The 57671-nt window shown below is 62.4% G+C and carries 47 protein-coding genes (2 of these 47 running past the window's edge); 19 read left to right on the plus strand and 28 right to left on the minus strand.

Annotated elements, in window-relative coordinates; genetic code table 11:
• The 4 genes from AC1DCM_RS02245 to AC1DCM_RS02260 form a co-directional block, all read left to right on the plus strand.
• Positions 1 to 399, plus strand: partial view of a DUF3000 domain-containing protein gene (locus AC1DCM_RS02245; protein WP_442006519.1) — the 3' portion only. 261 nt of this gene lie to the left of the window's left edge; the window shows 399 of its 660 coding nt (coding positions 262-660); its start codon lies beyond the left edge, outside the window; its stop codon occupies positions 397 to 399.
• Positions 400 to 458: 59 nt separating this feature from the next.
• The gene (locus AC1DCM_RS02250) at positions 459 to 1802 is read left to right on the plus strand and encodes an HRDC domain-containing protein (protein WP_477517127.1); all 1344 of its coding nucleotides are present in this window, start codon (positions 459 to 461) and stop codon (positions 1800 to 1802) included.
• Between the two features lie 219 nt (positions 1803 to 2021).
• Positions 2022 to 3290 (plus strand): thiolase family protein, encoded by a 1269-nt coding sequence (locus AC1DCM_RS02255; protein WP_477517128.1) that lies wholly within the window; start codon positions 2022 to 2024, stop codon positions 3288 to 3290.
• A complete protein-coding gene (locus tag AC1DCM_RS02260; protein WP_477517129.1) occupies positions 3287 to 5431 on the plus strand; it encodes a 3-hydroxyacyl-CoA dehydrogenase NAD-binding domain-containing protein in 2145 nt (714 codons plus the stop codon). The genes AC1DCM_RS02255 and AC1DCM_RS02260 overlap by 4 nt, the downstream gene beginning before the upstream one ends.
• A 75-nt stretch (positions 5432 to 5506) precedes the next feature.
• Here AC1DCM_RS02260 and AC1DCM_RS02265 read toward each other — a convergent pair whose 3' ends face one another.
• The 8 genes from AC1DCM_RS02265 to AC1DCM_RS02300 all read right to left on the minus strand — a co-directional run bounded on the left by AC1DCM_RS02265 (position 5507) and on the right by AC1DCM_RS02300 (position 16463).
• Complete coding sequence (locus AC1DCM_RS02265) at positions 5507 to 6484, minus strand: aldo/keto reductase (RefSeq protein WP_477517130.1); 978 nt, start codon at positions 6482 to 6484, stop codon at positions 5507 to 5509.
• A gap of 42 nt (positions 6485 to 6526) precedes the next feature.
• Positions 6527 to 6745 carry a helix-hairpin-helix domain-containing protein gene (locus AC1DCM_RS02270; protein ID WP_442006515.1) on the minus strand — a complete coding sequence of 73 codons (219 nt, stop codon included), beginning with the start codon at positions 6743 to 6745 and terminating at the stop codon, positions 6527 to 6529.
• A gap of 32 nt (positions 6746 to 6777) precedes the next feature.
• Complete coding sequence (locus AC1DCM_RS02275; protein WP_477517131.1) at positions 6778 to 7338, minus strand: hypothetical protein; 561 nt, start codon at positions 7336 to 7338, stop codon at positions 6778 to 6780.
• Positions 7335 to 7904, minus strand: coding sequence for a DUF402 domain-containing protein (locus AC1DCM_RS02280; RefSeq protein WP_442006513.1), 570 nt, complete (start codon positions 7902 to 7904; stop codon positions 7335 to 7337). Before AC1DCM_RS02280 ends, AC1DCM_RS02275 begins: the two co-directional genes overlap by 4 nt.
• A complete protein-coding gene (gene dxs, locus AC1DCM_RS02285; RefSeq protein WP_477517132.1) occupies positions 7901 to 9874 on the minus strand; it encodes a 1-deoxy-D-xylulose-5-phosphate synthase in 1974 nt (657 codons plus the stop codon). The genes AC1DCM_RS02280 and dxs overlap by 4 nt, the downstream gene beginning before the upstream one ends.
• A gap of 173 nt (positions 9875 to 10047) precedes the next feature.
• Entirely contained in the window at positions 10048 to 12858 is a 2811-nt protein-coding gene (gene acnA, locus AC1DCM_RS02290; RefSeq protein WP_442006511.1) for an aconitate hydratase AcnA, read from the minus strand.
• Between the two features lie 264 nt (positions 12859 to 13122).
• Positions 13123 to 14490: a class I SAM-dependent RNA methyltransferase gene (locus tag AC1DCM_RS02295; RefSeq protein ID WP_477517133.1), complete on the minus strand. Its 1368-nt coding sequence runs from the start codon at positions 14488 to 14490 to the stop codon at positions 13123 to 13125.
• A complete protein-coding gene (locus AC1DCM_RS02300) occupies positions 14487 to 16463 on the minus strand; it encodes an APC family permease (protein ID WP_442006509.1) in 1977 nt (658 codons plus the stop codon). The genes AC1DCM_RS02295 and AC1DCM_RS02300 overlap by 4 nt, the downstream gene beginning before the upstream one ends.
• Before the next feature lie 115 nt (positions 16464 to 16578).
• Between AC1DCM_RS02300 and AC1DCM_RS02305 the strand changes: the two genes are divergently transcribed.
• Positions 16579 to 17250 carry a potassium channel family protein gene (locus AC1DCM_RS02305; RefSeq protein ID WP_442017531.1) on the plus strand — a complete coding sequence of 224 codons (672 nt, stop codon included), beginning with the start codon at positions 16579 to 16581 and terminating at the stop codon, positions 17248 to 17250.
• Complete coding sequence (locus AC1DCM_RS02310; protein ID WP_442006507.1) at positions 17250 to 17984, plus strand: potassium channel family protein; 735 nt, start codon at positions 17250 to 17252, stop codon at positions 17982 to 17984. Before AC1DCM_RS02305 ends, AC1DCM_RS02310 begins: the two co-directional genes overlap by 1 nt.
• Here AC1DCM_RS02310 and AC1DCM_RS02315 read toward each other — a convergent pair.
• The 4 genes from AC1DCM_RS02315 to dut are packed head-to-tail and all read right to left on the minus strand — an operon-like array spanning position 17954 to position 20442.
• Positions 17954 to 18736: a DUF3159 domain-containing protein gene (locus tag AC1DCM_RS02315; RefSeq protein WP_442006506.1), complete on the minus strand. Its 783-nt coding sequence runs from the start codon at positions 18734 to 18736 to the stop codon at positions 17954 to 17956. The genes AC1DCM_RS02310 and AC1DCM_RS02315 overlap by 31 nt on opposite strands.
• Positions 18733 to 19110, minus strand: coding sequence for a hypothetical protein (locus AC1DCM_RS02320; RefSeq protein ID WP_442017533.1), 378 nt, complete (start codon positions 19108 to 19110; stop codon positions 18733 to 18735). Before AC1DCM_RS02320 ends, AC1DCM_RS02315 begins: the two co-directional genes overlap by 4 nt.
• The gene (locus AC1DCM_RS02325) at positions 19103 to 19876 is read right to left on the minus strand and encodes a DUF3710 domain-containing protein (protein ID WP_442017534.1); all 774 of its coding nucleotides are present in this window, start codon (positions 19874 to 19876) and stop codon (positions 19103 to 19105) included. Before AC1DCM_RS02325 ends, AC1DCM_RS02320 begins: the two co-directional genes overlap by 8 nt.
• Positions 19877 to 19932: 56 nt before the next feature.
• On the minus strand, positions 19933 to 20442 hold the full coding sequence (gene dut / locus AC1DCM_RS02330) for a dUTP diphosphatase (protein WP_442006503.1): 510 nt from the start codon (positions 20440 to 20442) through the stop codon (positions 19933 to 19935).
• 79 nt (positions 20443 to 20521) lie between these two features.
• Between dut and AC1DCM_RS02335 the strand changes: the two genes are divergently transcribed.
• A complete protein-coding gene (locus tag AC1DCM_RS02335) occupies positions 20522 to 21013 on the plus strand; it encodes a DUF3093 domain-containing protein (RefSeq protein WP_442017535.1) in 492 nt (163 codons plus the stop codon).
• Positions 21014 to 21051: 38 nt separating this feature from the next.
• Here the strand turns inward: AC1DCM_RS02335 and AC1DCM_RS02340 are convergent, their stop codons facing one another.
• Complete coding sequence (locus AC1DCM_RS02340; protein WP_216923072.1) at positions 21052 to 21351, minus strand: DUF4193 domain-containing protein; 300 nt, start codon at positions 21349 to 21351, stop codon at positions 21052 to 21054.
• 306 nt (positions 21352 to 21657) lie between these two features.
• Here AC1DCM_RS02340 and sepH point away from each other — a divergent pair, with 306 nt between their 5' ends.
• Complete coding sequence (sepH, locus tag AC1DCM_RS02345) at positions 21658 to 23049, plus strand: septation protein SepH (RefSeq protein ID WP_477517134.1); 1392 nt, start codon at positions 21658 to 21660, stop codon at positions 23047 to 23049.
• Positions 23050 to 23070: 21 nt separating this feature from the next.
• On the opposite strand, the gene AC1DCM_RS02350 is transcribed toward sepH, so the two are convergent.
• The 4 genes from AC1DCM_RS02350 to AC1DCM_RS02365 form a co-directional block, all read right to left on the minus strand.
• Positions 23071 to 23835, minus strand: a complete 765-nt coding sequence (locus AC1DCM_RS02350; RefSeq protein ID WP_477517135.1) for a thymidine kinase — start codon at positions 23833 to 23835, stop codon at positions 23071 to 23073.
• The gene (locus AC1DCM_RS02355) at positions 23828 to 25039 is read right to left on the minus strand and encodes an alkaline phosphatase family protein (RefSeq protein WP_477517136.1); all 1212 of its coding nucleotides are present in this window, start codon (positions 25037 to 25039) and stop codon (positions 23828 to 23830) included. Before AC1DCM_RS02355 ends, AC1DCM_RS02350 begins: the two co-directional genes overlap by 8 nt.
• A gap of 20 nt (positions 25040 to 25059) precedes the next feature.
• Positions 25060 to 25785, minus strand: a complete 726-nt coding sequence (locus AC1DCM_RS02360; RefSeq protein ID WP_477517137.1) for a DUF5998 family protein — start codon at positions 25783 to 25785, stop codon at positions 25060 to 25062.
• An 81-nt stretch (positions 25786 to 25866) separates the two neighbouring features.
• Positions 25867 to 28554: a bifunctional acetate--CoA ligase family protein/GNAT family N-acetyltransferase gene (locus tag AC1DCM_RS02365; RefSeq protein WP_477517138.1), complete on the minus strand. Its 2688-nt coding sequence runs from the start codon at positions 28552 to 28554 to the stop codon at positions 25867 to 25869.
• 55 nt (positions 28555 to 28609) lie between these two features.
• Here AC1DCM_RS02365 and AC1DCM_RS02370 point away from each other — a divergent pair, with 55 nt between their 5' ends.
• Entirely contained in the window at positions 28610 to 31135 is a 2526-nt protein-coding gene (locus AC1DCM_RS02370; RefSeq protein WP_477517139.1) for a DNA gyrase/topoisomerase IV subunit A, read from the plus strand.
• A gap of 73 nt (positions 31136 to 31208) precedes the next feature.
• Here AC1DCM_RS02370 and AC1DCM_RS02375 read toward each other — a convergent pair whose 3' ends face one another.
• Positions 31209 to 31592 carry a VOC family protein gene (locus AC1DCM_RS02375; RefSeq protein WP_442006495.1) on the minus strand — a complete coding sequence of 128 codons (384 nt, stop codon included), beginning with the start codon at positions 31590 to 31592 and terminating at the stop codon, positions 31209 to 31211.
• Positions 31593 to 31720: 128 nt separating this feature from the next.
• Here AC1DCM_RS02375 and AC1DCM_RS02380 point away from each other — a divergent pair, with 128 nt between their 5' ends.
• A complete protein-coding gene (locus AC1DCM_RS02380) occupies positions 31721 to 32239 on the plus strand; it encodes a DinB family protein (protein WP_477517140.1) in 519 nt (172 codons plus the stop codon).
• A 10-nt stretch (positions 32240 to 32249) separates the two neighbouring features.
• Here the strand turns inward: AC1DCM_RS02380 and AC1DCM_RS02385 are convergent, their stop codons facing one another.
• The 4 genes from AC1DCM_RS02385 to AC1DCM_RS02400 are packed head-to-tail and all read right to left on the minus strand — an operon-like array spanning position 32250 to position 39440.
• Positions 32250 to 33272, minus strand: a complete 1023-nt coding sequence (locus AC1DCM_RS02385; protein WP_477517141.1) for a GNAT family N-acetyltransferase — start codon at positions 33270 to 33272, stop codon at positions 32250 to 32252.
• 9 nt (positions 33273 to 33281) lie between these two features.
• Positions 33282 to 36716, minus strand: coding sequence for a thiol reductant ABC exporter subunit CydD (gene cydD, locus AC1DCM_RS02390; RefSeq protein ID WP_477517142.1), 3435 nt, complete (start codon positions 36714 to 36716; stop codon positions 33282 to 33284).
• A gap of 7 nt (positions 36717 to 36723) precedes the next feature.
• A complete protein-coding gene (gene cydB, locus AC1DCM_RS02395) occupies positions 36724 to 37800 on the minus strand; it encodes a cytochrome d ubiquinol oxidase subunit II (protein WP_477517143.1) in 1077 nt (358 codons plus the stop codon).
• Between the two features lie 17 nt (positions 37801 to 37817).
• Entirely contained in the window at positions 37818 to 39440 is a 1623-nt protein-coding gene (locus tag AC1DCM_RS02400; protein ID WP_477517144.1) for a cytochrome ubiquinol oxidase subunit I, read from the minus strand.
• 278 nt (positions 39441 to 39718) lie between these two features.
• Here AC1DCM_RS02400 and AC1DCM_RS02405 point away from each other — a divergent pair, with 278 nt between their 5' ends.
• Genes AC1DCM_RS02405 through AC1DCM_RS02415 form a run of 3 tightly spaced genes read left to right on the plus strand, consistent with a single transcriptional unit; the run spans position 39719 to position 42461 of the window.
• Positions 39719 to 40105: a BlaI/MecI/CopY family transcriptional regulator gene (locus AC1DCM_RS02405; protein WP_189016115.1), complete on the plus strand. Its 387-nt coding sequence runs from the start codon at positions 39719 to 39721 to the stop codon at positions 40103 to 40105.
• 5 nt (positions 40106 to 40110) lie between these two features.
• Entirely contained in the window at positions 40111 to 41157 is a 1047-nt protein-coding gene (locus AC1DCM_RS02410) for a M56 family metallopeptidase (protein WP_477517145.1), read from the plus strand.
• A 56-nt stretch (positions 41158 to 41213) separates the two neighbouring features.
• Positions 41214 to 42461: an MFS transporter gene (locus AC1DCM_RS02415; protein WP_477517146.1), complete on the plus strand. Its 1248-nt coding sequence runs from the start codon at positions 41214 to 41216 to the stop codon at positions 42459 to 42461.
• A gap of 2 nt (positions 42462 to 42463) precedes the next feature.
• Here AC1DCM_RS02415 and AC1DCM_RS02420 read toward each other — a convergent pair whose 3' ends face one another.
• On the minus strand, positions 42464 to 44572 hold the full coding sequence (locus tag AC1DCM_RS02420) for a DNA gyrase/topoisomerase IV subunit B (protein ID WP_442006487.1): 2109 nt from the start codon (positions 44570 to 44572) through the stop codon (positions 42464 to 42466).
• A gap of 220 nt (positions 44573 to 44792) precedes the next feature.
• On the opposite strand from AC1DCM_RS02420, the gene AC1DCM_RS02425 reads away from it, so the two are divergent.
• Complete coding sequence (locus AC1DCM_RS02425) at positions 44793 to 45014, plus strand: DUF7455 domain-containing protein (RefSeq protein ID WP_021473125.1); 222 nt, start codon at positions 44793 to 44795, stop codon at positions 45012 to 45014.
• A gap of 187 nt (positions 45015 to 45201) precedes the next feature.
• Here AC1DCM_RS02425 and AC1DCM_RS02430 read toward each other — a convergent pair whose 3' ends face one another.
• From AC1DCM_RS02430 to AC1DCM_RS02445, 4 genes are all read right to left on the minus strand, one after another.
• The gene (locus AC1DCM_RS02430) at positions 45202 to 46521 is read right to left on the minus strand and encodes an RNA polymerase sigma factor (RefSeq protein ID WP_442006486.1); all 1320 of its coding nucleotides are present in this window, start codon (positions 46519 to 46521) and stop codon (positions 45202 to 45204) included.
• Between the two features lie 254 nt (positions 46522 to 46775).
• Positions 46776 to 48044: a DUF4192 domain-containing protein gene (locus tag AC1DCM_RS02435; protein WP_477517147.1), complete on the minus strand. Its 1269-nt coding sequence runs from the start codon at positions 48042 to 48044 to the stop codon at positions 46776 to 46778.
• 66 nt (positions 48045 to 48110) lie between these two features.
• The gene (locus AC1DCM_RS02440; RefSeq protein ID WP_442006484.1) at positions 48111 to 49454 is read right to left on the minus strand and encodes an MFS transporter; all 1344 of its coding nucleotides are present in this window, start codon (positions 49452 to 49454) and stop codon (positions 48111 to 48113) included.
• Between the two features lie 34 nt (positions 49455 to 49488).
• The gene (locus AC1DCM_RS02445; RefSeq protein WP_477517148.1) at positions 49489 to 50427 is read right to left on the minus strand and encodes a proteasome assembly chaperone family protein; all 939 of its coding nucleotides are present in this window, start codon (positions 50425 to 50427) and stop codon (positions 49489 to 49491) included.
• A 336-nt stretch (positions 50428 to 50763) separates the two neighbouring features.
• Here AC1DCM_RS02445 and AC1DCM_RS02450 point away from each other — a divergent pair, with 336 nt between their 5' ends.
• The 5 genes from AC1DCM_RS02450 to AC1DCM_RS02470 all read left to right on the plus strand — a co-directional run bounded on the left by AC1DCM_RS02450 (position 50764) and on the right by AC1DCM_RS02470 (position 56997).
• Positions 50764 to 52287, plus strand: coding sequence for a leucyl aminopeptidase (locus tag AC1DCM_RS02450; protein WP_442006482.1), 1524 nt, complete (start codon positions 50764 to 50766; stop codon positions 52285 to 52287).
• A 297-nt stretch (positions 52288 to 52584) separates the two neighbouring features.
• Entirely contained in the window at positions 52585 to 53967 is a 1383-nt protein-coding gene (gene lpdA / locus AC1DCM_RS02455) for a dihydrolipoyl dehydrogenase (protein ID WP_477517149.1), read from the plus strand.
• A 114-nt stretch (positions 53968 to 54081) separates the two neighbouring features.
• Positions 54082 to 55848: a 2-oxoglutarate dehydrogenase, E2 component, dihydrolipoamide succinyltransferase gene (sucB, locus tag AC1DCM_RS02460; RefSeq protein WP_477517150.1), complete on the plus strand. Its 1767-nt coding sequence runs from the start codon at positions 54082 to 54084 to the stop codon at positions 55846 to 55848.
• Between the two features lie 180 nt (positions 55849 to 56028).
• Positions 56029 to 56382: a hypothetical protein gene (locus tag AC1DCM_RS02465; RefSeq protein ID WP_442006479.1), complete on the plus strand. Its 354-nt coding sequence runs from the start codon at positions 56029 to 56031 to the stop codon at positions 56380 to 56382.
• Positions 56383 to 56568: 186 nt separating this feature from the next.
• Positions 56569 to 56997 (plus strand): OsmC family protein, encoded by a 429-nt coding sequence (locus tag AC1DCM_RS02470; RefSeq protein ID WP_477517151.1) that lies wholly within the window; start codon positions 56569 to 56571, stop codon positions 56995 to 56997.
• 74 nt (positions 56998 to 57071) lie between these two features.
• Here the strand turns inward: AC1DCM_RS02470 and AC1DCM_RS02475 are convergent, their stop codons facing one another.
• Positions 57072 to 57671: the 3' portion of a S41 family peptidase gene (locus AC1DCM_RS02475; RefSeq protein ID WP_477517152.1), read on the minus strand. The gene runs 2910 nt beyond the window's last position; only the last 600 of its 3510 coding nucleotides appear in the window; its start codon lies off the right edge, out of view; its stop codon occupies positions 57072 to 57074.

Raw genomic sequence — 57671 nt, forward strand, 5'->3', positions numbered from 1 at the left:
ACCGGCCGTTTCATCCTGCTGTACGACCCCGACGGCTCGGCAGTATGGGAAGGCGAATTCCGGATTGTCACCTATATCCGCGCACAGATGGACGCCGAGATGGGAAATGACACCATGCTGGGTTCCGTCGCGTGGACCTGGCTGGTGGAAGCCCTTGAAAACCATGCTGCCCAGTACCGCGCTGCGGGAGGTACTGCAACAAGGATTCTTTCGGAGAGCTTCGGCACCCTGTCCGATCGCCCCGACACGATAGATATCGAATTGCGTGCCTCCTGGACTCCTGCCACGGCAAATGTGCAAGCGCATCTGGAGGCTTGGTCTGACATGGTTTGTACGTTCGCCGGACTGCCACCCTTGCCGCCGGGCGTTACCGGACTACCCAACAGGAGGCTCAATTGATTGCCCTGAATTCGTCCACAAGGGCCTGCCGCAGCAGGAATCGGTAAGCTTAAGCCACCATGACCCCTGAAAACCTGGATAAAACCACAACCGGCGATCCGGTTGCTGATCCCACCACCCACATCAAAGTTGAAGGCTTCGACAGCCACATCCCTGAAGTCATCGATCTCGATACCCCGCGCGAAGGCGTGCCCCTGGTCATCGATACCTTGGCAGGCCTGGAGCGATGTGCCGCGGCTATTGCGGCCGGAACCGGGCCGGCCGGCGTCGACGCCGAACGCGCTTCCGGATTCCGCTACGGCCAGCGCGCCTTCCTCGTACAAATCCGGCGCGAAGGAGCCGGCACCTGGTTGATTGACCCCGAACCGTTTGACAACCTGAACATCGTCAATGATGCGCTGCGCGGTGTCGAATGGATCCTGCACGCTGCCACCCAGGACCTTCCCTGCCTTTCCGAGCTGGGCATGTGGCCGGACAAACTCTTCGATACCGAACTTGCGGCCCGGCTGGCCGGACTCCCTCGCGTCGGGCTCGCTGCCGTCATCGAACAGCTGCTTGGGTTCGGTCTCGCCAAAGAACATTCCGCCGCAGACTGGTCAACACGGCCGCTGCCGGAGCCTTGGCTGCGCTACGCTGCCCTCGACGTCGAAGTCCTGGCTGAACTGCGCGAAGAACTCATCGAACTTCTTCAGGCCGACGGCAAGCTCGGATTCGCAGAGCAGGAATTCGAGGGAATCCTGGCTGCCGGTATCGCACCCCCAAGGGTGGATCCATGGCGGAAGACATCCGGACTCCACCAGATCCGTGACCGCCGCCAGCTGGCCGCCGTTCGGGAACTGTGGGAGGAGCGGGATCAACTGGCCCGCAAGCGTGACGTCGCTCCCGGACGGCTCATCCCCGATTCCGCCCTCGTCGCAGCAGCCAAGGCGCTTCCCACCACCGTTCCCCAGCTCCTGGCCACCAAAGGCTTCCACGGCAGGTCAGCCCAGCGCGAAGCCCCGAGATGGCTGCGCTGTATTACGACAGCCCGCACGCTCACGGATCTGCCTCCCCTGCACTTGGCCACCAACGCCCCGCCGCCGCCACGCGTATGGGTGGACAGGGATCCGGCAGCTGCCGCACGCCTTGCCACAGCCCGCCCCGCGCTCCAGGAAAAGGCCGACGAACTCAAGCTACCTATCGAGAACCTGCTCACCCCGGACTACCTCCGCCGCGTGGCGTGGCGGCCGCCGTCGGACGTTTCACTGGAATCGATAGCCGATGAGCTACGCACCCTGGGTGCGCGGGAATGGCAAATCTCCTTCGCAGCGCCCATCCTGACTGAGGCATGCTTGAACCCAAAGCCACTCCCCGGCAAGGAGTCCAAGTCGAGGGAAGCGCAGCAATCCAAGGACTCCGACTGATTCATTACCTTGCCTCTGGGCCCGTCACCCGAACTTCGGTTCGAGGTGGCGGGCCTTTTGCGTCCCGGGTCGCGTTTCGGATCCGGAGCACCTTGCATCCTAACCACCTTGCAGCCTATCTACCTTGCACCCTAAGTTACTCACGAGTAACATTGCATTAATGCCAATCGGAGACCGCTCTGCGGAATCCGGCACCATGTCTCAACGAGGAGTTAACACATGAGTCCATCACGCAGTGCTCAGAGGAGCGTCCGCGACGTCGTGTTCGTGGATGGTGTGCGGACACCCTTCGGTAAAGCCGGCGAGAAAGGCATCTACGCGGGTACGCGCGCTGATGACCTCGTCGTAAAGTGCATCCGCGAACTGATGCGCCGCAACCCGTCGTTGCCTGCTGACCGCATTGACGAGGTAGCCATCGCCGCGACAACCCAGACCGGCGATCAAGGCCTCACCATTGGCAGAACGGCGGCCCTTCTGGCAGGCCTTCCCCGCACGGTGCCCGGCTTCGCAATCGACCGCATGTGCGCTGGAGCCATGACAGCAGTGACGACGACGGCGAGTGGCATCGGCTTCGGCGCGTACGACGTCGTCATTGCCGGCGGCGTGGAGCACATGGGCAACCACCCGATGGGGTCCGGCGCTGATCCCAATCCGCGTTTCATGTCAGAGCGGCTCGTGGATCCCGCAGCGCTGAATATGGGCAACACGGCCGAGAATTTGCACGACCGCTTCCCGGCCATCACCAAGGACCGAACGGACGCCTACGCGGCCGCTTCGCAAGCGAAACTGGCCCAAGCATATTCCCGCCAGCAGATCCAGAACGACCTCGTCCCGGTGGCCACTATGAAGCCAGGGCAGGGTTGGGCATTGCACACCGCGGATGAGCCACCCCGTCCAGGAACCACGGTGGAGGATCTTGCCGAACTGCGTACACCCTTCCGGGCCCATGGACGGGTCACGGCGGGCAACGCAGCAGGCTTGAACGACGGCGCCACCGCTGCGGTACTCGCTTCGGCGGAAGCCGCGGCGGAATTGGGCCTGCCCGTGAAGATGCGCTTGGTCTCCTATGCCTTCGCAGGAGTGGAACCGGAAGTCATGGGGATCGGTCCCGTGCCAGCCACGGAAAAGGCCCTCAAAAACGCGGGCCTCGCCATCGAGGACATCGGATTGTTCGAGATCAACGAGGCCTTCGCGGTACAGGTCCTGAGCTTCCTTGATCACTTCGGCATCGCGGATGACGACCCCCGGGTCAACCGCTATGGCGGGGCGATCGCCGTCGGACATCCGCTTGCTTCCTCAGGCGTTCGGTTGATGAACCAACTGGCCCGGCAGTTCCAGGAAGACCCCTCGGTCCGTTATGGCATCACCACCATGTGCATCGGCCTGGGCATGGGTGCCACAGTGATCTGGGAGAACCCGAACCACGCTGACTTCGAATCCTCCGTCCAGACTTCAGGCCAGACCAACACAGAAGGAGCCGCCGCATGAGCGCCACAGAATTCCAGAAGCTCGCCTCCCTCTTCCCCGACGAGATCGTGACGCATTCCTACGTCCAGGACATCCAGCTTGCAGGCGGTGCAGGCACCTTTGCCCTCATCACGCTGGACAACGGACTGGACCATTCCAAACCCACCACGCTGGGTCCCAACACGCTGGTGGAGTTGGGCGAAGTCCTGGATGGACTCACGGAGCGTGCCGCCAAGGGTGAAATCGTCGGGGTCGGCGTGACGGGCAAACCATACTTCCTGGTGGCTGGCGCAGACTTGTCTGCCGTGAAGACCCTCAAGGAACGCGAGCATGGCCTGTGGATGGCCCAGCTTGGACACGCTGTGTACTCCACCCTGGCCAACCTCGGGGTGCCCAGCTTCGCCTTCATTAATGGCCTGGCGCTCGGCGGCGGACTCGAGATCGCCCTGCAATCCACCTACCGGACCGTCTCCACCGGCGCAGGTGCCCTCGCACTGCCTGAGGCGTTTATCGGCCTTGTTCCGGGCTGGGGCGGCGTCTACATTCTCCCCCGCTTGATCGGACCCGAAAACGCCGTCAAGGTAATGATCGAGAACCCGCTCAGCAACAACCGCACACTCACCGGCCCGGAAGCGTTTGAGCTCGGTATTGCCGATGCCATCTTCGAGCCGGCCGACTTCGTGGAGCAGTCCCTGGCATGGGCTGCCCGTGTCATTACCGGCAAAGAAACCCCAGTGCGGAAGAACGCCGTCGACCCTTCGGATGAAGGCGTCGCCAGCCGCTGGGCTGCGGCGGTCTCCGCGGGCCGCGCGTTTGTGGAGGCGAAGACCTCCAATGCCTCACCAGCGCCCGCCAAGGTGCTGGACATCATGGAGGCAAATCGCACCATGAGCCAAGGCGAATCGGCGGAGTTGGAATGTGAGACCCTTGCCGGCCTGATGCAGACGGATGAGTTCCGCTCCACCGTGTACGCTTTCCTGGACCTCGTGCAGAAGCGCTCCAAGCGGCCTGCAGGCGCACCGGACCGGAAGCTGGCCCGCCCGGTCACCAAGGTAGGCGTGGTAGGCGCGGGGCTCATGGCAAGCCAGCTGGCGCTACTTTTCGCCCGCCAGCTCAAGGTGCCGGTCGTCATGACCGACATCGATCAGGCCAGGGTGGACAAGGGCGTCGCTTACGTCCACGCAGAGGTCGACAAATTGCTGGCAAAGAAGCGAATCAAGGCCGACGCCGCCAACCGGACCAAGGCGCTCGTCACCGGTTCGGTGTCCAAGGCAGTCTTCGCTGATGCCGATTTCGTCATCGAGGCCGTGTTTGAAGAGCTGCACATCAAGAAGCAAGTCTTCGCCGAAGTGGAAGAGATCGTCTCCCCCGAGTGCATCCTCGCCACCAACACTTCCTCGCTGTCCGTAACCGCCATGGCCGAGGACCTACGGCACCCGGAGCGGCTGGTGGGCTTCCATTTCTTCAACCCTGTTGCCGTCATGCCGCTCTTGGAAATTGTCAGGGAGCCAAAGACTGACGACGCCGTACTGGCTACTGCTTTTGAGCTCGCCAAGGGCCTGAAGAAGACTGCCGTCCTGGTTAAGGATGCGCCGGCGTTCGTCGTAAACCGCATCCTGCTCCGCCTCATGGGCGAAGTCATCGCCGCTTTCGACGAAGGCACCCCCGCCGAAGTGGCAGACACCGCTTTGCGTCCCATGGGCCTGCCGATGACTCCCTTCACCTTGAGCGCCATGGTGGGACTGCCGGTCGCACAGCATGTGCAGGAGTCCCTCCATAATGCCTTCGGAGACCGTTTCCCCGTTTCACAGAACCTGCAGAAGCTCATCGACAACGGCGTAAAGTCCCTCTGGGTCCCCGGTCCGGATGGAAAGCCAGTCATCCCGGCTGAGACCCTGGCCATCATGTCCTTCGGTAACACTCCCTCCACACGCGAGGAAGTGCTGCGCCGAACCCAGGATGCACTGGCCGAGGAAATCGGACTGATGCTTGAAGAAGGCGTGGTTGCCGGGCCTGAGGACATCGACCTCTGCGTCATCATGGGTGCGGGCTGGCCCATGTTCCTGGGCGGCATCACTCCCTACCTGGACCGCGTTGGCGCCGCTGAACGCGTCAATGGCAAGCGTTTCCTGGCACCCGGCGTCGCCTCCGCCCCGGCCTAAAGCGGCAAGAAAGAGGGCAGTGGCAAGAGCGAAAGCCCGCGCCACTGCCCTTCCTCTTTACGAGCGCTTTTGTGTCTAGAAGAGTGCCACCTTGGGAGCACGCGGGAAGATCTCGTCCAGTTCCTCGCGCTCCTCCTGGCTAGGGACCCAGCACACTGCTTCCGCGTTCTCACGAATCTGCTCCGGACGCGTCGCTCCAGCGATGACACTGCTGACGCCGGGTTGGGCTGCCAACCACGAGAATGCCAGCTGGAGTTCGGTGATGCCCCGTTCCTTGGCGAACTGACCAAAGCGGCCCAGCTGCTGCCAATCGGCATCATGCACCAGATTGGTCCGTGTATGGCTCAGGCGGGAACCCTCGGGGGCATGGCCGGCGGAGTACTTGCCTGTGAGCAGGCCATTGGCCAGGGGGAAATACGGAAGCACACCAAGCGAGAAGGCGCTGGCTGCCGGAATGACCTCGAGCTCGGCCCGGCGGTCCAGCAGATTGTAGTGGTTCTGGGTTGAAATGAAGCGAACCCCTCCAGACTGCCGCCCAACGTACTCGGCTTCGGCGATCTGCCACCCAGCGAAGTTCGAGTGACCGATGTAGCGGACCTTGCCGCTGGTGACCAGGACATCCAACGCTGCAAGGGTTTCCTCAATGGGCGTCTGTGGGTCCGGGGTGTGGAACTGGTAGAGGTCGATCCACTCCGTACCCAGCCTGCGCAGCGAGGCTTCAACCGCCTTGAGGATGTAGCGCCGCGAACCGCGGGCACCAAAGTCGTTGCCATTGGCCCCGTGCATATCCATGCCGAACTTGGTACCGATGACGACGTCGTCGCGATGTCCCTTCAGCGCTTTGCCCAGCATGGCCTCGCTGAGGCCAGGCTCCCGGCCGTAAACATCTGCGACGTCGAAGAACGTCACCCCGGCATCGATCGCGGCGCGGACAACGGCATCCGTGCCTTCCTGCGACTCCGTGGGAGTGTTGGCGCGTCCCAGGTTGTTACAACCCAGCCCTACAGCTGAGACGGTCAGTCCGGAGTGGCCAAGGCGTCGATATTCAGTCATGGAACCCAGCCTATAACGCTCTTCCGGGGACTATGGCCGATGTTAGCGCGAGCCGAAAGTGATGCCGGATTCCTCCATTGCTTCCTCGAGCTGGGCAATGGCTACCGGCCCCATGCCGTGGAGCTTGGAGGCCTTCTGTTCGCCAAACTCAGCCAGCTGTTCCAAAGTTTCGATGCCTTCGTGGGCCAGGGCGCGTTTTGCCGGCGCCGCAAGGCCCTTGGGTAGCGGCGTATGTCCGGGCCAATTGCTCTTGGACGACATGGAACATCCCTCCTGAGTGCGTTAGGTCCTACTTAGAGGGTAAAGCCCACACCTTGCTTGGGCGAGTGCTTCACGCGGAATGCGGTGGGGTCGCTGTGCGGAGCCGCTGCGATGGAGAGCTTGGTGAAATCCAGGTCCTCATTGCGAACGCAGATCTTGATGGCATTGACGGCCTTGTTGACATCCGGGCACAGGCAAAAAACGTTCAGACGCGAGTTTCCGATCTCCGTGCGGTCCACGATTCCCAGTCCTCGCCAAGCCAGTTCGCCCGTGAGCGCGGCCTTTGCCTTGCGCTCAAAGTGACGGTCACGTTCAGTGCCGTCCTTGGTCTTCAGCGCAAACTGTGCAACCACCCAGAACTGCTCGGACTCCGGGATCTCGGCGTATCCATCCTCTTCACACTGGGCAGCGAAAGCCGCCATCAAACCGTCTACCGAAGTGTCGTCGTCAACGTCTGTTTCATCGGTCTTGCTTTGGTGGCCCACAACGCCGTGATTGATCACGAACTGGTGGTCGTCGTCGTCGTACCAGGCTTCACGGAAGTGAAGTACTCCCTCGTCGTCGCGTTTGTATGCGCGGATAATGCCGCTCATGTTCGTCCTTTCCTGAACCACTCTGCACTGGTGTTGCTGGTGCCCTCGACGTCGAATGGAGCCTTCATGGCCTCCACTCCCTCACGAAGGGCTGCGCACTCCGCACGCATGGTTTCCACGATTTCTGCGGGATATCCCATGCCTGCCCTGTGGTCCTCAAACTCATCCTCGTCATCGACGAACACACCGTGAAGGGTGGATCGGATGACGTCCAGGTCCATATCGATCATGTGGAACTCGGTAACGCCTGGCCTGATGGTGTTCCATCCATGACCGGTTGCCAGGTCTACGTAGATCCGGAAGTCACCCGGGTAGGTGTCGTCATAGAAAGTGGCCACGAATTCGCCGGTCCGCGGTACCAGCAGGACTGCATCCGAGGCTGTGTAGAAGGCAGCACCGGGACGAGAACAGAACTCCCCCGCGCCTTGGAAAATCCACCAGCCGTGGATGTCCTCACCCAAGTAGCGGCCGGGTACAACCCAGTGCGCCTTGCCGTTCCACTTCCTGTTTCTCGCCACCACGAGGTCGCCGGGCTGCAGGGAGCCCGGTTCGCGATCGGGACTCACAGCTTGGGCAGACTGCCGGTGGTGGGGTGTTCCTGACCTGGCAGGGGCCGCGCAAAGGGGACCTTTGTCCCCAGGACCTGCGCTACGACGTCGTGGGCTATTTTCTGGGCCGTAAGCCCGACGCGCTCCAGGACCTGGCTCCTGGATCCGTGCACCAGGAACTCAACAGGCAAGCCGACCTCGTTCAAAGCTGTATCAACGCCTGCTGCGCGCATTTCCTGGCGGATGCGTGAACCCACGCCGCCGGCGCGGACGCCGTCTTCGATACAGATGACCAGGCGGTGCCGGGCGGCAAGGGCGATGATTGATCTGCGCACAGGCAGAAGCCAGCGGGGATCGACCACCGTTGAGCTGATTCCCTGGGCGCCAAGACGGCCGGCGACATCCAGGGCGAGCTCGGACATCGCGCCAACACTGATGATGAGGACGTCGTTTTCGGTGGAACCCTCGGGACGGCGTGCCAGGATATCCACGCCGTCGTGGAGCCGCTCAATGGCCTCCACTTCAGAGCCGACGCTGCCCTTGGAGAACCGCACCACGGTGGGGGCGTCATTGATGGCGACCGCCTCGCGCAGTTCTTCCCTGAGCCGGGTGGCGTCGCGCGGAGCGGCTAAATGGAGTCCTGGGACAATCTGGACCATCGCCATGTCCCACATGCCGTGGTGGCTGGGACCGTCCGGTCCTGTAACGCCTGCACGGTCCAGGACAATGGTGACCCCCGCCTTGTGGAGTGCGACATCCATCAAGAGCTGATCGAAAGCACGGTTCAGGAAGGTTGCATAAACCGCCACCACCGGGTGCAGGCCACCGAAGGCCATCCCGGCAGCAGACGTGAGCGCATGCTGTTCGGCGATACCGACGTCGATAACGCGTTCAGGATGGCGCTCCGCAAACTTGTGCAGACCAACGGGTATCAGCATTGCCCCCGTGATGCCGACAACGTCAGGACGCTCATCAGCGATGTCGGCGATTTCCTCGGCGAAGACCGAGGTCCAGGATCTGGCGCCGGGCCTTTCGGTCGGCTCACCTGTCTCTGGATCAATGATTCCCACAGCGTGGAACTGATCGGCCTCGTTGGCAAGGGCGGGAGCATATCCGTGGCCCTTTTCCGTCATGGCATGCACGATCACCGGGCCACCGTAGGCTTTGGCCGTGCTGAGAGCGTGCTCCATGGCTTGGAGGTTGTGTCCGTCCACCGGACCGATGTACTTCATGCCCAGGTCTTCAAACATTCCCTGGGGCGCCCACCAGTCCTTGATGCCCTTTTTCATGGCGTGCAGGCTCTTGTAGGTGAACTGGCCTACCGGACCGCCGTCCTGGAGCTTCTTCTTCCACCAGTCAAGCATCCGCTCATAGGCCGGTGTGGTCCGCAAAGTGTCGATGGTGGGGCGCAGCGATGCCAGGTAGTCGGCAAAACCGCCCACAGTCGGTGCATAGGAGCGGCCGTTGTCATTGACCACAATCACCACGCGGCGCCGCTTATCAGCGGCAATATTATTGATGGCTTCCCAGGTCATGCCACCAGTAAGGGCACCGTCACCTACAACCGCGACGACGAACCGGTCGCCTTCGCCGGTCAACTGCCGGGCGCGGGAAATGCCGTCCGCCCAGGACAAGGACGAGGAAGCGTGGGAGCTTTCGACAATGTCGTGCTCGGACTCGGCGCGGTCCGGGTAACCCGAGAGGCCACCCTGCTGGCGGAGCGTACTGAAGTCCTGACGGCCCGTGAGGAGCTTGTGGACATAGGACTGGTGCCCGGTATCAAAGACAATGCTGTCCCGGGGCGACTCGAAGATGCGATGAACAGCAAGCGTGAGCTCCACGACGCCGAGGTTGGGACCAAGGTGTCCACCGGTAGCGGCTACGTTGGTAATCAGGAAGTCCCTGATCTCGCCGGCCAGCTGTTCCAGCTCTTGGCCGGACAGCTTGGCCAGGTCCTGTGGATCCTTGATGGTTTCCAAGAGTCCCAACGGCCCTCCTTAGGGTGAATGACGTGCTTGTTAACTTTAGCGCGTGCCCGGGGCAGGCGTTTTCGCACCTGCCTATGGATGCATCGTCATCCGAAGACGCAGCAGCCCCGGCTGGTCGGGCGACCAGCCGGGGCTGCCTGGTGTGGAGAATCAGCTGGAAACCAGCCGGTTCGCTACGCTGCGGAGATCTGGCGCAGGACGTACTGCAGGATGCCACCGTTGCGGTAGTAGTCCGCTTCACCCGGGGTATCGATGCGCAGGACAGCGTCGAAGGACTTGGAGGTGCCGTCCTCGGCCGTTGCCGTCACCTTGAGCGTCTTGGGCGTGGTGCCGTTGTTCAGCGCCGTAACGCCTTCAACCGAGAACGTCTCCGTGCCGGTCAGGCCGAGCGTTGCCGCGGACTCGCCAGCGGGGAACTGCAGGGGAAGAACGCCCATGCCGATGAGGTTGGAGCGGTGGATGCGCTCGTAGCTCTCGGCAACGACGGCCTTGACACCCAGGAGCGCAGTGCCCTTGGCTGCCCAGTCACGGGACGATCCGGAACCGTATTCCTTACCTGCAAGGACAACCAGCGGCGTTCCCGCAGCCTGGTAGTTCTGTGCGGCATCGTAAACGTAGGCCTGCGGTGCACCTTCCTGGCTGAAGTCGCGGGTGAAGCCACCCTCGACGCCGTCCAGCAGCTGGTTCTTGATGCGGATGTTGGCGAAGGTACCGCGGATCATGACTTCGTGGTTGCCACGGCGCGAGCCGTAGGAGTTGAAGTCCTTGCGCTCCACGCCATTGGCCAGGAGGTACTGGCCTGCAGGCGTGTCCGACTTGAATGAGCCGGCCGGGGAGATGTGGTCCGTGGTGACGGAATCGCCAAGCTTCAGGAGCACGCGTGCACCTGCAATGTCCTTGACGGGATCCGGCTGCGCCTTCATGCCTTCGAAGTATGGGGGCTTCCGCACGTAGGTGGAGTCCTCGGCCCAGGCGAACGTGTCGCCCGCCGGGGTGTCCAGTGCCTTCCAGCGCTCGTCGCCGTCGAAGACACCCTCGTAACCCTTGGCGAACATAGCCTTGTCGATGGAGGAGTCAATGACTTCCTGCACCTCGATGGGGTTGGGCCAGATGTCCTTCAGGAAGACCTCGTTGCCGTCCGAATCGGTGCCCAGCGCATCGGTGTCGAAGTCGAAGTCCATGGAACCGGCCAGGGCGTAAGCGATAACCAAGGGCGGGGAAGCCAGGTAGTTCATCTTGACGTCCGGGTTGATACGGCCTTCGAAGTTGCGGTTGCCCGAGAGGACAGCCGTCACGGAGAGGTCGTTGGCCTGGATGGCTTCGGAGATCTCCGGCTCCAGAGGGCCGGAGTTGCCGATGCAGGTTGCGCAGCCGTAGCCCACGATGTAGAAGCCGAGCTTCTCCAGGTAAGGGGTCAGGCCGGACTTCTCGTAGTAGTCGGTGACGACCTTCGAGCCCGGAGCCACAGAGGTCTTGACCCACGGCTTGGACGTCAGGCCCTTGTCAACAGCGTTGCGTGCAAGAAGGGCTGCAGCCAACATGACAGACGGGTTGGAGGTGTTGGTGCAGGAAGTGATCGAGGCGATCGATACTGCACCGTGGTCCAACTCAAACTCGCGGCCGTCAGCGGTCTTGATGTGCACCGGAGCGGACGGGCGGCCCTGGGCGCCGTTGGCAGCGGAAGCAACACGTGCCGTCTCCGTGGTGTGCGAATCAGCGTGCGTGAAGGACGGAGCATCCGAAGCCGGGAACGATTCGTCCAATGACTCGTCCACGCTGCCGTCTTCAATGGCGACGTAGTTGTGGATGTCCTTGCGGAACTGCTCCTTGGCATCCGTGAGCTCGATGCGGTCCTGGGGACGCTTCGGGCCGGAGATGGACGGAACAACCGTGGACAGATCCAACTCGAGGAACTCGGAGAAGCGCAGTTCGCGGGAAGGATCGTGCCAGAGGCCCTGTTCCTTGGTGTATGCCTCCACGAGGGCGACATTCTCTTCGGACCGGCCAGTCAGGCGCAGGTATTCCAAGGTGACATCGTCAATCGGGAACATGGCGGCCGTGGAGCCGAACTCCGGGCTCATGTTTCCGATGGTGGCGCGGTTTGCCAGCGGCACAGCGGCAACGCCTTCACCGTAGAACTCCACGAACTTGCCAACAACACCGTGCTTGCGCAGCATTTCGGTGATGGTCAGCACAACATCGGTCGCGGTGGCGCCGGCCGGGATGCTGCCGCTGAGCTTGAAGCCCACGACGCGGGGAATCAGCATGGAGACGGGCTGGCCAAGCATGGCAGCCTCGGCTTCGATGCCGCCGACGCCCCAGCCCAGGATGCCCAGACCGTTGACCATGGTGGTGTGGGAGTCGGTTCCAACGCAGGTGTCCGGGTAGGCACGAAGCACGCCGTCGATCTCACGGGTCATGACCGTACGGGCCAGGTACTCGATGTTGACCTGGTGGACAATGCCGGTTCCCGGGGGGACAACCTTGAAGTCATCAAAGGCCGTCTGGCCCCACCGCAGGAATTGGTAGCGCTCACCATTGCGCTGGTATTCGATCTCCATGTTGCGCTCCAGTGCGCCGGAGTTACCGAAGGCGTCGATCTGGACGGAGTGGTCGATGACCATTTCGGCTGGCGCCAAGGGGTTGACGCGCTTGGGGTCGCCGCCAAGTTCTTTAACAGCCTCGCGCATGGTGGCGAGGTCTACAACGCAGGGTACGCCGGTGAAGTCCTGCATGATGACTCGGGCCGGGGTGAACTGGATCTCCGTGTCGGGCTCCGCATTGGGGTCCCAACCGGCCAGGGCGCGGACGTGGTCAGCCGTTATATTGGCGCCATCCTCAGTCCGCAGGAGGTTTTCAAGCAATACCTTGAGGCTGAACGGAAGGCTGTCTGCGCCCTCTACGGAGTTCAACCGGAAAATTTCATAATCGGTGCCGGCTACATTCAGTACGCCTTTGGAACCGAAGCTGTCCACAGTGCTCATGGCAGGACTCCTCTCGCAACAGTTTCATCTTTGTCGCGTGGTTGGCCGCTAGCCAGTTAGGCGCACCTTACTTAGCCGGGCGGCACTCTCAGTTGGTCAACCCCTATCCCCCGCGGAACTACGCGGAGTGGGGCTGCTATGTGGGACTACTATGCCCATCGTAGTGGCATCGATCGTGTTGAAGCACTGCCGCAGGCAGTTGCACCCAGCGCGGCACCCTCCACGAATCGCCCGCCATCCGGTGGCGCGGCGGGCGATAGACGCCTAACCGGCGGGAACGATGAGGCTGACGGTCTCCAAGTGATGCGTGTGGGGGTACAGGTCGAACGCCCTCAACGACTCCAGGCGCCAACCGCCTTGCTGGAAGTAACCCAGATCACGTGCAAAAGAAGCCGGATCACAGGACACATAGGCAATTGCCCGGGGATGTGAGGCCATGAGTTGGTTGACCACGGCTTTTCCAGCCCCCACGCGCGGCGGGTCCAGGACCAGGGAATCGAAGTTCCGGGGGCGTTGGTGCAATACCCGCTCCACTCGCCCCTGCACGATCTCAACGTGGGATTCTCCATGCAGGTTCTTGCGGGCATCACGGCTGGTGCCAGGCGATCCCTCAACGGACAATACCGAACCCGTGACGCCTACCGCATCAGCCAAGGGTGCCGTAAACAGGCCTGCACCGGCGTAAAGGTCCGCCACCGCAGCACCGGGTTGGAGATACCCTCCACCTGCCAGGTAGCCGGTCACCGCGTTGACCAACGTCTCCGGCGCGTCCTTATGAATCTGCCAGAAGCCTTCGCCCGTCACACGGTATTCATGCCCTGCCGCCGATTCCTGCACCCAGGTCCGTCCCCGAAGCTGCAGTACTTGGCCCTTGCCGGGATCGAAGCTGGCTACGGAAACTTCGTGCGACAACTGCGAAAGGATGCTGTGCAGCCGCTTGGGACTGGTTGTTTCCTCCGGCGCCAGCAACACGAGCGGCCTGGAGCCATTGGCTGGCGCCGCCACTTCTACGCGTGCTATCCCGCTGAGATCAAGGTCCCACAACTTGAGCTCGTTGATTCCGGAGAGCGCCAGTGGCATCTCGCGTATGGGCACCACGACGTCCGAACGGTGGGCATGCATTCCCAGCCGTCCCTTGGATGTGACAGCAAAGCTGGCGCGCGTACGCCAGCCGAGTCCGCCGTCGTCGTTGGCACCCACGCCCTCAACCTCGACCGCGAGGTCCAGGCCCGCGAGTCTCTTGAGTTGCTCGGACAACACTTCGGCCTTCAGGGCACGCTGCCGTTGCAGGGAAATGTGGCCGAGCTCGGCGCCGCCCACGGGTGGATTCCCGTGCTGCCAGGCCGCCAGCGAATCGGCCGGCTTCCAGAAGTGCGGCACGCGGTCCGGCGAGGCTTCCAGGACCTCGACGACGTCGGCACGCCAGAAGCGCGACGAGTCGCCGGAGTCGGTCAATCGGATCCGGACCTTCTCCCCCGGAATGCCATGGCGTACGAAGATGACGCGGCCTTCATGGCGTGCGACGAAATGCCCGCCGTGTGCGACAGGGCCAACGTCAACGGTCAGTTCGGTGCCGGGCGTACCTTGGCCTCCGCTGTTGTCAGTGAGGGGGGAAATGCTGTGGGAGGTCATTGTGTATCCTGCAGTGCCTTTGCTTCTTCGGAGGACTTCAGCTGCCACGGAACGCTGGCAACCATGACTCCAGGTTCAAAGTGGAGCCGCGTCTTGATTCTGAGTGCCGTCTGGTTGTGAACCAACTGCTCCCACCATTTGCCCACGACGTACTCGGGGATGTACACCACGATCAAGTCCCGGGGTGAGTCGCGTCGCATGTTCTTGATGTACTCCATGATGGGAGTCACGGTCTCACGGTAGGGGCTGGCCAGTACGGTGAGCGGTACTGGAATTTCCAGCTTCTCCCAATCCCGCACGGTATGTTCTGTCTCTTCGGAGTTGATGTCCACGGTAATCGCATCCAGTCGCGAGGGCCGCGACGCCCGGGCGTAAGCCAGGGCCCGCAATACAGGTTTGCGGACGTGCGAAACAAGCAGTACGGCGTGGACACGGGTAGGCAGCGCGCGTGGCGATGAATCCTCGTCAACAGCCAATTCCTTGGCAACATTGTCATAGTGCGCCCGGATACTCCACATGATGAGGAACAGCACGAACATTGCCAGAAGTGCGATCCAGGCACCTTGCTCAAATTTGGTGATGAGGACGATGACCAAGACGAGCGCAGTCATGCCGAAACCCACCATGTTGATGGTCCGCGATTTGATGATCCTGCGGCGGACCGACTTGTCCCGTGCCAGTTTCAATTCACGGCCCCAGTGCCGGACCATACCGAGCTGGCTGGCGGTGAAGGAAATGAAGACCCCCACGATGTACAGCTGGATGAGCTTGGTGACATCAGCATTGAACGAAAGGATGAGAACCAGCGCTCCGGCAGCCAAGGCCAGCACGCCGTTGCTGAAGGCCAGCCTGTCGCCACGGGTACGGAGCTGGCGGGGCAGGTAACCGTCCTGCGCCAGGATGGAGCCCAGCACAGGGAAGCCGTTGAACGCGGTGTTGGAAGCGAACACGAGAATGACGCCGGTGGCAGCCACCACTATGTAGAACGGAATGGAACCGGCCCCAAAAATGGTGTCGGCGATCTGGCTGATGGCCGGATTCTGGATATAGCCCTCGGGCAACGGCTTGCCATCAAGGAGGAACTCCTTGGCGGGATCCAGGACAATGTGCACCTTCGTGGCGTTGGCGAGATAAAGGATGCCGGCCAGCATGGCCGCCGCGATCGCGCCGAGCAACAACAAGGTGGTGGCAGCGTTCTTGCTCTTGGGCTTCCGGAAGTTGGGCACGCCGTTGCTGATCGCCTCCACACCCGTCAAGGCAGCAGCACCCGAGGAAAAGGCACGCAGCAACAGGAATGCACCGGCAAGGCCAACGAGGCCTTCGTCGAAGCCGGCCTCGGGCACGATGGTGAAGTTGGCGGACGCCGCCTGGCCCAGTTGTCCCGTAATGGCCTGGAAGATGCCCACGAGGGTCATGCCAATGATGGAGGCCATGAAAATGTAGGTGGGAACGGCGAAGACCGTGCCGGCCTCCTTGATGCCTCGCAGGTTGACCAAGGCGAGAATGATCACGCCCACAGTCGCGATCATCGCCTGTTGGCCGTGCAACGAAGGGATCGCCGTGGTGAGATATGCAGCGGCAGAGGACATCGACACTGCAACGGTCAGGACATAGTCCACGAGGAGCGCAGCAGCAACGGTGAGCCCGGCGTACTTGCCCAGATTGACGTTGGCAATCTCATAGTCCCCTCCGCCCGACGGGTAGGCGTGCACATTCTGCCGGTAAGAGGCCACCACTGTGAGCAACACCACCATCACTGCCAACCCAACAAAGGGGGAGAACGCTACCGCGCTCACACCCGCGAGAGCCAAGGTCAGCAGGATTTCATCCGGTGCGTAGGCCACCGAAGACAGGGCATCCGAGGCGAAGATCGGCAAAGCGATGCGCTTGGGCAAGAGGGTGTGGGATAGGCGGTCATTCCGGACTGGCCGGCCCACCAACACACGCTTCGCAGCATTCAGTATTGTCAACACTTTCGCAAAACTACTCTGAATCCCCAGCGATGTCATGACGGCGGTCTCCGACTTACGTCCAGCGCACCGGTAAAGTCATACGCAGCGACACGGTAAACACACATAAGGAGACACGGTGGCTCACTTCGTGATCATGGGTTGCGGCCGTGTTGGCGCAACCCTGGCACACACTTTGGAAGACGCCGGCCATTCGGTGGCCATCATCGACCAGGACGAGCGGGCGTTCCGTCGGCTTCGCAACACGTTTACCGGCCGCAAGGTCACCGGCGTAGGTTTCGACAGGGACACGCTCAAGCAGGCAGGAGTGGAAGAGGCTTACGCATTCGCCGCTGTTTCAAGTGGTGACAATTCCAACATCCTGGCCACCCGTGTGGCACGGGAGACATTCCATGTTGGACACGTCGTGGCCCGCATCTACGATCCCGGACGCGCAGAAATCTACCAGCGCCTCGGCATTCCCACCGTAGCCGCGGTGCGCTGGAGCGCCGACCAGGTCCTCAGGCGTATCCTTCCGGAGCAGCATCTCGCCGGCGATTACCGGGAGCCATCCGGCAGGCTCGTCCTGGCGGAAGTGGACCTGCACGAGGGATGGATTGGCCATAGCGTGACGTCCATTGAAGCTGCCGCAGGCATCCGTGTCGCTTTCCTGACGCGTTTCGGTGAGGGCCTCCTGCCTCTGCCAGGCACGGCCTATCAGGAGGGCGATACCGTCCACGCAATGTTGAGCCTGGACAGGACTTCGGAGATCAGCCGGGTCCTTGCCAAAGCACCGGCCAAGGAGTCTTAGTGAAAGTTGTCATCGTTGGCGCAGGCAGCGTCGGCTCGTCCATTGCCCGTGAGCTCCTGGCCCACAACCATCAAATCCTGCTCATCGACCTCAAGCCTGAAGTCATTGGCCGCAGCGGCCTTCGGGGTGCGCGCTGGCTGGTGGGCGATGCCTGCGAACTCAGCACACTTCAGGACGCCAAACTTGAGGATGCCGACGTCGTGGTTTCCGCCACCGGTGATGACAAAGTGAACCTCGTGGTGTCCCTGCTGGCCAAGACGGAATTCGCCGTAGGGCGCACTGTTGGGCGTGTCAACAACCCTAAGAACGACTGGATGTTCAATGATTCCTGGGGCGTGGACGTGGCCGTCAACACTCCGCAGCTAATGACTGCCCTGGTTGAGGAAGCCGTGGAAATCGGCGACATCGTCCGGCTGTTGACTTTGCAGACCGGCGTCGCCTCGATCGTGGAATTTACCGTTCCCCACGACTCCCACGTCATTGGGAGCACAGTGGGCGCCATTGAGTGGCCCGAAGACGCCACCTTGGTAGCCATCCTGCGTGATCAGGCACCCATCACCCCAAGCCGTGACGATGTCCTCGATGGTGGCGACGAACTGTTCTTCGTCACCACCATCCAGGCAGAGGACGGACTGCGGGCCCTGTTGTCACCAGCCTCGATGGCGGGCCAAGGACCCCGCGACGGCGATGCCAGCGTTACTGATCAGGCGGAGGACGACGGCTTCGACGGTTGAGGTGCGGGCTTGGTAACAAGCCATGCCACCCAAAGGCCGAGGATGTAAAGCGGTGCACCCATGAGGAGCCGGGTGGTAGCCAACGCCGTCAAGCCTGGCTCACCCAGGAAGTAGAGGGGCACCTGCACCACCAGCCGCAGCGCAAGCACCGCCACAACAATCCACGTGCCAAGCTGGTACGCCCGCAGGCGTTCCGGGTCTTTGCGCCATTCGAGACCCTCGTTGCGGACGAAACCAAACAGCAAGCCGGCGATAGGCCACTTGAGCACTATGGACAGCACCATGCCCGCAATATAGGCAATGTTGGTGAAGAAGCCCAGAACGTAGAAGTCTTCAGCCTTCCCCGTGGTGTTGGCCAACCAAGCAGAAATCCCGACGCCGACCACACCGGCAAGCGCCTGCGTCAACGGGCGCCGTTGGATCAGGCGGACAACGGTGAAGATTGCTGCCGTCGCCAACGCCGCGACCAAGGAAACCGTTAAATCGCGGCTAATGGTGAAGGCCACGAGGAAAACGAGGCCCGGCAGGATACTCTCCGCGATGCCTTGCACTCCCCCGGCAGACTTCAACATGTCCACATGGCCGGCACTGTTGCGCTGAAGCCCCGCTTTTTCTGCATAGCCGGCAGCGAGGTCGGCGACGCCCGGGCTTTGGCTTGCCGGTGTGCTGGCTGCCCCTGTGCCAGTGGTTTCACCCTTGCCGGTCGTAGGCTGCGCCGGATCCTTAGGTTCTGATCCATTGGCCACTGTCATAAGTGCTCCTGACGGGAAAGTATTTCGTAGCGTGGATTGAACATCGCAGGCAGGCCATCCTTATGTGTCACCACGCCGTTCAAGCGCAACTCCGCTCCTGCTTCAATACCTGGTACCCGGTTCCTGCCCAACCAGATGACGCGCAACCGTGCATACGGCCTTTTCACGCCCCCGCCACCCACTGATGGTTGGGAACTGTGCTCCAGCGCGTCCACGACAATCGCCGAAAAGAAGGGTTGCTCACTTGGCGGCTGGTACGTGACAGATTCGATGAATCCAGTGCAGGTGGCCCTGCCGCGGGCAGGGAGATCACGGACGCCGTGTTGCTGGGACTGCTGCCCGGCGGATCCTGGCAAGCCGGGCGTATCAGCCAATCTGGGTGATCTCCGGTCCCCGCTCCGGCTGGTGCAGGGCGGGACCACCTTGCTGTGCAGCGGGATCGGAAGCTTCAGCGGGGGCCTGAGCTGGGGCTTGGGCGGCAGCATCCTTGGGCAGACGCAGCTGCAACAGTTCGCGCGGCGGCATCGGATTGTCGCCGCGTACAACAACCACGCGCCGGAAGAGCTCCTCCAAGCCTGCCGCGGCGTCCCGGTCCAGGGCAGCTTCGCCGCCGAGGACACCACGCAGGAACCACCGGGGACCGTCCACCCCCATGAAGCGGGCGGCCCGGAAACCCCGGCTGCCGTCAGTAGCTTCGGCGGGGAGCTTGGCGACGAGTTCTGTGCCAAACGTTCCAGATACTTCTTCTGTCTCGCCACCCTGGCTTGCTACGGATTGGCCAATCTGCTCGCGGATCTCGTCCCACAGGCCTTCCGAACGCGGAGCGGCGAAGGCCTGGAGCTGCAGGCTTGACCCTGCCAGGTCCATGGTCACTGCCACCACGCGCTGAGTAGCTTCTTCCACTTCCAGCCGCAACTGGAGTCCATCGGCGGGTGCGATCAGCAGTGCGCCGAGATCCACGTATCCGTCGCGATCCTCGATCTCATCGATGTCCCAAGGACCTTTGCCAAGCCGGAAATCACCCTTGGTACCGGACGCGCCGGTTGCAGGGGTTGTTGCCTCAGCCGCGTCGTTTTCCTCGACGGTGCCAGCGGTTTCCAGCCGCTCGGCCTTGGACTTTTTGCCGCGCCCAAAAAGCATTGGGTTGTCTCCTTAGTAGTGGTCTATCCCCAAGTAAACCGCAACCCCGTGGGTTATCAGGCCACCGGTGCGTTGAATCCGCCAGTGGAACCAAAGCCGCCCGTACCGCGGGCGGAGTCGGATAGATCATCAACCATCACGAAGCGCGCGTACTCGACGCGCTGAATCACCATTTGGGCAATTCTATCGCCGCGCTTGAGCTCAATGGCGTGGTTTTGGTCTGTGTTCAGCAGCGTGACGGCGATTTCGCCGCGGTAACCTGCGTCCACAGTTCCGGGTGCGTTGACAACCGTGAGGCCATGCTTGGTCGCGAGGCCGGACCGCGGGTGGATCAGTGCCACAAACCCGTCAGGGAGGGCAATTGAAACGCCCGTAGGAACCAATTTCCGCTCGCCCGGGGCAAGTTTAACGTCCTCGCGGGCCCGGAGGTCCGCGCCAGCATCGCCTGGGTGCGCATAGGACGGCGCTTCCAGTCCGGCGTCGAGCATTTTCAGCTGAACGTCCAAAGTGGGCGTGCCATACGCTGCGGTGGTGTCATTACTGAATACTGCGGTCTCGTTGCTCACAGTGGACCATTCTACGTGGGGCACATCCATGCGGGCACTCCGGGCAGATAGCCGGCCCAAGGGCCGATAAGCTGGACCCATGCCTACGTCTGACCAGTCCGCCCCCATGCCTGCCCGGAATACTCCCTCCGCCTCCGAGGTGTTGTTCACCGAGAAATTATGGCCGACCATCTGGATCTGGGTTGTCGTCGTGGGCCTGTCGAGCGCTGGAATCCTGATGTTCGCGCCCATCAGTGCCGCCGCGGGCGTCATCGCCGCCCTGGTGCTTCTGGCCGTCATGACCACCCTGCTGGTGGTTACAACACCTACCATCACCGTTACGCGGGACAGCCTTCGGGTGGGACGCGCCACTATCGACCGCAAATTCGTCGGCACCGCCGAGGCCTTCAAAAAAGACGAGGCCACCGCCGAACGTGGAACCCGCCTCAACGGCCTTGCCTACATGTGCTTCCGCGGGTGGGTCGATGCCGTGGTGAAAATCGACATCACCGATCCCGCCGATCGAACGCCTTACTGGCTGGTCTCTTCGCGCCACCCGGACGAACTCGTCGCTGCCCTGGGCGCGCGGTAGCCGCTCCCCTTAGGTAGCTCCTGAAGTCGCCGGTACTGCTAGCTCTCGCATTCCGTGCAGTACAGGTGCCCGTCCCTCTCAGTGGCAATCTGGGAGCGGTGCTTCACAAGGAAGCAGTTGTAGCATGTGAATTCGTCAGGCTGTGGTGGCATGACTTGAATCAGGAGCTCTTCGCCGGAGAGGTCTGCTCCCGGGAGCTCGAAGCCATCGGCAAGATCGGTCTCATCGACATCCACCGCGGAGGATTGCTTCCCCGACTGGCGCGTCTTGAGTTCCTCAATCGAGTCCTCGCTGACGTCTTCCTCGGTCTTTCGAGGGGCATCGTAATCCGTGGCCATGGTCCTTCTTCATCCTGTCGTACTTGCTCCGGGTAGGATTCCGGCCTGGCGGATTTCGTGCCCGCCGCCGGTCTAAGGGTGTAACGCCGGACGCCCCGGATTTGTGCCCGATATCGGCCAGATTGTCCTCCCCTGCCCAGCGATTGTCCAGAGGCGGCAAATTGGGCTCGGATGGCTGGGAAGGATCCACCCTGTAATCTGACTCTTTCGCCGGAATATCACGGCACGCCCTTTGTCCTAGTAGGAAAAGGGCAACGGGGGTGGCAGAGTTTCGAATGTCAGTTATGCCATGTGGTGGAGGGTGTTATGCAGGATCTACGGCTGGTAGGCGTCCACGACGACGGCGGGCATCTGCTCCTGAGCGGACCCGGCGGTGCGATGTTCCAGCTTCCGATCGACGAGGCACTTCGTGCCGCGACGAGCCGGACACCCGCCCAGGTCGCTGCGCGGGCGTCAAACACCCCGATTGCCATGTCCCCCAGGGATATCCAGTCCAGAATCCGCAGTGGAGCCACGGCGGCCGAAGTGGCGGAGTTGTCCGGGCTGCCCCTTGCCAACGTGCAACGTTACGAGGGCCCTGTCCTTGCCGAGCGTGAGTACGTTGCGCAGCAGGCCAGAAACATTGAAGTAGCTTCCCCGGCCCCTGGCCATGACATCTACCGCTCTGCCTTTGGCGACAACCCAGCGACGCTCGGCGAAATGGTGGCCCACCGCCTGTCGGCGCACGGCATCGATTCTTCAACGGTTGAATGGGACTCCTGGCGCCGTTCCGATGGTTCCTGGACCGTCGTCGCGCGCTTTGATGCAGTTCCCGGTACGCACGGAAGCATCGGCGAGGAGCCACCGGCGATGTGGACGTTCAGTCCGCAGCGGAAATCCCTGCAGAACGCCAACCGCTGGGCTCAGCAGCTCAGTGAACTGGAGCCCTTGGACGGACCCGTTCCTGCACGCCGGCTTGCCGCCGTCTCGGATCGTCCTTTCGACTTCGAGACCGACGCCGAAACCGCGGCACGCGCGTCTGCGAAGGAATCCGACAGCCTCTTGGAAATGCTCCGCTCACGCCGTGGGCAGCGCCTGGGCGTGGACGAAGACGGCGATGACGCCTTGGCCGTCCTGCTCAGCAACGTTCCGGCCGCCCACCCGCGTTCTGGCGGGGAAGATCAGCAGCCGGCCGAGGAACCCGCCGGGGATCACCCAGAACCGCAAGCTTCCCCTGCGGCTGAGCCAACGCGGAAGGATGGACGTCCGTCCATGCTGTCCCGGCTGAGCCTGGCGCCCCGGAACCATGACGCGGACGACGACGACTCGCTGAAACTCCATGACGGCGTCAGCACGGAGACGCGCGAAATCACCGTTGTGGCAAGCCCATTGCGGCCCGTTACTTCCTTAACCGACCGCAAGCCGGGCGCGGCCAGCGCTCCAGAGCCCAAAGATGCGGATCGAATCGATTCCACGACCAACCAGATGCCACGGGCAGGGCTGGACGAACTGCTTGGCGGAGCCACATCCCCGCAAACACAGACTGATCGTGCTGCCTCGCGTACAGAGACAGCCGCACAGGACAAGGGATCGCTCGAGGCCGCGGACCGGAACACGCACACGGATGCCGAGGCACCGGTAGAGCGCCAGCCCTCGCGTCCAAAACGGTCAAGTATCCCCAGCTGGGACGAGATCGTCTTCGGCGCCCGCGGCGACTAACCTCTGGCGCGGCGACCAGCCCTAGCTACGCGTCAAGCCGGAGCCACTGCCGGAACCGGCTCCCGGCCACAGGCAGGCATCGACGTCGAACGGAAGAGTCGGGTCTCCCCCAGCCATGAGGTTGGCGCCGTGGGCTGTCACACGGCGCATGTAATGGCGTCGGCACAGGGTCTCGTAGCCCACCACGGGTTCATGGCCGCCAGCTTCCCCTGGCGCAATTTGATCGTTCACGCCCGGGACGTTGCTGGCTGTCTGGGGTGCGACATCGCCGACCATGACCTGGTCCCCTTCCACCACCATGATGCCGTCCACCGTTCGGGCATTTTGAGTTGCGCGACGCCCGCACCAGCACAGTGCCTCGACCTGCAGCACCTGTACTTTGTCGGCGAGTTCGATCAGACGTTGGGAGCCGGGAAACAGGGTGGTTCGAAAGTCCGAGGTGATCCCGAACGCGAAGACGTCCACGTCCATCTCATCCACCAGGCGTGCCAACTGCTCCACTTGGGCAGCGGAGTAGAACTGGGCTTCATCGCAGATCAGGTAGTCCACGCGGAGCCCACTGGTCCGGCGTACAACTACTTCATCCCAGAAGTCCGTGTCCGCATGGACTTCAACGGCGTCTGTCTTCAGGCCCAACCTGCTGGAAATCGTCGAATCACCTGCGCGGTCGTTGCAGCTGAACCGTACCCCGCCCCTGCCCCGAGCACGGTGGTTGTAGTCCATTTGCAACGCCAGTGTGGACTTGCCGCAGTCCATGGTGCCAGAGAAGAAGACGAGTTCAGCCACGTTTGCCCTTTTTACCGGCGGCCGGGAAACAAAGGAACGGCACTTCGCGTTCCGCCTTCGTCAAGGAACCATGTTGGCCGACTACTTCCAACGATGCCGGACGGACCCTGCGGGTGTCGTAAAGGGCAAGGGTATCCCTGGCGGCGATCATGACGTCGCCAATGCGCGGCGCCACGTCCGGCTGGACGTCGCCGAACAGCCCTGCGCCTATCGCCTGTTCACGGGTGAAAGCCCAGATGCGTTCGCCAAACCTTGCCCGCCAGGCGGAGATGAGCAACTCGCGGTGCGTGTCCGGGAGGCCGGGCTCAAGGTAAAGATGAACCATTCGGGGTTCCCCTGCAGTGTGGCGGACCCCGGCGACGAGTGAAGCATCAGCTGAGTAGTCAATGCGCTGGGACTCGGGAACGTCCAGCATTCCGTGATCCCCGGTCAGCACGATCGTGGTTCCCGGCGGCAGGGTCGCGGACAATCTCTTGACAGTGGAGTCGAGCTCTTCAAGTTGGTGTTCCCAGCGGTCGGACTGGCAGCCGTAGCGGTGACCTGCTTTGTCCAATTCGTTGACGTAGAAGTACATCAGGGAACGGCCACCGCCGGCCATTGCCTCTGCTGCGGCGGCTGTGCGCGCATGCAGGCTCGTGCCGCCCACGAACCGGCTGCCACGCAAGGCAGCCTGGGTCATCGGGGAATTCCCGAACTGCGGGAGGCTCACAGTAACGACGTCGGCTTCGGCCCCTATGCGTTCGAAGACGGTAGCGTGCGGCTGCCAAAGCGCAGGGTCCACGTGGGCGTCCCAGTTGCCCAGCAGGTTCACTACTTTGTCCTGGGAAGGATCCAGGACGTCATAGCCCACCATGCCGTGCTGCCCGGCGGGAAGCCCTGTTCCCAGGCTGGCCAGGGAAGCTGCCGTGGTGCTGGGAAAAGCGGAATCAATCCAGTTGGGGACATTGCCCTGTCCGCTGGACAGGAGGGAACGCAGGAACGGTGTGTGCGAAGCCTTTTGCTTGAGCAGGCTGCGGCCCAGGCCATCGGCGAGGACCACACAGACACGCGGCGCAGCAGGCAGGTGAAGCTGGTTGGCAAATCCGGGGATGCCCATGCTGGCGGCAGCACTGGTAAAAACTTCGGCGATCGACCTGCTCCCAAAAAGCGGGGGCGAAGGGAGGTCCGGGTCCGGGGCCGGCGCCGTACCGGATGTCGGCTGCATGTGCTCCTGTGCAGTCACCCTCAACGCTGGTGTCCGCGGCTCAAGCGGTTGCTGAAGACCCCCGAACGTGGCCGCGGCGCGGGGATTCCTGTGTGCGGGGTGGGTGTGGGATTTGCCGTGTTCACGGCACGAAGGGCGCGTGCGAAGACCTTCGCATCCTGGACTGCCTGGAGGCCGTCCGCTTCGGCACTGATGCGCAGGACGATATCTTCCTGGGCGATGGTTCCGCTGTAGCCGTGGTCCGCTTCACACTGCGGGTCACCGCAGCTTGCCGGGCCCATATCCAGGCGCTGCCCACCGGACCAGGCGATGGAGACTGTCATTTCCCGCACGGGATCCGACGGCTTGTAGTCCTGGGGCTGGGCGTACATGTAGCTAAGGACCACCGAACGGATCTGTGCAACCGGCACGGACTCCGTGGAAATCTGGGCGACGATTTGTTCCCCGGCTTCATCCAGCTGCTGATCGTCAACGTGGGTGATCACCAGCATGTCTTCCGTCAGCACCAGCACTGTGATGTGGCGGCGAACCTCGGCGCGATCAAAGTGTGTTTCAAGGTGCACGAGGTGTGACAGGCAATCGCGGCCATCCAAGGCGTCATCCACGACGTCGGCCACCAGCCGGGGGTAGAAACCAGCCTGTTGCAGCGCTTGGTCCAGGCTCTGTCCCTGCAAGCTGTGGTTATGGGCGCTGTGGAGCCCGGCATTGGACGGACGGGACTGAGGCGTCGGAGACTGGGTGCTCATTCCCCCATTTTCACAGATCCACTGGGGACTTCCTAACTGTCGGCTTCGCCCCTGGACCGGTCGCTGGCCTACAGGGAGCCCTTAACCACGCATCGCCCTGCGAGCGCTGTCGGTGCGCCGGGCTGCGTTACCTATCCACACATCCGCACCCAGAATCGTTGCACCGGCGGGACCCGCGAGCACAGGGTTGAATTCCACCAGGGCAATTCCGGGGTGGTCATCCTTGAGTTTGGCCAGCCTCGCGGCGATGTCCTCAAGGGCAGGCACGTCCACGGCGGGGAGGCCTTGGTAGCCGAACAGTTTCCTGGAAGCGCGTGGCGAGCGGATGAGGTCGTGCAGGTCTGCGGCAGACAATGGTGGGACCCTGTGTGCCCAATCGTCCAGCAGATTTACTGCGTCCCCTGCCAAGCCGAAAGATACCACTGGACCCAGCAGGGGATCCTCCATGGCCCGGAAGGTGCATGCTTGGCCTACCGGGGCCATTGCCTGAACTTCAAGCGATGGCGAACCGTAAGGTTCCAGCGCCCGCTTCATTTGGACGATGTTCTGCAGCAAGGACTCTGCATCCTGAATGTCCAGCCGGACGCCGCCCAGGTCCAGTCGGTGCCTTAGGGCGGGATCAGTGGTCTTCAGAACCACCGGCCAGCCCACGCGTTCGGCTGCCTCAACGGCTTCCTCAGGTGTGCCGAATCCGATTGTTGGCACCACGGCGATACCGTAGCCGGCCAGTAACTCGGCGGCAGCACCGGCGTCGAGCTTGTGGAGTTTTTCGCCTGTCACACCGGTCAGCATCCTTGCCAGGGATTCCTTGGTCCCTTCGATGTCGCAGCCAGCGGGTTCGACGAAAAGTCCTTGGTCGCGGTCCAGCCATTGGGCGTAGCGAACGATCGCGGCCAGGGCGCCTACGGCGGCACCTGCATTGGAATAGCAGGGCAGTAAAGGACCATCAGAGCTGCCTACCATTCCTTCCAGGGGGATGGAGGGGTCCAGGATGCCGGTGAACACCGCCACCGCGGGTTTGCCGGCCTCGGCCGCGCACTCGGCCAGGACACCAGCCAACGCTTCTACGGTGAGTCCGCGTGCAGGCAGGAGTGCGGCCACGATGGCGTTGACAGATTCGTTAGCGAGGCTTGCCCGCAGGCTCTCCCGGAGCGCTGGAAGGGCGAGTGACATGCCGGCTTCGAGGTCGACGTCCGTTACCATCCGGTTCACATCAAGCCCGAGGGGTCCCGCACTGTCAGCGACGACTTTCGCCAGGGCGACGGAATTGGAGTAGACCGCCACGCCGGGACCGGTGGGCAATGCCTGGGAAGAGACAATCTGGGCGATGTCCATCAATTGCTCAATGGTTCCCACCCTGATGACGCCTGCCTGCCGCATCATTGCATCCACTGCGCCGGCGGGTGCTTGCGTGGTCCGGACTTCATGTCCGGGCGGCAGGCGGAGGCCCGTGACATCGGACTTTGCGACGATCACCGGTTTGCTCCGGGACAACCGGCGGGCAAGCCGGGAGAACTTGCGGGGATTCCCGATTGACTCAAGGTAGAGCCCTACAGCGGAAGTATCGGCGTCGTCCTCCCAGTACTGCATGGCGTCGTTGCCCGAGACGTCCGCGCGGTTCCCGGCGGAGAGAAAAGTGGACAGGCCCAACCTGCGTCGTCGGGCCGCAGCGTAGACGGCTACGCCCACGGCGGCTGACTGGCTGAAGAGGCCCAGACCCCCGCGGGGCGGCATGCTCGGGGCCATGGAGGCGTTGAGGGACACAGCTGGATGAGTGTTCAGTATCCCCAGCGACTCGGGGCCAATCACCCGCATTCCGTTGGCCCGGGCGCGTCGCACCAACTCATGCTGGCGTGCAAGGCCCCTCTCGCCGTCGTCGGCAAATCCGGCGGTTGCCACCACGATGCCCTTGACGCCCGCTGCTGCGCAGTCGTCCACTACTTTGGGCACTTCCTCGTAAGGCACGGCGATGATCGCCAGCTGCACGGGCCCGGGGATCTCCGATAAGCGTGCAAAGGAGATCATTCCGGCGAGCTCGAAGGCTTCGGGGTTGACCGCATAAACCGGGCCCTCAAATCCACCTTCAATGATGTGTTCCAGGAGTTGGTAGCCTACGGTCCCCCACTTGCGGCTGGCACCAATGACAGCAACCGACGACGGCGCCAGGAGGTCGCGCACGCTGCGGGCCTCTGCGCGGTGCTCGCGGGACTCCATGACGGCCCGCGATTTCTCGGTGGGGTCGATATTGAACTCGACGCTCACCACGCCGTCGTCAAACCCGCGCTTGAGGTCATAGCCGGCATCAGCGAAGACCATGAGCATCTTGCGGTTCTCGGGCAGGACCTCGGCAATGAACCGACGAATACCGTTCTCCCGGGCGGCCGCCGCGAGATGCTCCAGGAGGATCGAGCCGATGCCGCGGCCTTGATGGGCGTCCGAAATGTTGAAGGCCACCTCGGCTTCGTCGGGGTCCTCCAGCCGGTCGTAGCGGCCCACGCCCATGATTTCGCCACCGATCGTGATGACGAATGCCACCCGGTTCACATGGTCCACTTCAGTGAAGCGCCGCACTTCTTTTCCGGACAGTTTGGGCTTGAAGGAGAAAAACCGCATGTAGATGGAAGTCTGCGATTGCCCGGCATGGAAGGCCTGCAGGGCGTCTGCGTCCTCGGGGCGGATGGGACGGATGTGGGCCGTCCCGCCGTCGCGCAGGACGACATCGGCCTCCCAATATTCCGGATAAATGCCGACGTCGGGCTGATCCACCATAGGCTTAGCCTAGCTAAAACATCCGCAGTACAACTTTCAAGGATCCACCGACCCCATGGCCCGCAGCCAAACTCCCGCACGCAAAGGCGAGCCTCTCGGCGATTTCACCGAGAACATCGTCGATATCGACGTCACTTCCGAGATGGAGGGCTCCTTCCTGGAGTACGCCTACTCGGTGATCTATTCCCGAGCCCTTCCTGACGCACGTGATGGCCTCAAACCGGTTCAGCGCCGCATCCTCTACATGATGGCGGACATGGGCTTGCGCCCGGACCGGGGCCACGTCAAGAGTGCGCGCGTCGTGGGCGAAGTCATGGGAAAGCTCCACCCCCATGGCGATGCCGCCATCTATGACGCCATGGTGCGCATGGCACAGGACTTCTCCCTCCGCCTGCCGTTGATCGATGGCCACGGCAACTTTGGATCGCTCGACGACGGTCCTGCCGCCCCGCGTTACACGGAGGCGCGCCTGGCGGCCGCTGCGTTGACCATGACGGATCACCTCGACGAAGACGTCGTGGATTTCGTCCCCAACTACGACAACCAGTTGACCCAACCGGACGTCCTCCCGGCAGCGTTTCCCAACCTGTTGGTTAACGGAACTACGGGCATTGCCGTCGGCATGGCAACCAACATGGCTCCGCACAACCTTGTTGAGGTCATTGCGGCCGCACGTCATTTGATCGCTAATCCGGATGCGACGCTGGGCGACATCATGAAGTACGTCCCGGGTCCGGACCTTCCCACCGGTGGCCGCATCGTGGGCCTGGACGGTATCCGCGATGCCTATGCCACGGGCCGCGGTTCCTTCAAGACGCGCGCCAAGGTGGAAGTGGAGCAGTTGTCTGCCCGCCGCACCGGCCTGGTGGTGACCGAGCTGCCTTACATGGTTGGCCCGGAAAAGGTCATCGAAAAGATCAAGGACGCCGTCAACGCCAAGAAGTTGACCGGCATCAGCGATGTCGTGGACCTTACGGACCGCAACCATGGCCTGCGCCTGGTCATCGAGCTGAAGAACGGCTTCAACCCCAACGCCGTGCTTCAGCAGCTGTACCGCTATTCGCCCATGGAAGATTCCTTCGGCATCAACAACGTCACGTTGGTTGACGGCCAGCCGCAGACCCTTGGCCTGCTGGAGCTCCTGCAGGTTTACGTGGACCACCGTCTGAACGTGGTCCGGCGTCGGACGGCTTTCCGGTTGGGCAAGAAGAAGGACCGCCTGCACTTGGTGGAGGGCCTGCTGATCGCGATCGTCGACATCGACGAAGTCATCCAGATCATTCGCTCCTCTGATGAAGCTTCCGCAGCCCGTGAACGGCTGATGTCCATCTACGACCTCACCGAGATCCAGGCCAACTACATCCTGGAACTGCGCCTACGGCAGCTGACCAAGTACTCCCGCCTTGAATTGGAGAAGGAACAGGACGAGCTGCGCCGCGAGATCGAAGCGCTGGAGGCTATCCTTGCCTCCGACGAGCTGCTCCGTGACCTGGTTTCCGGTGAGCTGGCCGAAATCGCCACGAAGTACGGTACGCCCCGACGCACCGTACTCCTGGAGTCCGAGGCAGTTTCGCCCACGGTCGCCGCGGCCCTTGCGGCGGCGGTACCGGGGCCCAAGGGCAAGGCCGCAGCGCTCCCCCTCGAAATCCCGGATGATCCCTGTTGGGCCCTCCTCAGCGTGTCCGGGCAGATCGCGCGGACAACCAACCAGGAACCGCTGGCCGAGGCTGGTCCGCGGGCGAAGCACGACGTCTTCCGTTCGGTGGTGAAGACCACGGCACGTGGCGAGATTGGCGCCGTCACTTCCCTGGGCCGTATGTTGCGCCTACAGGTCATGGACATGCCAGCCCTGCCCCCTGTCGGAGGCCTTCCAAATCTGGCCGGTGGAGTGCCAGCCAAGGATTTCATCACTCTTCTCAAGGGCGAGACACTGGTTGCGTTCGTTCCGTTGGACGCCATCCTTGCGATTGGAACCGTGCAGGGCGTGGTTAAGCGTGTTCAGCCGGAGTACCCGCTGAACCGTGATGACTGGGAAATCATTTCGCTCAAGGACAAGGACACCGTTCTTGCCGTTGAACCCGCCCAGGAGGACGACGTCGAACTCGTCTTCGTCACCAAGCAAGCCCAATTGCTACGGTTCAGTGCGTCAAACGTCCGTCCGCAAGGCCGGACCGCTGGTGGCATGGCAGGCATCAAGCTCGCTGCCGACGACGAAGTCATCCACTTTGGCACCGTGCGCGCAGACGATCCCGCCGCCGTCGTTGTCACTATTGCGGGAACCAATGGCGCTCTGCCGGGCACTGCCCCGGGGACCGCGAAGGTGACTGCCTTCGACGAATACCCGTCCAAGGGGCGGGCCACCGCAGGCGTCCGCGTACACCGCTTCCTCAAGGGCGAAGACACCCTGCTCTTGGCGTGGGCCGGACACGGACCAGCGAAGGCGTCATCGGCCGCCGGAGTGGCCCGCGCACTTCCCCACGAGCACGGCCGCAGGGACGGGTCAGGTGTGCCGCTGTCACAGCCAGTCGAAGCGATCGGTCCGAGCATGGCCTGGAACGCAATGTCTGTGTCCACCGAGTAGGCCAACAGCCAGCAATGGCACAGGGAACAACAGCAGGGCCGGTGGTTTAAGACCACCGGCCCTGCTTGCTGCGTCAGGCGTTTTGGTTGAGGCTCAGTATGTTTCCCTCGGAGTCCAGGAACCAAGCCGCTGCCGTTCCGTCCGGCATCGTTGCAATGCCGTTTTCAGTCTTCAGGCCCGGGAAATCGTAGTCTTCGAACACAACACCCTTCTCGCGGAGTTCCGATACGGTGGCAGCGAGGTCACTGACCATCCAACCGATCTGGGTGTTCTTGGCCGTACCTGCATTGGATGTTTGGTAAATGAAGAATCCGGTCCCGTCCCCGCACCTGTACTGGAGGTTGTCGTCGGCGTCTGGATTTTCTGGTTCGAGTCCGAGTTTCTCGCTGTAATAAGCGCGCGCCCGGGCAATATCCGATGCCGGAAGAACGGCACCCACTTGCTGATCCTTGAGCATGTTTTTCTCTTTCCGACTCTCTCCCCGGAGCGAACTTTACTCCTGGGCGGCAACGAAGTCAGGGGCAAACAGCTGCGGATTTTACGCCTTGCCTGAGATTGCCGGTGGTGACCCTTTAGACTGGCGGCATGCCGATCATCCCTGACGCAAAAGACTGGACATGGGTGCTTTCAAAGCCCTGCCCCGAGTGCGGCTTTGACGCCTCCACCGTGACGCCGTCCACCGTCCCGGGCACCGTGCTGAATATGCTTCCGAGGTGGCGGGCCGTTCTGCGCCGCGAGGACGTCGCCGTACGCCCGAATGACCACACGTGGTCTCCCTTGGAGTATGCATGCCACGTGCGCGATGTCTTCAGCCTCTTCGATAAGAGGCTGAACCTGATGCTGAGTGATGACAACGCCGAATTTGCCAACTGGGACCAGGACCAAGCGGCCATCGACGGCGAATATGGACGCTCGGATCCCCGCATTGTCTCTGACGAGCTGATCGCGGAAGGGGAGCAAATCGCCGAGTCCTTCGCACGGGTGGTGCAGGATGAATGGCAGCGTACAGGGCGGCGAAGCAACGGTTCCGAGTTCACGGTGCTGACGTTCTCGCAATACTTCCTGCACGACGTTGTCCATCACCTCCACGACGTTGACGGCTAAGGCCGCTGGGCTACAGCGTCCTCTCCCACGTCATGCTCCGGTTCACCGGGCTGTATCCCATGCCAAGGTAGAGTGCCAGGGCCCCGGTGGGATTGGCAGAATCGACGTCCAGCGATGCAATGTCCATCCCGGCGGCCGTGAATCGCCGCAGGGCGTCGGCCAGCAGTGCTTGCGCAATTCCCCGCCCCCGGAACGCGCGTCGGACACCAAGCAGTTCGGTATAGCCCTCCTTGAAACCCCGGTCAACCGCTGAAGCCGGATCGTAGCTGGCCAGTTGGTACCCAGCTACCTCGCCTGTGGAAGCATCAATTACCACAGCGCTCCAATCGTGCCGCGCCGTGGGTTCCTCGATGGTGAATCGCCAGGTTTCTTCGTCGCGTGGCTCGCTTCCCCAGTGGTCCCTGAAAGCATCGTTATGGGCCAGACGAACGGCCTCGTGCAGGGACGCGTCAAACGTACAAAGTTCCAATCCCGATTCGAGCCGTGCTGCTGGAGCAGGCTTGGCAGCAGACCCGGACAACGGCCGATGCATTTCGTTGAACCAGCGCACAATGTCATAGCCCCGGGACCGGAACAACGCTGCCTGGTGCTGGTGTTGTTCTTCAGTTCGGATGCGGAGGCGGGGTGGGGCACTGCTGTGCCCGGCAGCCTTGTCCGTGTGGAACCTTCTCCGGGTCTGTGCTTCCTGCCACGCGAGGACTGCTGAACCGATGCCCCTGCGTTGCCAGTCCGGGTCCACGCATCCCATGCCTATGGCCTTGTCCCCCTCGGGGTTCTTTGTGATGCGTCCGTACGCGCGGGCAACCCCATCCCGGTCCAATCCCACAAGCGTGTTGGTCCTGGGATCATTCTTGGTGGACTCCAGGACGTGGACAAGGTCGGCACGCTTTTCGAACCAGACGGGATGCTCGACGGCGGCAGTCCGGGCGATCAATTCCGCCCAGTTGTCCAGGTCCGCAGTTGTGGCGGGCCGCCACTGCAGGCCCGTTTGGCTGGCATCGGGCTGAAACAGGGGTGGAACCTCAGAAGGCATGCCAACAGGCTACTGGGGAGTAGGCACTCTCACCAGCTGAACCACGCCGGGCAGCTCAAGCCTGGCGTCCGCCGGATCGATGTCATCAGGGTTGTGCGTCACCAACACCACCGTGACGTTCCGCAAACCCCGGCGAAGGGTGGCCATCATTTCGCGGGCGGCTTCAGCATCAAGGTGCGCCGTAGGCTCATCCAGCAACAGCACGCTCGCGCCCGTCAGAAGTGTCCTGGCCATGGCAAGACGCTGCCGCTCGCCACCGCTGAGGAAGGCCCCGGCTGATCCAATGCGTGTGTCAAGCCCCTCCGGCAATGTCCCTACCAAAACGTCCAGCCCCACATCCTGCAAGGCCTTGGCCATTTCTTGTTCGTTGGGCCTGCTCCCCGGGGGCCTCGCCAGAAGGAGATTACCCCGGATGGTGGAGTCGAAGAGGTGGGCTTCCTGCGGGCACCACGCCGCTGTCCCCGTGAGCAGTGCCCTTCCTTCCTTCACAGGAAGGAAGCCAAGGAGGACTGAAAGCAGCGTCGATTTGCCGGCTCCCGACGGGCCGGTGACTGCCAGCCAGCGGCCAGGGCCAGCCTCAGCGGTGACTCCGGAGATCACCGACGGGCCACCTGGCCAGGCAGCGGCAACTCCATCCAACTTAAGCCCCGCCTTGCCATCGCGGTCAGGCAAAGGGTGGGTACCGGCGTCGTGTTTTGCGTTGTCCGCATCGATGGGGGCGGACAACGCCCCGGTGACTGCCACGCCGCCCAAGACGTCTGCGAGCGCAGGGCCTTGGCGGACGGCGGAAACCGTTGCCGCAAAAGGTTCCACGAGGGCCAGTTGCATGAGCACAATCACGGCCACAAGGGCAGGCGCGGCGGAACCATCGTGCACCGATTCGGCGCCCAGGAGTGCCGCCCATAGGGCGGCGAGCGAGCAGGCGAGGACGGTGACAGCTTGGCCGAGACCTTCGGCCCAGGCAGAACGCTGCGCCGAAACGGTAGCCGCACGATCTTTGTCGCTGAGTGCGGTCAGGATGCTTCCGGCCACACCGTTGGCGGTTAGTTCGGCGCGGGCATCGAGGGCGGCCGCAACATCGCGGAGCACCACCGAGCGCAGCTGTTGTTCTGCCTTGGCTGCGTTCCGGTCAGCAAGTACGGCAACAAGCGGCGCAACAATGAGTCCCATTACGGTGGCAGAGGCAACGGCGGGCACGGCAACGGGCAACACCATGGCCGTTGCCGCGATGGCCGCAGCGCCCACACCCACGGCAGTCAACGGAGGCAGGGCGACCCTCGGTAGAAGGTCCCTGAGTGTGTCAACGTCGTCCACGATCGAGCCCAGGACGTTACCGCCTTGCAAAAGCCGGCGAAGTGAGAGTGCACGGCGGCTCAGGGTGGCCCAGAGCGCCCCGCGCAGGCGTGTCATCGCAGCAAAGACGGCGTCGTGGGTCAGGAGCCGCTCACAGTAGCGAAGGACGGCCCTGCCGATGCCGAAGAAACGCACGCCGACGATCGCGCCCAGGAGGTAGAGAATGGGTGGCTGCTCGCTGGCCCGGATGATGAGCCACCCTGACAGGCCGGACAGGGCGACTGCGAAAAGCGCGGCCAGGACCCCCACCACGCCTGCTGCCGCGAACTTGGCCTGAACCGGCCGCAGGACCAGCGCGAGCCGTTTCACGTTGGGGAGCCATCCCTGGTTGAGGACTGTGTGAAGGTTTCCGTCCTTTGCGTGCTCAGTTTGACTCGTACCGGCAGCTGTCCGGGTGGACTGGTGCAGATCGGTTGATACGAGGGCCGCGGTAGATGCAGCCCTTCGTTCCGGCAGGTCGGTATGCCGGTTCGCTGCCGTCAAGTGCTCTACCCGGACTACATGGTCGGCGAGCGCACGGGTGGCGGAATCGTGTGCGATCAGGATGACGGTGGCAGAGCCGCGAAGGGACGTGATGGCAGAGCGGACCACGCTGGCTGAGTAGTGGTCCAAATGTGCGGTGGGTTCGTCCAGAAGCAGCACGGTAGCGCCGGACTCCAGCCGCGCCAGGCCCCGGGAAAGCGCAACGCGTCGCAACTCCCCCGGGCTGAGTTCGGCTGGATGCTTGGCCGCAAGGTGATCAGCAGAGACCCTTCGCAGGATGCTCGCGACAGCCTGCGCGGTATCTACGGAGTGCGGCCCGCCAAGGTACAGCTCGATCTCCTCCTGCACGGTGTCGGCCACCATCACGGGGTGTTGCGGTACCCAGGCGACGGTACCCGGTGCCACACCAGTCACGGTGCCGGTCACGGATGCGCCCGGACCCGGGCCGATCAGGCCGGCCAGGACACCCAGCACAGTGCTTTTTCCGGCGCCGCTGTTTCCGTCCAACGCCGTAACCAGGCCTGCCGGAGCGGTAAAATCCAAGCGCTCGACGGCGGGTGCGGGCCGTCCGGTATAAGTCACCGTGAGGCTTCTGACCACGATGTCGGCGAGCCCGGTGCGAGATGTCGGGTTGTCGGTAAGTGGCTGGTTATCGGTAAGACGCTGGTGCGTGGGTGCCTTCAACACGGTATTGGCAGTTTCCAAGGCCGCCCTGCCGTCATCGCTGGCATGGTGGGCGGTACCGAGCTCGCGCAGGGGCAAGTAGCAGTCAGGTGCAAGGATCAGTGCCAAAAGCCCGGCTTCCAGGGCCATGTCTCCGGCAACCAGCCGCACGCCGATGAAGACCGCTACGACAGCGACTGAGATGGTTGCTATGAGTTCCAGGGCTAGAGCCGAGAGGAACGCCGTCCGGAGCGTGACCATGGTCCGGCTGCGGTATTGCTCGGAAATGTCTTCGAGCGCGGCGCGTTGCTCGCTGGCCCGTCCCAAACCCACCAGCACAGGCAGGCCCTTGGCGAGTTCAAGGATGTGCCCGGACAACCTGCGAAGCGTGGTTTGGGCGTCCCTGACGGCGTCTTCCGTGTGGCGGCCAATCAGGATCATGAACAGCGGCACAAGGGGAACGGTCAATACGATGACCACGGCGCTCACCCAGTCGGCAAACAGTATCCGGGCGCCGATGAGCAGCGGAACGGTGACGCAGTTCACCAGGGCCGGCAGGTATTGGGTGTAGTAGTCATCCAGTGCGTCCAGCCCGCGCGTGGCGAGGATCGCGAGCCCGCCGTCGTTAGTGCCCTCAACCGCAGCTGTTCCGCCCTCGGCCAGTGAGCGCTTGAGAAGCTGCGAGCGCAGCTCCTCTTTGACCCCCAGCGCGGCACGGCGCGACGCAACGCCCTGGCCCCATACGGTCAGGGACCGTAGCACCGCTCCGACGGCCCCCCACACCAGCCCGTTGGTCCAATCGGACGGGCTTCCGGCTAAACCGGTCAGTGCACCGGCCACCGCCTGTGCCATCAGTACCAGCGAAAGTGCCTTGAGGGCTGAGAGCAGGCCTACGACGTAGAGGGCGGATCGGGTGGCCGGGCCGGAGGGGAACACGGGCTTCATGACGAGGCTAGGCTCCCGAGTCGGAAGGGCTGGTGTTTTCCTTGCCAACCAACACCTTGGCTGCGATGGCCGGAAGGAAACCGTGGGCTTCGGGAATGTGCGCTGCGCTGACACGGCGCCGGAATACCCAGTAAGTCCAGGCCTGGTAGGCAATAACCAGGGGAAGCCCCACCGCAGCCACAATGCTCATCAGGCCCAGCGTGTAGTCGGAGGAAGAAGCATTGGAAATAGTCAGGCTGAACGCGGGATCTACGGTTGAGGGGATGACCACTGGGAACGCGGCCCCGAAGATCGACGCCGTGGCACAGACCACGAAAGCTCCGATTGCCCCGAACGCCCGGCCCTCGGACCCATTGCGGGCCCACTGCCAGGCCAAAACCACGGACACGACTCCAGCCACCATGATGGCCCAGGTCCAGGCCTTGCCGCTCAGGAACTGCACCGCAACCATCCAGGCGAGCATCGGCAAGACAGCAAACGGCACCAGCCGCACAAACCAGCGGCGGGCACGCAGCCGCACCTCGCCGTCGGTCTTCAACGCCAGGAAGGCCAAGGCGTGAACCAGGGCGAAGGCGACCACACCGAAGCCGCCCAGGAGGGCGTAACCGCTGAACCAGGCAAACGGTCCACCGGTGCGGTCCCCGTTGGCGTTGAGCGGCAAGCCCGTGGTGGTAAGCGCCAGGGCTGCGCCGATACCGAAGGCGGCCACAAAGGATCCAACGGCGATTGCCCAGTCCCAGGTGGTGCGCCAGCGTTCAGTGTCCACCTTGCCCCGGTATTCGAAGGCCACCGCCCGGAAGATCAACGCCACCAAGACGAACAGGAGCGGAAGATAGAGCGCCGAGAACAAGGAGGCGTACCAGAGGGGGAAAGCTGCGAAGGTGGCTCCGGCTGCAGTGAGAAGCCAAACCTCGTTGCCGTCCCAGACGGGGCCGATGGTATTGAGCAGCACGCGCCTGTCCGTGTTGTTCCGCGCAAACAGCTTCATGAGCATGCCTACCCCGAGATCGAAGCCCTCAAGGAAGAGATAGCCGGTCCATAGTACTGCGATGGCCACGAACCAGATGGTTGGCAACAGTTCCATTGTCTATTCCTCTGTTTCTAGTAGGCGAACGCCAGGACGTCGTCGGCTTGGTCGGGGCCGGGTGCGCCGTCGTCGTCGCCTTCCTTGTCCCTGTCACGTTCCTCATCGCCGGCGCGATGCTTGTCCGCGGCGTGGGCAAGCTCAGGCATGGCTGAGGCGACGCCGCCACGGACGTACTTGACCAGGAGCTTGACTTCCACCACCAGCAGGACGGCGTAGATGGCGGTCAGGACAACCAGGGAGGTCATGAGCTCACCGGCACTGACGCCGGGTGAAACGGCAGCGGCGGTGAACATGAAGACCTGGTCAATACCGTTCATGTCGGGATTTGGGGCTACGACAAAGGGTTGCCGGCCCATTTCCGTGAAGATCCAGCCAGCGGCGTTGGCCCCGAACGGTGCCAGGATTCCGAAGACGGCAAGGCGCATGAGCCACTTTGACTCAGGGACGACGCCCTTGCGGGTAACCCATAGGGCCACAAGCGCTGCCAGTGCGGCGACGCCCCCGAAGCCGATCATCATGCGGAAGCCCCAGTAGGTGACTTCCATGACGGGCACGTACTGGATTTCCTGACCGGCGCGGTCGCCATACAGCGGATTGTCCGGCAAGTGCGTGCCGTACTTCTCCTTGTACTCCCCAAGCAGGCTGTTCACGCCCTTCACTTCGGTAGTGAAGTCGCCCTTGGCGAGGAAGGAAAGGATCCCGGGCACTTCGATGACAGCCACGATGTCGTCACAGTTCTTGGCACCCAGGTTGCCGACGCTCAGTACGGAAAAGCCGGTGCCATCGTGGCATGCTGCCTCCGCGGCAGCCATTTTCATGGGCTGCTGCTCGAACATGAGCTTGCCTTGCAGGTCGCCCGTGAGGGCGGTGCCTGCAAAGGAAATCATCGCCACCACGGCGCCGATCCGGAGGGAACGCATCCATACGGTGTAGTCACCCTTGTCGCGGCCCGGGATATCGGCTTCTCCGACAAGCAGCCAGCCGTCCGCACCAAGCACGTCAATGCCGTCATGGCGGCGGCGCCACAAGTGGTACCAGGCGATGCCGAGCAGGAAGGCACCGGCAACACCAAGGGCACCGAAGAGAGTGTGCGGTACGGCAACCAGTGCAGTGTTGTTGGTAAACACTGCCCAAGCGTCCGTCATGACAGGCCGGCCATCCACCATCTCAACGCCCACCGGGTGCTGCATCCATGAGTTGGCCACGATGATGAAGTAGGCGGAGAAGACGGAACCGATCACGGCAATCCACAGGCATGCCAGGTGGACACCCCGCTTAAGTTGCTTCCAGCCAAAGATCCAGAGTCCAAGGAAGGTGGACTCGACGAAGAAGGCGAGAAGGGCTTCGAGGGCAAGCGGTGCGCCAAACACATCACCAACGAACCGGCTGTACTCGCTCCAGGCCATGCCGAACTGGAATTCCTGGACGATGCCGGTTGCCACACCCATGATGAAGTTGATGAGGAAGAGCTTGCCCCAGAACTTGGTCATCCTCAGATACTCGGGCTTTCCCGTGCGGAACCACAGGGTCTGAATGACGGCCACCACCAAGCCCAGGCCGATGGTAAGGGGCACCATCATGAAGTGGTAGACGGTGGTGATCCCGAATTGCCAGCGTGCGATTTCCAAGGCGTCCATGGCTGTCCTTTGTCCGGCGGCCCAAGTGCGGTGTAATTACTTCTACGTCGTGTAGAAAACTTTACTTCTACACAGTGTAGAACAAGTGAGGTAACCACATGCCATTCTTCAAGTGGCGTTACGCACACGCAAGGGTCAAGCGCCGTCCGCGACGCGCCGATAGTTCTACCTCACGTAGAATGAGAGGCTGAAAAGCGGTAGATTTGTGATGGAACGTTGGATCATCGCTCCCGGGTTGCGGCTTTTGCCACCGGGACGCGGAAGGTAGGGAAGTATTGATGGCGAGTCTTGGGGAACTGGAACGGGCAGTGATGGACCTACTCTGGGCAGGCCAGGAGGCTGCAACAGCCAACACCCTGCGTGATCTTCTCGCGCAGGACTCTGAAGCCGGCGACGGCACAGCGGGACACCAGGGCAAGGACCTGGCAGTGACTACGGTCCTGACAGTGCTCTCCAGGCTGGAGAAGAAAGGCCTCGTGGAACGCGAGCGCGGGACCAGGCCACACCGATACCAAGCCGTGTCGAGCCGCGCCGACCACACCGCGGAACTCATGCACGAAGTTCTTGGCTCGGCTCCTGACCGCGAAGCAGTTCTTGCCCGCTTCATTGGCTCCGTCTCCGAAAGTGAAGCCGCTACCCTGCGCAAACTGCTCGGCTACAATTAGCCAGTATGTTCTGGACCTCATACTTCCTGGCGGTCCTGGCATTGATACTGGCGTGGCCGGTACCCGTTTTGCTTTCGCGCGCACAATGGCCCGCCCGCTCCCCTTTCACCGCAATGGTGCTTTGGCAGGCAATTGCCCTCGCAGGTGGCCTGTCCATGATCGGCGCAATGCTGGTCTACGGGCTGGAACCAATCGGTGAGAACCTCATCGCTGGGCTCAGGAGCCTGGCCGGCATGGTTTTCAACAACGAGCCAACCACAGCGCTGGGCTTCTGGCACCTCTTCGCCCTGTCTGCGGCCGCACTCCTAACGGCCCACCTGGTGTTCACCCTGCTCTTGACCTACTACAAAATTGAACGGCAACGCAGGCGACACCGCGAATTGCTCACGCTTCTGGCATCACCCTCGGACGACGGCCCGGGCACCGTAGTGATCAACCACGACTCCCCTGTCGCTTACTGCTTGCCCGGCGGCGCACGTTCGGTGACAGTCTTGTCCGACGGACTCATGGCCGCCCTCGAACCGGCGGAATTGCGCGCAGTGCTCATCCATGAAAACGCGCACTTGTCCCAACGTCACGACCTCCTGCTCTGGGCGTTCGCAGCCTGGCGGCAGGCACTCCCCTGGTTCCCCACCACACGGCTTGCCCAGACGGCCGTGAACTCCCTGATCGAAATGCTGGCTGACGACGTCGCACTCAGGACCGAAAGCAAGGTCACGCTGATCAAGGCCATTGCCATAGTCTCCAGCGGGTCCTCCACGTCAGGGCTGGGAGAACAGTCCGTGAGCGGCGCTGCACCGAATGGCAAGGCTCTTGCCGGCCAGGCACTCAGCCCGCGGGCGCTCAGCGGCGGGGGCGCCGTCGTCGAGGGTGGAAGCATCAGCGCCACCGGCGGGGCAGATTCACCGCGTACGACGGCGTCACGCGTGAGCCGCCTCCTCTCGCCACAGCCGCCACTCGCCAAAGGTCTTCGCGCCCTGGTGCTGGCCACCTCAGCCCTGCTGCTCGCTGTGCCCACGGGGCTCCTTATCGTCCCGGGATTGCTTGGTTAGGTAGAAGGTCAGCGCTGGCGGTGTTGTTACATGGCGGTGTTGTTACATTGAGGGGCGTGAACGACGATAAGTCGCGCTTGAGTGCCGACATCTCCCCCAGCCACCGATGGCCCCTCTATGCAGCCGGCTTCACCACCGCTTTTGGCGCTCATGCCGTAGCCGCCGGACTTGGCGCCGAAAGCGCGGACATCGGTTTGAGCCTGCTTGGCCTGGGTGTGCTGTTGGCCCTGTACGACATCGCGGAGGTCTTCCTCAAGCCGGTCTTCGGGGCCCTCAGCGACCGCATTGGGCCCAAACCCGTGATCATCGGAGGGCTCCTGGCCTTCTCCGCTGCGTCCCTCATCGGGCTGTGGGCCGATCAACCCCTCATGCTGGCCGTAGCCCGTCTGGGCCAAGGCATGGCTGCTTCGGCATTTTCACCAGCATCCTCTGCCAGCGTGGCGAGGTTGGCCGGCAAACACACGGGTCGCTACTTTGGCCGTTACGGCTCGTGGAAGGGCCTCGGCTACGCGCTCGGTCCCCTGTTGGGCGCTGTCGCGATCATCGCAGGCGGTTTCAGCCTGCTCTTCCTCGTCCTCTCCCTATTGGGCTTCGCAGTGGCCGTCTGGGCGGCCATCTCCGTGCCCCGCCTGGCTCCGCTGCCCCGACCCAGATACACCATCGTTGATGTCTGGAAGCAAAGTACCGAGCGATCATTCCTTGGGCCTACCGTGGTGCTGGCGGCCTCGACTGGCGCCCTAGGCGCAGCAGTAGGCTTTCTCCCGGCGCTGGCGGCAAGGGAAGGCCTCGGCACCGCCGGCAGTGTCGCCGTCGTAACGGTACTGGCCTTGGCGTCATCGCTGATCCAGCCGAGGATCGGACGATTGCGGGATCGGGGAGTCCTCGCAGACCGGCCGGGCATGGTGGGTGGTTTGCTGGCCATAACCGTCGGCGTACTCATCGCGGGCCTTCTTCCCGGAGCACTGGCTATGGACGGTGCCAATTCGATATATCGCGCCGTGCCGATCTACTGTGCCGCCGTTTTGATCGGACTGGGAATCGGTACCGCTGCCCCATTGGCCTTCGCGCACTTGGCAGATGCGACTCCCGCCGAACGCCTGGGCCGCACAATGGGTTCGGCCGAACTTGGCCGGGAGCTTGGCGATGCTGGCGGGCCCATGTTGGTGGGCGGGATTGCCTTAGCAGCGGGTCTCCCTTGGGGCTTGGGCGCCCTTGCTCTGGCCGTAGGGGCAGCGGCCTTTGCAGCACCAGCTTCCGCGGCTTCCGGCTCCGTCACAAAAACAGGCCGGAAACTGCGGGTCTGAACCTAGGCGTCGATGCGTTCCCGGTCCAGCGTCGCCGCCCCGGCAATGATGAATTCCTTACGGGGCGCGACGTCAGAACCCATGAGGAGATCGAAAACCTCTTCAGCACGCTGGGCGCTGTCAATCCCGACCTTCCGAAGGGTCCGGTGACGGGGGTCCATGGTGGTCTCGGCGAGCTGCTGTGCGTCCATTTCGCCCAAGCCCTTGTAACGCTGGATGGGCTCCTTGTAACGCTTGCCCTCCTTGGCCAGGTTGGCCAGGAGAACATGCAATTCCGCCTCAGAGTACGTATAGATCATCTCGTTGGCCTTCTGGCCCGGATTGATGACCTCCACGCGATGCAGGGGCGGAACTGCGGCGAACACCCGGCCCGCCTCGACCATGGGCCGCATGTAGCGGAAGAAGAGCGTCAACAGCAGCGTGCGGATGTGCGCGCCGTCGACGTCGGCGTCTGTCATCAGGATGACCTTGCCATAACGTGCTGCATCGAGGTCGAAACTCCGGCCTGAGCCGGCGCCGACAACCTGGATGAGTGCAGCACATTCAGCGTTGGAGAGCATGTCCCCTACCGAAGCCTTCTGGACGTTAAGGATCTTGCCTCGAATAGGAAGCAGGGCCTGGAAATCCGAAGACCGGGCAAGCTTGGCAGTTCCGAGCGCAGAATCACCCTCAACGATGAAGAGCTCGGATCGTGCCACGTCATCAGTGCGGCAGTCGGCAAGCTTGGTGGGCATCGAAGAGGTTTCCAGTGCGTTCTTTCGGCGCTGGGTCTCCTTGTGCACCCTGGCCGAAATTCGCGACTTCATCTCCGCAACGATCTTCTCCAGCAACAGTGCCGACTGTGCTTTGTCATTGCGGTTGGCAGAGGACAACCTGCTCGAAATTTCCTGCTCGACCACCTTGGCAACGATGGCGCGAACAGCGGACGTGCCGAGGATTTCCTTGGTCTGGCCTTCGAACTGTGGCTCGGCCAAGCGGACGGTCAGCACAGCGGTGAGGCCGGCCAGGACGTCGTCCTTCTCGATCTTGTCGTTGCCCGCCTTCAGCTTCCTGGCGTTCGTTTCCACGGCTTTTCGGAACGTCTTCAGCAACGCTGCCTCGAAGCCCGCCTGGTGCGTACCGCCCTTGGGGGTCGCAATGATATTGACGAAGCTACGCATCGTCGTCTCGTAACCGATCCCCCAGCGCAGGGCAATGTCGACTTCGCAGTCGCGTTCGACTTCAGCGATCTTGCTGTGCCCGTTTTCATCAAGGACCGGGACCGTTTCCTTGAACTTCCCCGAACCGTGGAGACGCCACACGTCAGTCACTCCGGAGTCGGCCGCGAGGAACTCCACAAATTCCGAAATGCCGCCGTCGTGGTGGAAGACTTCCTCGTGCACACCGTTTTCACCAGGAGTGCCCGCAAGCTTGCGCTCGTCGCGGACAGTAATCTTCAATCCGGGGACGAGGAACGACGTCTGGCGTGCACGCGAGGCGAGGTCGTCGTACGAGAACTTGGCGTCGGGAGTGAAGATCTGGCGGTCGGCCCAGTAACGCACCCTTGTACCGGTGACTCCGCGTTTAGCCTTGCCAACCACGTCCAACACAGAATCTTCAACGAAAGGCTCGAAGGTCGCGTTGGGGCTGGGTTTGGCGCCGGCATCAATGAAACGTCCGGGCTCACCGCGGCGGAAGGACATCTGGTACGTCTTGCTGCCACGATCGACCTGGACATCCAGGCGGCTCGACAAAGCGTTGACCACGGAGGCACCTACGCCATGGAGGCCACCGGAAGCCGTGTATGAACCGCCGCCGAACTTGCCGCCTGCATGCAGTTTCGTAAAGACAACTTCGACGCCGGAAAGTCCCGTCTTCGGTTCGACGTCTACCGGGATGCCTCTACCGTCGTCATGGATTTCGACCGAATTATCCGCGTGGAGGATGACCTTGATGTCATGCCCGAAGCCGGCCAGGGCCTCATCAACAGCGTTGTCGATGATCTCCCACAGGCAGTGCATAAGGCCACGGGAGTCGGTGGAACCGATGTACATGCCCGGGCGCTTGCGAACGGCTTCCAGGCCCTCCAGGACAGATAGATGCCGGGCGTTGTATTCAGAACTCGGTGCCACTCGCGGTGTGCTCCTTCGGGGTATATCTCAAGGCAAACACTGCCCATCTTAGGCTAGTCTCGGTCCCCCATCGGCACCGGTTGCCACTCCCGGAAACCGGCATTCTACTTCGTTACGTTACGCACATGTGATACGCGGACAGCGAAAGTGATCCATCCTTGCCATGGTTCTGCTCCGAATACTGGTTATATGGATGTACAGAACTACTAAGGAGGCCGACATGACAACAGCAGTTGCAGACCGCACACTGAACGCAGCTGACCGATGCGATCGTTGCGGGGCTCAAGCATATGTCCGCGTTGTACTCGAGTCCTCCGGCGGTGAGCTGCTGTTTTGCGGCCACCACGCACGCGCAGTTGAGGCCACGCTTCGGCCCCTGACCTCCGACTGGCACGACGAGACCGAGCGCCTCAACGAGAAGGCACCCGTTCCTGTCGACTAGACAGGACTGGCGGTAAGGCTGGACACTCTCCTGCCACATCACTTCGAGCAAGAACAGGGCTCCTCCCATCCGGGAGGGGCCCTGTTCCGTTGAATACAGGACGCCCACACAGTAACGACCCGATCGGATACTCCGATCGGGCCGTTACTGTTTGACTGCGGACCTCTTTAGCAGAAGTCGTCCTTCTTTAGTCCAGGTAGTCCCGCAGGACCTGCGAGCGGGACGGGTGCCGCAGCTTGGACATGGTCTTGGATTCGATCTGGCGGATGCGCTCACGCGTAACGCCGTAGACCTTGCCGATTTCGTCTAAAGTCTTAGGCTGGCCATCGGTCAAACCAAAGCGCATTGCTACGACTCCGGCCTCACGCTCGGAGAGCGTGTCCAGAACCGAGTGCAGTTGCTCCTGGAGGAGCGTAAAGCTCACGGCGTCAGCCGGAACAACAGCTTCAGAATCCTCGATGAGGTCACCGAACTCGGAGTCGCCATCCTCACCCAGCGGCGTGTGCAGCGAAATCGGTTCACGGCCGTACTTCTGGACTTCGACGACCTTCTCAGGCGTCATGTCCAGTTCCAGCGCCAATTCTTCAGGCGTGGGTTCACGGCCCAGGTCCTGAAGCATCTGCCGCTGGACGCGGGCGAGCTTGTTGATGACTTCCACCATGTGCACGGGGATGCGGATGGTGCGGGCCTGGTCAGCCATGGCGCGGGTAATGGCCTGACGGATCCACCACGTTGCATATGTGGAGAATTTGAAGCCCTTGGTGTAGTCGAACTTCTCCACAGCGCGGATGAGACCCAGGTTGCCTTCCTGGATGAGGTCCAGGAAGAGCATGCCACGGCCGGTGTAGCGCTTGGCCAAGGAAACAACGAGGCGAAGGTTGGCTTCGAGCAAGTGGTTCTTGGCCCGCTTGCCGTCGTGGATAACGAATTCAAGTTCACGCTTGAGCTTCGGGTCCATGGAACCGTCGTCGGCGTTGATCTTTTCTTCAGCAAACAGGCCGGCTTCGATGCGAAGCGCCAGATCGACTTCCTGCTCAGCGTTCAGCAGGGCGACCTTACCGATTTGCTTCAGGTAGTCCTTCACGGGGTCAGCCGTGGCACCGGCCGACATGACCTGCTGGACAGGGGCGTCGTCGTCATCGGCGTCCGAGTAGACGAATCCGGATCCGGAGGGCGCTGCCTTGTCTTTACCGGTTACGGCGCCGTCCTCGACATCGTCGTCTCCGACTTCAACTTCCTCAGCTGCTGCAGGATCGAAATCTTCGTCCTCGACAGCCACTTCTTCGGTGTCGGTCTCGGAGTCCGAAGACTTGTTCGCGGCTTCGGCCGCGGCCTTGGCGCCGGGCTTGGGTCCACGCTTCTTTGGTGCCGGCTTGTCAGAGGTGCCCTCTGAGGCCTTGGTGGCAACACGTGTCGCCGCGCGCTTTGCCGAAGTGGCCGCATTGTTTTCCTCAGCGGACAGTTCGGCCTGGGCGGCGGGTTCCTTCTCGACGGAAGACGGGGTCACAGAAAACCTTTCTAGCGGCGGTCTGTGGAATCACCATGCGGGCAACACCACTATGACCCTGTCAAGTCCGCGATCAATTTCAAATGCGATCGCCGTCTGCAGAGTCACTATGTACAACTGCCAACGACACCGTAATGTTCCCGGATTCCGGGCTCATTGCGGGCATTCAAACGCGGACCCAACCGGGTCTCGGCATCCATTGTCTCACGGTTTTATGAATCCCACGCTTGATGAAGCGTAATGGCTACTGATGGCTACAGGAGGGATCCTTTGTAGGTTCCCCATGCGGACTCTGGACGGCTGGCCCAGCCGCAGATGCTTCCTTGCCCGAGTATCTCGTCCAGCAATTCGGCGAGCCTGTAGCCAGGGTTGGCTGCTTTGGCGCGCATAAGGCAGGCGTGTGCAGAGGACCCACTCCCCTTGCACCAGGCAATCCAGCCTTGCAAGGTCAAGGCAGCAGCAGCAACTTCCCCCACTTCTCCTTGGACGCACAAGTACGACAGGACACGCTGCAGGGCATCAAGCTGCCCCCAGTCAGGAATGGCCGGTTCAACACCCAGAAGGACGTCAGCATAGGCAAAGATGCTGAGCATCCCGTTTGCTTCGAAGGCCTTCCCAACCCCTTTGTCGGTATCAGCCGGGGGCAATGCCAGCTCGCCGGCGTCGAACGGAAGTGGCTCGGAGTCGTCGTCGCCACTGCGCAATCCGAACGCTGCTGCCCCTGCCTTCGCGGAACCGGTTCCAGCAGCTGCCATGATCATGACAGCGTCCCGCCATCCGGGGACACCAAGGGTCGACCTGAGAAAACCCGCGACTCGCGGGGTTAGCAAATCCACGGTTTCACTGCCGGGACGGATCCGGGCGTCGTCCAGCACTTGCCGCCACACCTCAAGTACGCCATCAAAGCACCTCCCACTGCGCCATGACGTTCGCATCCGCTTTGCAAAATCTGATTCGGCCTCGGCCACTGCGGGATCGAGGGCACCAGGACGTCCCGGAACGGGCGGAAGTTCCTTGCTCCTTGGGGAAGCTCCGATGGTACTGCCTCGATAGACCATTTCTGCGCTGAGCCTGCTGTTCCGGATTCGTTCTATCGGCAGCCCCGGCACCGGGCAGCACTCCTGGTCTGCGCAGAAGGCGCCACGCCAATACTCAGGACCAACCAACCAGGCGTCCCGGACAGGCAAATCAGCGTGGTCAAGTGTTTCTTGAAGTTCAGCCAGCAGTGGAAGTGTTCTGGTGAGGACCATGCCATCGTCCCAACCGTCGTCGGTGTAGAGGGCAAGGACCACGCCGTCGGCAAGGGTGTCCGCCGTCAAGTAGTGACGCACATGCTCCGCAAAATCAGCAAGCGCGCGGCCCGAAGCCCGGGCAGGCAGGTCAACGCGGAGAGCGGCTCCGAGCAATCTCCCCTGCATCGTGATGGCCACAAGGCTGTCCTCGGGCCAGTAACCCAACAAATGCGGGATGTAACCCAGGATGTCTTCTGGTTGATGAATGCTCAGCGTCTCTTTGGTGGTCATGTTTCAAGCTTGGGCAACGCCAATGGTTGAAAACAGGGACCATCGCGCGTATGTGGATAAAGGTGGCTACCTTTGTGCACGTGCCGCTCGCCGGCGCTCGATCCTCTCGCGGTGCTGCCGGACCAAGGTAGCAGCCAGAGGAGGTACGTGGACACCCTGCTCGGCCATCTGCAACCGCACCTTCCGCCGGGTCAGCATAATAAGGACCGTCCCGATGCCCAGCAGGACGAACTGGACGCTGAGGGCTACACGGAACGGATCAAGGCCGTACAGGTCCCCGCCTGAGAATCCGCTCGCGTTCAGGACGTCCAGGACCAGGCCAATGAGGTAGATCGCTACCAAGGCAGCGATGAATCCGCCCACGTTGACGATCCCTGTGGCGGTACCAATACGCTGGGAAGGATTGAATGTCCGCGCGAAGTCGAAGCCAATCATGGAGCCCGGCCCGCCAACTGCCAACACCACCACCAGCAGCACGAGGAGCCAGAGTGGTGCCCGGTCAGGAAGGATGAGCACCGCCGCCCAAGCCAGCGCAGTGGACGCAGTGATGAGCAGGACCATGGCCGAGCGGCGCATTGGGTGTTTGGAGACGAACCGCCCAAATCCAGGCCCCGAGACGATGGCGGTTGCCACGAACAAGGCCATCAAAGCTGAGACCGTCCCGGCATCAAGTCCCTGCGCAGAGAGGAGGAACGGATAACCCCATGTCATCGCAAAGAGGTTGCCGCTGAACTGGACGGTGAAATGGCTCCACAAACCTAGCCGGGTGCCTGGCTGCTTCCAAGCGCGTGACAGGGAAACTCCGGTAGCGCGAAGGCCCTGCCCGGTTTCCCGGGGCGGATGCCCGGGAGGCTGGTCCCGCAACAGCACGAGGACCAGGACGACAGCCAGCACAGACATCGCCGCGAGTGACATGAACGCGGGCGTCCATCCGGCAGAGTGAAGAAGCAAGGCAAAAGGCACCACGCTGAAGAGCTGGCCCAACTGCCCGCACATCCCGGTCAGCTGCGTAACCACGGGCACCCTGACCGGGCTGAACCACAAGGGAACGAGCCGGATGACGGAGATGAATGTCATGGCGTCACCGGCTCCCACCAGGACGCGCCCCATAACCCCTCCAGGGATGCTATCCGCGAAGGCGAGCTGCAACTGCCCCAGTCCCATCAGGATGGCACCACCGGCAATCATGACCCGCGATCCGAATCTGTCCACCAGGACGCCCACCGGAATTTGTAAGCCGGCGTAGACAAGCAACTGCAATACAGTAAAAAAGGAGATCGCCGAAGCACTGGCATGGAAGCGTTCTGTGGCTTCCAAACCCGCGACACCAAACGAGGTTCGCTGTGCTACGGCCACCAGATAAGCAAAGACGCCAATCGTCCAGATGAGCCAGGCGCGGGGAGCAGTCACTCCTCAATTATGCCCGCCACAGTTCAAAGCTGATTTATTGAGGCGAGTCTTTCCGCGCCAGGTACGCCTCCACAGCCGCTCCAATGTCCTCGGCGTTGGGCAGTTCGTCGTTCTCATCGGCGAGCAACGAACGCCGGACGATGCCCTCGGATTTCTCGTCATATCGTGCCTCCAGGTTGGCGACGACGGCTTGCACTTCCTCCGAGGCTTCAATCTGTTCCGCAATCTGGCGGCCTACTTCCCGGCCGGCCTCCCGGAGCCGGTCAGTAGGAAGCATCAGGGACGTTGCCGCTCCGAGGTACTCCAACCCTGCCACCGCTGCCGGAGGATATTCGGCCTCAGCCAGATAGTGGGGCACGTGAATGACGTAGCCGGCCACATGGCGTTCGGCCTCGGTGAGCCGGAGTTCAAGGATGTGGCCAATGGCGGCGGGAACTTCGACCGTTGGCTTCCAACTCGAGATACCTTCGATAAGTTCGGGCCGGTTGCCGTGAACGGTAACTCCCACCGGCCGCGTATGCGGGACGGGCATGGGGATGGAGTGGATCCAAGTCACCAGGTTGACGTCGAGTTTCTCCACTATTCCTACGACGGCACGGGCGAATCGCTCCCACTGCAAGTCAGGTTCGAAGCCGGCGAGCAGCAGGAACGGCTGGCCCAGGCCGTCTGTGAGCTTGTAGAGCGCCAGTCTGGGTGCCTGATAGTCCTGCAAATGGTCTTCAACGAAGCTGATGTGGGGACGCCGCGAGCGGTAGTCGATGAGTTGGTCGGCGTCGAACATGGCCACGAGCTCAGCGTCGAGTTGGTCCAGGAGTTCCGCGTTGATCTGCCTGACCACATGACCGGCATCGGCAAAGCCCGTGAAACCCATGACCATATTCAGCCCCCGCAGTTCCGGGCTGTGGAAAATCTCGATGTTGCTCGCATAGAGCGCCTCGGGGTCCAGGAGGGAGCCGGATATCCGTTCAAACACGGCATGTTCCTTTCGCAGTGGCAAACTTCGGTGCCCCCATGCGCCACTGGTCATGGCGTCGCTGACTCCATGAATGTGGTGTGGGGACTCTGTGTCTCTTTGTACAACGCTGCACCTCCAGTGGGCATTCCTGCCCTTGGTGTGCCGCAGCTCTCATTTAATTGCTGTCAGCAGCCTGCGAGAGACTACGATCGAAACGGGCCGACGTCCTTTTGCGACGCTGGACCTGAAGACCAAGGCCGCCGTCGCAACAGGACGTCGGGCGCGTACCGGGGGCTGGCCCGCCAAACATGCGGCCCCGCCAAGCAATGCAGAGAGAAGTGAGGAAACATCCTCGTGGTCAAGACTACTGACATCATCCTCGGCGTCATCGCCAAGGACCTGAAAAAGTCACCCAGCGACGCACTTGTGATCGGAGTTGCCCAGGGCTCGGACGGACCAGTGCTGCTGGAGAACCCGTTGAGTGCCAAGGCCGCCGAATCCCTTGAGGGATCGCTGAAGCTCCTTGGCGTCTCGGGTGCTCCCGACCAGGCGCACCGCCTTCCGGGTTTGCCGGAAACGGGCTCAGGGATCCTGGTCCTGGCAGGCGTGGGCAAGTTGTCCGAGGACGGCACCATCCCTGAAGAGGCACTGCGCCGGGCGGCCGGATCCGCGGTCAGGCAACTTGCCGGCGTCCCCTCCGTGACGTTGGCGTTCCCGACGGCGTCCGACACCGACGTCGCCGCAATCGCCGAAGGTGCCGCCATGGGCGCCTATTCCTACACCGAACACCGTTCCAGCCAGGACGGGCTCAAGGACCCGGTGGCCAAGGTTCTGATCTTCACCGGCGTTGATGCCAAAGCTGCCCAACCTGCCCTTGACCGGGCAACAGTGCTGGGCAGGGCCGTCAACGCAACGCGTACGCTCGTGAACCAGCCGCCCAGCCACTTGTACCCCGAGTCATTCGCCGAATCTGCCAAGGAACTCGCAAAGGGTCTTCCCGTCAAGGTGACGGTCTGGGACGAAAAGCGCCTGGAAAAGGAAGGTTTTGGCGGCATCCTCGGCGTTGGCAAGGGTTCAACCCGTCAGCCACGCCTGGTCAAGGTCGAATACGCTCCGGCAAAGGCCACCCGGAAGATCGCGCTCGTTGGCAAGGGCATTACCTTCGACACCGGCGGTATCTCCATTAAGCCCGCCCTCGGCATGGGTGACATGAAGAGCGATATGGCGGGCGCCGCCGTCGTTCTTAATACAGTCCTTGCCATCGCCTCGCTCGGCCTGGCCATCAAGGCGACCGCTTGGCTTTGCATTGCTGAGAACATGCCCTCCGGCGCTGCCCAGCGTCCGGCGGACGTCCTTACTGTCTATGGCGGAAAGACAGTCGAAGTCCTGAACACCGACGCCGAGGGCCGCCTTGTCATGGCCGACGGCTTGGTGGCCGCGAGCCTGGAAAAGCCGGACGCAATCATCGACGTCGCGACACTCACTGGCGCCCAGCTGATTGCGCTCGGATTGCGCACGGCAGGAGTGATGGGTTCCGATTCGGTCACGGCCGCATTGAAGTCCGCCGCTGACAGGGCAGGCGAGCTTGTCTGGCCGATGCCGCTGCCCGAGGAACTGCGCCCCAGCCTTGACTCCCAGGTTGCGGACCTTGCCAACATCGGCGAGCGTAACGGCGGAATGATGACAGCAGCCGTCTTCCTGCGTGAATTCGTGGGCAAGAACGGGGACGGTCAGCAGATTCCCTGGGCACACGTCGATATTGCCGGGCCATCGTTCAACAACGGCAGCCCCTACGGCTACACCCCCAAGCAAGGAACGGGATGCACAGTCCGTACCCTGGTGGCCTACGCCGAGGATCTATTGGCGCCCTCCGCGTAAGCAACCCGCTCCACTGCGTTAAACCGGGGTGTGCGGGTAGGGCGGATGGGTCCGTACCGCCCGCACAACCCCGGAATTATGCGGTGTGTAGCGCTGTGTCACAAGAGAACGTGAGTCTGGACACAAGCGCTCCACAAACGCCCGTGGAGGGTGGAGCATGGGTAGGTGGTTCGCTAAGGTGAACTCGATAGTCACAAATGCAAGAGAACTTAGGTGCTGGCATAATCACGGCAGAACAAGTTCCAAGACCAGATGACGCGTTGTCCCGTGTCATCATTCACGCGAGGGAGCGTTTTAGTGGCCGATCAGGCAACTGCGCAAGAATTCGACATCCTGGTACTCGGTGGCGGCAGCGGCGGCTACGCCACAGCCCTGCGAGCCGTACAACTTGGGTTCACCGTTGGCCTTGTAGAGAAGGCAAAGCTCGGTGGAACCTGCCTGCACAACGGCTGTATCCCCACCAAGGCACTCCTGCACTCGGCTGAGCTCGCCGACCACGCACGGGACTCCGCCAAGTACGGCGTGAACGTCACGTTCGATGGCATCGACATGTCGGCTGTGAACGCTTACAAGGACGGTATCGTCGCTGGCAAGTTCAAGGGCCTCCAGGGTCTCATCAAGTCCAAGGGCATCACCGTCATCGAGGGTGAAGGCAAGCTCCAGGGCAACAACACCATCGTCGTCAACGGCACGGCCTACACAGGCAAGAACATTGTCCTTGCAACCGGTTCATACTCGCGCTCCCTTCCAGGCCTGGAAATCGGCGGCAGGGTGATCACCTCGGATGAAGCCCTCACCATGGAATACATCCCCAAGAGCGTCATCGTCCTGGGCGGCGGCGTGATCGGCGTCGAGTTCGCTTCCGTGTGGAAGTCCTTCGGCGTGGACGTCACCATCATCGAAGGGCTGCCCTCCCTGGTTCCCAACGAGGACGCATCGATCGTGAAGAACCTTGAGCGTGCCTTCAAGAAGCGCGGCATCAAGTTCAGCACCGGCGTCTTCTTCCAGGGCGTGGAGCAGAACAACGACGGCGTCAAGGTCACCTTGGTGGACGGCCAGACGTTCGAAGCGGAGCTCCTGCTCGTGGCTGTCGGCCGCGGCCCTGTGACTGCCAACCTGGGCTACGAAGAAGCCGGCATCACCCTTGACCGCGGCTTCGTCATCACCAATGAGCGCCTCCACACAGGCGTTGGCAACATCTACGCAGTGGGCGACATCGTCCCCGGCGTCCAGCTCGCGCACCGCGGCTACCAGCAGGGTATTTTCGTCGCCGAGGAAATCGCCGGCCTGAACCCCGCCATTGTCGAAGACGTCAATATCCCCAAGGTCACGTTCTGCGAGCCTGAGATCGCTACAGTCGGCTACACGGAAAAGGGCGCCAAGGAAAAGTTCGGCGACGACCAAGTCCAGACGCAGGAGTACAACCTGGCTGGCAACGGCAAGAGTTCCATCCTCGGTACCGGTGGCATCGTCAAGGTTGTCCGCCAGAAGGACGGCCCCGTTGTGGGCATTCACATGATCGGTTCACGAATGGGTGAGCAGATCGGTGAAGCGCAGCTCATCGTGAACTGGGAAGCCTACCCGGAAGACGTGGCCCAGCTGGTCCACGCCCACCCCACCCAGAACGAAACCCTGGGCGAAGCCCACCTCGCCCTCGCGGGCAAGCCGCTCCACGGCTAAGTCTTTACCCAAGACAAACGGACAGGGTGCATGCCGCGGAATCTGCCGCATGCACCTTGTCCGGACCAGCAGAATTCATCCGCACAAAAGATCAATAAGGAGAACGGGGACGACATGTCTGAATCCGTTAACTTGCCCGCCCTCGGTGAGAGTGTCACCGAAGGAACCGTCACACGCTGGCTCAAGCAGGTTGGTGACCGGGTAGAGATCGACGAGCCGCTGCTCGAGGTTTCCACCGACAAAGTAGACACCGAAATCCCTTCTCCGATCGCAGGCGTCATCGAAGAAATCCTCGTTGCTGAAGACGAGACAGCAGAGGTTGGCGCCCCCTTGGTACGCATTGGCGACGGCTCCGGCTCCGCCGCACCGCCTGCTGAGGAAGCACCCGCCGCTCAGGAAGCACCCGCTGCTGCCGAGCAGGCTGCTCCCGCCGAAGAGGCTCCCGCCGCCCCGGCTGCTGGGGAAACCCAGGCTGAAGCTCCCGCCGCCTCCGGTGGCGAAGGCCACGAAGTAACCCTGCCCGCCTTGGGCGAGAGCGTTACCGAAGGCACCGTCACCCGCTGGCTCAAGGCTATTGGCGACACCGTGGAGGTGGATGAGCCGCTTCTTGAGGTTTCCACTGACAAGGTCGATACCGAGATTCCTTCCCCGGTTGCAGGCACCTTGCAGGAAATTCGCGTCAACGAAGACGAAACCGCCGAAGTTGGATCGGTTCTGGCTGTTATCGGCTCCGGCGCGGCAGCCCCCGCTCCGGCTCCGGCGCCCGCCGCTCCTGCCGCTGAAGCTCCGGCCGCACCGGCTCCCGCTGCTGCACCCGCAGCCGCCCCCGCACCCGCACCCGCAGCCGCACCGGCACCTGCTGCCGCCCCCGCACCCGCACCGGCACCGGCAACTGCGGCTGCGCCGGCTCCGGCTGCCGCGCCGGCAGAAGCCGGCTCGTCCTCCGAGTCTGGTTACGTCACTCCGCTGGTACGCAAGCTGGCAAACCAGCAGGGCGTGGACATCGCATCCGTGTCCGGCACCGGCGTCGGTGGCCGCATCCGCAAGCAGGATGTCCTTGCCGCTGCCGAAGCCAAGCAAGCCGCCGCAGCAGCGCCGGCCGCGGCTCCTGCTGCCGCTCCTGCCGCCAAGGCTGCGGCACCCGTTGTTGCTTCCTCCCTGCGAGGCACCACGGAGAAGGCTCCGCGTATCCGCCAGGTCATCGCCCGCCGTATGCGCGAGTCGCTGGAAATCTCCACCCAGCTCACCCAGGTGCACGAGGTCGACATGACCAAGATCGCCAAGCTCCGCCTCAAGGCCAAGAACTCGTTCCAGGCCCAGAACGGTGTGAAGCTGACGTTCCTGCCGTTCATCGCCAAAGCTGTGGCGGAGGCACTGAAGCAGCACCCCAAGCTGAACGCTGCCTACGACGAGTCCAAGCAGGAAATCACCTACCACAACGCCGAACACCTCGCCATTGCGGTAGATACCGATAAGGGCCTGCTGGTGCCGGTCATCTCCGACGCCGGCAACCTCAACCTTGCAGGCCTCGCCGGTAAGATCGCCGACGTCGCAGGACGCACCCGCGATGGCAAGATCGGCCCGGATGAGCTGTCCGGTGGCACATTCAGCATCACCAACATCGGTTCAGTTGGCGCCCTGTTCGACACCCCGATCATCAACCAGCCGCAGGTAGGCATCCTGGGCACCGGCGCAATTGTCAAGCGCGCAGTGGTGGTGGCCGACGAAAACGGCGACGACTCGATTGCCATCCGCTCCATGATGTACCTGTCTCTGACGTACGACCACCGCCTGGTGGACGGCGCGGACGCTGGCCGCTTCCTCCAGACCCTCAAGGCCCGCCTTGAGGAAGGTGCTTTCGAAGCAGATCTTGGTCTCTAAGCCCAAGCGTTAGCAGACCCTCCTCACGGAGGGTGCTCTACTCAACCAGGCGGGGCAGGCTCCGGGGAAACCCGGTAGCCTGCCCCGTTTCGTTGTCCCACACCATTTGTCCGCGGCGCTGTTCGTCTACTAAGCGTGGCTTTGCTACAGGACGTAGAACCAACTGGATAAGCTGGGGCCATGAGTATTCTCTTCAACATCCTGCTGTTCTTGCACATCGTCGGCGCAGCCATGATTGTGGGCTACTGGATCGCCACCATCAAGACGCCCACCGTCCACCCCCGCCAGCGGGACGGCGCATTCCTGCAGTTGCTTACAGGCATTGCCATGATGGGCCTCCTGCCCCTCATGCCGGATGCCCATCCCAACTACTTCAAGCTCGGCATCAAATTCGCCATCGGCGTGGCCGTTGCTGTTCTAGCGGTGATCGGCTCCCGCAAGGTCAAGAAGGGCGAACCTGTTTCCACCGGTTTGGCTCACGGCGTTGGTGGACTGGCCCTGGTGAACATCGCCATTGCCACGCTCTGGAACTAAGCGCACGTCGCAGCAGCCGGTCCGCCTTCGCCAGGCGGGTCGGCTGCTTTGTCAACGCAGGTCCGGGGTCACAATCCACTGACAGCGGAATGACAGTGCAGCGCAGCCGGCAAATCCATAGGATTGATCCCGGTGGCATCCGGCGATGGCTGGTTGCCGACACACAAACGACCCCAAGGAGTGGACATGGCAGCAACACGCACCGCACACACGGTTTGGAACGGCAACCTGATCGATGGCGCTGGAAACACGACGCTGGACAGCTCAGGCCTGGGCACGTTCGATGTCACCTGGAAGGCACGCACCGAGCAGTCCGGTGGCAAGACCAGCCCCGAAGAATTGATTGCTGCAGCCCACTCTGCATGCTTCTCCATGGCGTTCAGCCACGCACTTGCCGGCGAGGGATTCACAGCTGAAGAAGTTCAGACCAAGGCCGACGTTACCTTCGTTCCCGGCACAGGCATCACGGGCAGCCACCTGACCATGACCGCGAAGGTTCCGGGCCTGTCCGAAGCGGACTTCCGCCGTATTTCCGAAGACGCAAAGACGGGCTGCCCCGTTTCCGGTGCACTGGCCAGCATCGAAATCACCTTGGATGCCACCCTCGCGCAGTAATACCCTTCAAAGCGCAAAAGAGCCCCGCCACTCCCCTGAGGGGAGCGGCGGGGCTCTTCTGCGCTCACCTGCTGCTAGCCCTCTTGCGGGCGGGCGGGCAACGGCGCTGGCCGCACCTGGCGGTAGCCTTCACGCAACGGCGGGCGGTCAGTAGGTAGCTCCTGGATCATCTCCTTGAGGGCACCAATGCCATACTCGAGTTGCGGATCGCTGCCTGCTGCATAGGCGTGGGGCGGGAAGAGCACCTCGATGTCCGGCTCCACACCACGGTTTTCAACATCCCAGCCGATCCCACCGCCAAACCATGTGGCATAGCGGGGCTGGGTCACGCCGGTACCGTCAGCCAGGGCAAAGCGGTTGTCAATGCCCACCACGCCGCCCCATGTCCGTACCCCAATGACAGGGCCGATGCCCCTCAGTTTGGACACTTGGGTGATGATGTCGCCATCTGATCCGGCAAATTCGTCTGCCAGGATAATCACTGGACCCCGGGGAGCATGGTGGGGATAAGTCCGTGGCTTCTCGCCACGCGGCATACTCCACCCAGTGACCTTCCGGCCAATGAGCTCGGCCACGAGCTGTGAGGTGTGGCCGCCACGGTTACGCCGCACGTCTACGATCAACCCGTCCAGGGCGGTTTCTGTATCGAGGTCACGATGCAACTGGGCCCAACC

Source organism: Paenarthrobacter sp. 10N417 (assembly GCF_056394745.1).

Coding starts and splice junctions, on each gene's coding strand:
- AC1DCM_RS02405 (WP_189016115.1), top strand. CDS start 39,719: ATGGCGAGTCTTGGGGAACTGGAACGGGCAGTGATGGACCTACTCTGG.
- AC1DCM_RS02385 (WP_477517141.1), bottom strand. CDS start 33,272: ATGCCTTCTGAGGTTCCACCCCTGTTTCAGCCCGATGCCAGCCAAACG.
- AC1DCM_RS02370 (WP_477517139.1), top strand. CDS start 28,610: ATGGCCCGCAGCCAAACTCCCGCACGCAAAGGCGAGCCTCTCGGCGAT.
- AC1DCM_RS02325 (WP_442017534.1), bottom strand. CDS start 19,876: ATGCTTTTTGGGCGCGGCAAAAAGTCCAAGGCCGAGCGGCTGGAAACC.
- AC1DCM_RS02340 (WP_216923072.1), bottom strand. CDS start 21,351: ATGGCCACGGATTACGATGCCCCTCGAAAGACCGAGGAAGACGTCAGC.
- sepH (WP_477517134.1), top strand. CDS start 21,658: ATGCAGGATCTACGGCTGGTAGGCGTCCACGACGACGGCGGGCATCTG.
- acnA (WP_442006511.1), bottom strand. CDS start 12,858: ATGAGCACTGTGGACAGCTTCGGTTCCAAAGGCGTACTGAATGTAGCC.
- sucB (WP_477517150.1), top strand. CDS start 54,082: ATGTCTGAATCCGTTAACTTGCCCGCCCTCGGTGAGAGTGTCACCGAA.
- AC1DCM_RS02435 (WP_477517147.1), bottom strand. CDS start 48,044: ATGACCACCAAAGAGACGCTGAGCATTCATCAACCAGAAGACATCCTG.
- AC1DCM_RS02375 (WP_442006495.1), bottom strand. CDS start 31,592: ATGCTCAAGGATCAGCAAGTGGGTGCCGTTCTTCCGGCATCGGATATT.
- AC1DCM_RS02465 (WP_442006479.1), top strand. CDS start 56,029: ATGAGTATTCTCTTCAACATCCTGCTGTTCTTGCACATCGTCGGCGCA.
- AC1DCM_RS02260 (WP_477517129.1), top strand. CDS start 3,287: ATGAGCGCCACAGAATTCCAGAAGCTCGCCTCCCTCTTCCCCGACGAG.
- AC1DCM_RS02315 (WP_442006506.1), bottom strand. CDS start 18,736: ATGACAGTGGCCAATGGATCAGAACCTAAGGATCCGGCGCAGCCTACG.
- cydB (WP_477517143.1), bottom strand. CDS start 37,800: ATGGAACTGTTGCCAACCATCTGGTTCGTGGCCATCGCAGTACTATGG.
- AC1DCM_RS02380 (WP_477517140.1), top strand. CDS start 31,721: ATGCCGATCATCCCTGACGCAAAAGACTGGACATGGGTGCTTTCAAAG.
- AC1DCM_RS02270 (WP_442006515.1), bottom strand. CDS start 6,745: ATGTCGTCCAAGAGCAATTGGCCCGGACATACGCCGCTACCCAAGGGC.
- AC1DCM_RS02335 (WP_442017535.1), top strand. CDS start 20,522: ATGCCTACGTCTGACCAGTCCGCCCCCATGCCTGCCCGGAATACTCCC.
- AC1DCM_RS02425 (WP_021473125.1), top strand. CDS start 44,793: ATGACAACAGCAGTTGCAGACCGCACACTGAACGCAGCTGACCGATGC.
- AC1DCM_RS02365 (WP_477517138.1), bottom strand. CDS start 28,554: ATGGTGGATCAGCCCGACGTCGGCATTTATCCGGAATATTGGGAGGCC.
- AC1DCM_RS02255 (WP_477517128.1), top strand. CDS start 2,022: ATGAGTCCATCACGCAGTGCTCAGAGGAGCGTCCGCGACGTCGTGTTC.
- AC1DCM_RS02470 (WP_477517151.1), top strand. CDS start 56,569: ATGGCAGCAACACGCACCGCACACACGGTTTGGAACGGCAACCTGATC.
- AC1DCM_RS02265 (WP_477517130.1), bottom strand. CDS start 6,484: ATGACTGAATATCGACGCCTTGGCCACTCCGGACTGACCGTCTCAGCT.
- AC1DCM_RS02250 (WP_477517127.1), top strand. CDS start 459: ATGACCCCTGAAAACCTGGATAAAACCACAACCGGCGATCCGGTTGCT.
- AC1DCM_RS02360 (WP_477517137.1), bottom strand. CDS start 25,785: ATGAGCACCCAGTCTCCGACGCCTCAGTCCCGTCCGTCCAATGCCGGG.
- AC1DCM_RS02410 (WP_477517145.1), top strand. CDS start 40,111: ATGTTCTGGACCTCATACTTCCTGGCGGTCCTGGCATTGATACTGGCG.
- AC1DCM_RS02295 (WP_477517133.1), bottom strand. CDS start 14,490: ATGACCTCCCACAGCATTTCCCCCCTCACTGACAACAGCGGAGGCCAA.
- cydD (WP_477517142.1), bottom strand. CDS start 36,716: ATGAAGCCCGTGTTCCCCTCCGGCCCGGCCACCCGATCCGCCCTCTAC.
- AC1DCM_RS02400 (WP_477517144.1), bottom strand. CDS start 39,440: ATGGACGCCTTGGAAATCGCACGCTGGCAATTCGGGATCACCACCGTC.
- AC1DCM_RS02355 (WP_477517136.1), bottom strand. CDS start 25,039: ATGCAGCCGACATCCGGTACGGCGCCGGCCCCGGACCCGGACCTCCCT.
- AC1DCM_RS02275 (WP_477517131.1), bottom strand. CDS start 7,338: ATGAGCGGCATTATCCGCGCATACAAACGCGACGACGAGGGAGTACTT.